This is a genomic window from Streptomyces sp. NPDC028419 (assembly GCF_055565515.1).
In genome coordinates this window covers 226821-281884 of sequence record NZ_JBVHUE010000005.1, presented here as the reverse complement: position 1 = coordinate 281884, position 55064 = coordinate 226821, and the positions used below count along the sequence as shown (strand labels likewise).

The following is a 55064-nucleotide window of genomic DNA, read 5'->3' as shown; positions in this document are numbered from 1 at the left end:
GCCCTGGCCGCGCGGGTGCGGGAGGCCCTGGGCGGCGCCGGGGTCCGCGTGGAGTCCTTCGCGTGAGCACGGGCACGGGTACCGGTACGGGTGGCCCCGCCCCCGCCACGCGCGTGCTGCGGGTGGGGCGGGAGGCCTTGCTCTGCGAGGTGGATTCGGCGGCCGGGGTGGCCGCGCTGCACGCGGAGCTGGTGCGGCGCCGCGACGCGGGCGAGTTGGGCGGCGTGCGGGAGATCGTGCCGGCCGCGCGGACCGTGCTGCTCGACGGGGTGCGGGAGCCCGGCGCGCTCGCCGCCCGGATCGGCGGCTGGCGGGTGCCGGCGCTCGCGCCGGCCGAGGGGCCGCTGGTGCGGGTGGCGGTGCGCTACGACGGGCCGGACCTGGCCGAGGTGGCCGCGCTGTGGGACGTACCGCCCGCCCGGGTGCCGGCGATCGTCGGCGGGACGGAGTTCCGGGTGGCCTTCTGCGGTTTCGCGCCGGGCTTCGGCTACCTCACCGGGCTCCCGGAGCGCTTCCGGCCGCCCCGCCGGGCCAGCCCGCGGACGTCCGTGCCGGCGGGCTCGCTCGCTCTGGCGGGCGAGTACGCGGGGGTGTACCCGCGCTCCTCCCCGGGCGGCTGGCAGCTGATCGGTTCCACGGACGCGGTGCTGTGGGACCCGGCGCGCGAACCGGCCGCGCTCTTCGCGCCCGGCGTGCGGGTCCGTTTCGTGGCGGCGGCCGCGTGACGCGCGCGCAGGGCCGCGGCGGCGGGGACGCGCGCCTCGAAGTGGTGCGGGCCGGGGCGCTGACCACCCTGCAGGACCTCGGCCGGCCCGGGTACGCGCACCTCGGCGTGCCGCGCTCCGGCGCGCTGGACGCGCCCGCGCACGCCCTCGCCAACCGCCTCCTGGGCAACCCCGCCGACGCGGCGACCTTGGAGACCACCCTGGACGGGGTCGCTCTGCGCGCCCTGGCGCCGGTCACGGTGGCGGTCACGGGGGCGCCCTGTGCCGTACGGGCGGCGGGTCGTCCGGCGGCCTGGAGCGCGCCGGTGCGGCTCGCCGCCGGCGCGGTGCTGGAGGTCGGCCCCGCGCTCGGCGGTGTGCGCAGCTACGTCGCCGTGCGCGGCGGGTTCGCGGTGCCCCCGGTCCTGGGCAGCCGCTCGACGGACCTGTTGTCGGGTCTCGGGCCGCCGGTCCTGACGGCGGGCACGGTCCTGCCGGTGGGGGCGCCCGCGGGGCCGGTCGTGGGGGCGGACGTCCTGCGGCTGCCCGCGCCGCCGGCGGAGCTGGTCCTTCCGGTGCTCCTCGGCCCCCGGCACGACTGGTTCACGGCCGCGTCCGTCGCCGCCCTGGGGAGGGCGCGCTACCGGGTCTCCTCGGCGGGCAACCGGATCGGCCTGCGCACCGAGGGCGGGCCGCCGCTGGTGCGCGCCCGCGGCGGGGAGCTGCCCAGCGAGGGCATGGTCCTGGGGGCGGTGCAGGTGCCGCCGGACGGGCTGCCCGTGGTGTTCCTGGCCGACCACCCGGTCACCGGGGGCTATCCGGTGCTGGGGGTGGTCGCGGCCGCGGCGCTCCACCGCGCCGCCCAGGCGCGGCCGGGGACCCCGGTGCGTTTCGTCACGACGGGCTGAGCCCGGGGCGGGCGACCGTACGGGGTGCGGAACGAGGCGGGGCGGGGAGAGGAAGTGATCGCCTCCTCGTCCCCGCCCCCGCGTCCTCGAACGCCGCGCGCCGTGTGCCGTACGGCTCTCGCCGGATGCCGGCTACACGGCGGACTCCGGTGCGATCCGGTTGCGGACCGCCGACTGCACGTCTTCCTCTTCCGCCGGATCCGCCGCCAGCCGGCGCAGCCGCGGGGCGACCCGGGCGTCGGCGGTCTCGGCGTGGTGGGCGGCCACCTCGCGGGTGGTCTCCTCGCAGTCCCACAGGCACTCGACCGCGAAGCCCGCCGCGAAGGACGGGTCGGTGCTGGCCAGGGCCCGCGCGGCGCGGCCGCGCAGGTGGGACGAGGCGGTCTCGCGGTAGATGTGGCGCAGGACGGGCGCGGCGCAGCCGATGGCGAGCCGTCCCGCGCCGTCCACCAGGGTGAAGAGCCGTACGGTGTCGGGTCCGGCCCCGCGGACCGTCGCGCGCAGCGCGCCGAGCACGGCGTTGGCGTCCTCGGCTCCGCCACGGGCGGCCAGCAGGGCCGCAGCCGCCGCGCCCAGGGCGTCGGGGCGGTGCACCCAGGCCCGGGCCCGGTCGAGGGCGGCGGGGCCGCACATGCGCTCGTAGGCGGCCACGGCGGGCTCGTCGCCGGCGGCCTCGATCAGGTCGAGGACGGCCGGGTTCTCCGGCTCGGCCAGGACGAGGTGGTGCAGCGCGGTGGCGCGGGCGGCCTCGCCGGAGGCTCCCGCGGCGGCGGCCAGGATCGCCGACCGGTCCTCCGGGGTGGCGACGGCGGCCAGGCAGCGGGCGGCGGGGACGTGCAGCGGCGTACCGCGCAGCAGCCCGTCCGCGGCCCAGTCGAAGACGGCCTGGACGCCCCAGCCCGGGCGGGGCCCGGACGGGGTGAGCTGCCGCTGCCAGCGGTCGAAGGAGCCCTGCTGGCGGGCGGCGCGCAGCCGCTCGCCGAACTCGGCGCCCCCTTCCCACAGGCTCCACGGGCGCGGTTCGTAGGCGTCGCGGACGGCGGCCGCGAGCAGCGCCCCGCCCTCGACCGTGTCGGGGAACCGGGCCATGACGGGCCCGGCCAGGGCGCGCAGCCCGGCGTCGTCGTCGCGCAGCGCGAGCTCGTCGAGGGCCCAGGCCCAGTTCGAGCCGGCGGCGGCGTAGCGGCGCAGCAGCATCAGCGCGTCGTCGCGGCCGTACGAGGCCAGGTGGCCGAGGACGGACAGGGCGAGCCCGGTGCGGCCCTCGGCGTCGTCGAGGAGGTCTTCGGCGCTGAAGAGGTGCGCCTCGATCTCGCCGAGCGGACCGCTGAGGTCCAGGTACAGGCGGGCGTAGTACAGGGAGCGGTTCTCGACCTGCCAGTCCTGGCGCGGATCTCGCAGCACGCACTGGTTGAGGGCCGCGAGGGCCTCCGCCCGGGGCGCGGCGAGCGCGTGCAGCGTGCCGTCGCCGCGGCCGCGCTGGAGGAGACCGAGCAGGGTCCCGCTCGGCGCTATGACTGGTTCGAACATGGGAAGGGCCTCAAATCAAGCTGGGGACGCGACCGGGAATCGGGATTCACAGGGCCGCGTAACAGCATGTGAGGACGTTCGCCGTCTTGTTCCGCTCGATGTAGACCATTGCCTTCTCACTCTCTCGGTGCGTCGCGTCCGGCGGCCGGACCGGGCGGGGACCTGTCTTGTCCTGCCCGTTCCTGCCCGTCCGCCTGGTTCGCGAATCGAATCCGTCGCCATGATGACCCAGCCGGTTTGTGCACCGCGACCACATTTAAGGCCGCCGTGATCAACCCGGGACGTACGCCCCCGTGAAAACGGACTACTTGGCTCCGAAGAGTTCGAGCAAGTCGGCCTTCCCGAACATGCGCGCGGTGTCGACCGCGGACGGCGTGCCCGCGTTCGGGTCGGCTCCCCCGGCGAGCAGGGCGCGGATCACCGGCTCCTCGCCCTTGAAGACGGCGCCGGCGAGCGGGGTCTGACCGCGGTCGTTGGCGCGATCGCCCTCGGCGCCGCGGGCGAGCAGGGCCGTCACCGCCTCGGCGTGGCCGTGGTAGGCGGCGAGCATGACGAGGGTGTCGCCGCGGTCGTTGGTGAGGTTCGCCGGGACGCCCGCGTCGAGGTACGCGACGAGCGTCTCGGTGTCACCCTGCCGGGCGAGGTCGAAGATCTTGGTGGCCAGTTCGATGACGTCCTCGTCGGGAACCTCGGGGGCGTCCTGGTGGCCGTTCTCGGCGTGCTCGCTCATCGGGTCGTACCGCCTCTCATTGGCTGCCTGGCGTGAAGTTTCCCCAGGCCGGGCGGGCAGGGGAACGCACGGCACTGCGTCCGTACGGGTGAATCGACAGAGTACTGCCCGCACCGGGACATGGCGGGGCCGGACCGAGGCAAAGATCCCCCCGCACGGGGGAGCGCGACGGGAGCGACGGCGGAGCGGGCCCGGAGCCGGTCCGGAGCCGGCTCGGAGCCGACTCGGAGCCGGTCCGACTGGTCCGGATCGGTGAAAAATTACAGGAATCACCCATCTGCACCTTTTATCGCATTGATACTTGCTGTGAGCCTGGAACAACTGATGGTGACTGTCCCCACCCACCAGGAGAGCTTGGAGAGCTTCTTATGGTCCTGTCCATCTCAGGTGTCGTCCTGCTCGGCATCATCTGCTTCCTCTTCTTCAAGAAGGACGGGATGAAGCTGTCCCATGCGTTCGTCTGTGCGCTGTTCGGCTTCTTCCTCGCCGGATCGGCCATCGCCCCGAGCATCACGGCCAGTACGGCCAGCCTCGCGAGCCTCCTCGGCGGCATCAAGCTCTGACCGGCCCGACCCCCGCCCGTACCAGCAGCACCGAAGAACCACAGGAGACGCCCGTGGCCCGGCGCCCACTTCCCCGCATCCTCATCAGCGGCAACGCCTCGCTGAGCCGGGGTCGCGACCTCGCTCGCACGGCCGCCGACAACGCCACGGACGTCCTCCATCCGCTGCTGACCATCGGGCGGGGCCTGCGCGTCCTGGCCACGGCCGGGCGGCGCAGGTGGGCGGCCACCCCCAAGGACCGGCGTGGTCCCGCGCTGTTCCTGGGGGCGGCCTGCGTGCTGGTGGTCGCGCTCGTGCCGTACGGACCGTTGATCGCCCTGGTCACCCTCATGGCGGCGGCCGGCTGGCACGGGCGGGACCGCACCCCCGTGCGGACCGGGCCCAGCGAGGCGGAGACCGAGCGCCTGTGCTCCCTCTACGAGGCCCTCGTCCCCTACTTCTCCCTCCCCGAGGACCCCAGCCCGCTCTTCGCCCACGGCGGCGAGTGGGACAAGGTCTTCAGCGACTTCGCCTTCGACGACGCGGGCCGGCTCACCCGGCTGCGGATCCGCTACCCGGCGTACTTCACCGACGGCGAGGCCTCCTCGCGGGCGCGCATCGAGTCCCTGCTGCACGCCAAGTCGGGGCGCGGGCGCGAGTACCTCTTCGCCTGGGACGAGGAGGGCAACCAGCTCGACCTGAGCGTGCTGGCGGCGCTGCCCACGAGCATCGCCGCCCAGCCCTTCGTGACCTCGCCGGGCGAGACCGTCCTCGGCTTCACCGACGCGTCCTCGGTGCAGCGCACGCTGCCGGTGGCCGACGGCGAGGAGACCCGCGACGCGCCGCCGGTGATCTGGCGCACCGGCCCCCGCTCCACCGAGCCGCACCTGCTCGCCGTCGGCCAACCCGGCAGCGGCACCTCCACCCTGCTGCGCTCCATCGCCCTGCAGGCCCTCCAGCACGGCGGTGACGTCGTGGTGGTCGAGGGCGGTGGCAGCGGCGAGTACTCCTGCCTCTCGGGGCGCACGGGCGTGCTCGCCGTGGAGAGCGGGCCGGCCGGGGCGCTCGCGATCCTGGAGTGGGCCGCGCACGAGACCGAGCGCCGGCTCATCGCCGGGCACCGGGCCCGCGAGGCGGGGCAACCCGCCCCCGAGGACGTCCGGCGCCCCCTGTGGATCCTGCTGGACCGGCCGAGCGTGCTCGGCCACCTGGCATCGGCCGAGGGCCGCCCCGATCCGCTGGGCCTGCTCCAGGTCCCGCTGCGGCACGGGCGGGCCGTCCACGTCACGGTGGTGGTGGCCGAGCAGTTCGACCACCTGGAGTTCCTCAGCGACGCGGTGTGGCAGCACACCCGGGCCCGGACCGTGCTCGGGCCCGCCGCCATCCACCAGATCGCCGAGGTCCTCGGGGTGCCCCCGCACACCACGCCGACCCCGCAGGTCCCGCCCGGCCGCGGGTACGCCCGGCTCGGGTCGGGTCCGGTGCACCGGCTCCAGGTCCCGGCCACCCCGGACCCGTACGACGACGCGGCGCACCCGGTGCACCGCGAGGCCGTGCTGGCCCTGCTGCCCGAGCGCGCCCGCACCACCCTGTCGAAGCCGCCGCGCCCGCACCCGGACCGGGCCCCGGCCCAGGGCGCCGCGATCGACGCCTCCGAGATCCCCGAGGTCGCGGCGGACGCGGCGGACGCGCTGTAGACCGGTCCCCGCTCCGGTCCCGCCCCCGCGGCGTTACGCGACGAACGTGCGCGGGGGCTCCGCTCCGCCGCCGCCCGCGCCCTTGCCCACCAGCCGGGCCGCGGCGGCCAGGCGGGAGGCGGCTTCCTCGGCCAGCGGGCCGCCGACCGTGAAGGGCAGGCGTACGTAGCCCTCGAAGGCCCCGTCGACCCCGAACCGCGGACCGGAGGGGACGCGTACGCCGACCCGCTCCCCCACCTCCGCCAGCCGGGAGCCGGACAGCCCGCCCGCCCGGGCCCACAGGGTCAGCCCGCCGCCCGGCACCACGAACTCCCAGTCGGGCAGTTCCCGGCGCACGGCCGCGACCAGCGCGTCCCGGTTCTCCCGGGCCTGGGTGCGGCGGATCTCCACCGCCTCCTCCCAGCCCCCGGTCCGCATCAGCCAGTTCACCGCCAGCTGTTCCAGCACCGGGGTGCCCAGGTCGGCGTAGGCGCGGGCGGCCACCAGGCTGCGGATCACGTCCGGGGCGGCCCGGACCCAGCCGATCCGCATGCCCGCCCAGAAGGCCTTGCTGGCCGAGCCGACCGTGATGACCGTGCTGCCCGCGGGGTCGAAGGAGCAGACCGGGCGGGGCAGCTCCAGGTCGGGGTCCAGGCGCAGTTCGGCCATGGTCTCGTCCACGACCAGGACGGTGCCGGCCGAGCGGGCCGCCTCGACCATCTCGCGGCGCTGCTCCTCGGAGGCCAGGGCTCCGGTGGGGTTGTGGAAGTCCGCGACCACGTAGGCGAGGCGGGGCGCGGCGTCGCGCAGCACCTGGCGCCAGGTCGCCATGTCCCAGCCGGCGAGCCCGTCCGCCATCGCGACGGGCACCAGGCGGGCCCCGGCGGCGCGCATGAGCTGGAGGATGTTGGCGTAGGAGGGGGACTCCACCGCGATCCGCTCGCCGCGGCCGGCGAAGAGGCTGCAGATGGCGTCGATCGCGCCCATCGCCCCGGTGGTGACCATGATCTGCTCGGGCATGGTCGGGATGCCGCGCTCGGTGTAGCGGTCGGCGAGCATCCGGCGCAGCGCGGGCAGGCCCGCCGGGTAGTCCCCGTGGGTGTGCGCGTACGGCGGCAGCTCCTCCAGCGCCCCCTGGACGGCCCTGGTGAGCCACGGTTCGGGGGCGGGCAGGGCCGCGCAGCCGAGGTCGATCATGGAACCGAGGGCCTCCGGCGGCAGCGGCTCCAGGCCGCGCGCGGGCAGCGGGTTCCCGGCCGGTACGGAGGTCCAGCTCCCGGCGCCGCGGCGGGACTCCAGGAACCCCTCGGAGCGCAGGGCCTCGTAGGCGGCGGCGACGGTGGTGCGGCTGAGCGAGAGGGCGACGGCCAGCTCGCGCTCGGCGGGCAGCCGGGCCGCGACGGGCACCCGGCCCTCCAGGACCAGCAGCCTGATCCCGTCGGCGAGCGAGCGGTAGGCCGGCGGCTTGCGCGCGCCCGCCACCGCGGGCTGCGGCTGCTGCGAGGTGATCAGCCGGGCGAGCTGTGCGGCACCGACCGCGGAGGTCCACTGAGCCATGCTGTCCGGTCCACCTTCGAAGGATTGGCCCCGGGGCGGGGGCGCCGCGCCCGGGATTGGCTTGGTACTGCGGCCCCAGGGTGTCACGCCGGGCGCCACTCGAACCAGAGGGGACCGGAGGTGGCGGGCGCGGAGCCGGCCCGGCCGGTGCATACTGCCGCCGTGACGCACGTACGCCTTCGGCACCCTTATCTGGACCACCCGGCCCCGCTTCCCTTCGCGCACCGCGGCGGGGCCGCGGACGGGCTGGAGAACACCGCCACCGCCTTCCGGCGGGCCGCCGCCGCGGGCTACCGGTACTTCGAGACCGACGTCCACGCGACCGCCGACGGACGCCTGGTCGCCTTCCACGACGCCACCTTGGACCGGGTGACCGACGCGCGGGGGCGGATCGGCGAGCTCCCCTGGAGCGCGGTGCGCGCGGCCCGGGTGGCCGGGAGCGAGCCGCTGCCCCTCTTCGAGGAGTTGCTGGAGGAGTTCCCGGACGCCCGCTGGAACGTCGACGTCAAGGCCGAGCCCGCGCTCCTCCCGCTGCTCGACCTGATCGCGCGGACGGGGGCCTGGGAGCGGGTGTGCGTCGGTTCGTTCTCGGAGGGGCGGGTGGCGCGGGCGCAGCGGATCGCCGGGCCCCGGCTGGCCACCTCGTACGGGGTGCGGGGCGTGCTGGGGCTGCGGCTGCGCTCGTTCGCGATCCCGGCCGCGCTGCGCGTGGGGGCGGTGGCGGCGCAGGTTCCGGAGGTCCAGTCGGGCATCCGCGTGGTCGACCGGCGCTTCGTGGAGACGGCGCACGCGCGGGGCCTCCAGGTCCACGTGTGGACCGTGAACGAATCGGAACGTATGGAAGCGCTGCTGGACCTGGGTGTCGATGGCATCATGACCGACCGGATCGACATCTTGCGCACGGTGCTGGAGCGCCGCGGAGCCTGGGCCTGACCGGCCCGCACGGCCGCCGCGCGGGGCGCGGCCGGCCGTGCGGTACGGGGACCAGCGAGGGGCACGGATGAGCACGCGGACCACGGCGGAAACGGAACCCGGTGCGGGGGACGACGGCAACGGGAGCGGTGCGGCCGACGGCGGGCAGGCCGCGGCGGCGGCCCGCAAGCGCGAGCAGCACGGCTGGTACTTCTACGACTTCGCCTGCTCGGTGTATTCGACGAGCGTGCTCACGGTGTTCCTCGGGCCGTACCTGACGGCGGTGGCCAAGGCCGCCGCGGACGCGCACGGCTACGTCCACCCGCTGGGCATACCGGTGCGGGCCGGGTCGTTCTTCGCGTACGCGGTCTCGGCATCGGTGATCGTGGCCGTGCTGATCATGCCCCTGGTGGGGGCGGTCGCGGACCGCGGCGGCCGCAAGAAGCCGCTGCTCGCGGCGGCGGCGTACACGGGGGCCGCGGCCACGACCGGGATGTTCTTCCTGAGCGGTGACCGCTACCTGCTGGGCGGGCTGCTGCTGATCGTCGCGAACGCCTCCCTGGCGGTCTCGATGGTGCTGTACAACGCCTACCTGCCGCAGATCGCGGCTCCGGACGAGCGGGACACGGTCTCCTCGCGGGGCTGGGCCTTCGGCTACACCTCGGGCGCCTTCGTCCTGGTGCTGAACCTGGTGCTGTTCCAGGGCCACGATTCCTTCGGCCTCTCCGAGGGCGCGGCCGTGCGCATCTGCCTGGCCTCGGCCGGTCTGTGGTGGGGGGCCTTCGCGATCATTCCGCTGCGCCGCTTGCGGGACCGGACGGTGGTCCGGGAGGCGGGCCCGGCCGTCAGCGGGTGGAAGCAGCTGATCGCGACGCTCAAGGACATGCGCCGCTATCCGCTGACCCTGTCGTTCCTGCTCGCCTACCTGATCTACAACGACGGCGTGCAGACGGTGATCTCGCAGGCCTCGATCTACGGCTCGGAGGAGCTGGAGCTGGAGCAGTCCACGCTGATCGTGGCGGTGCTGCTGGTCCAGGTGCTCGCGGTGGCGGGCGCGCTGGGGATGGGCCGTCTGGCCCGCAGCTACGGCGCCAAGCGGACGATCCTCGGTTCGCTGGCCGCGTGGGGGCTCACGCTGGCCGCCGGGTACTTCCTCCCGGCCCGCACCCCGGTGTGGTTCTTCGCACTCGCGTCCATGATCGGGCTGGTCCTGGGCGGCAGCCAGGCCCTCTCCCGCTCGCTCTTCTCGCACCTCGTCCCGGCGGGCAAGGAGGCCGAGTACTTCTCCGCCTACGAGATGAGCGACCGCGGCCTGAGCTGGGTCGGCCCCCTGGTCTTCGGCCTGACGTACCAGGTCACGGGCAGCTACCGGGACGCGATCATCTCGCTGGTGGTCTTCTTCGCACTGGGATTCGTGCTCCTCGCGCGGGTGCCGGTGCGGCGCGCGGTGGAAGCGGCGGGGAATCCTGTTCCGGAGAGGATCTGAGCACCGCCGGCCGGTGGTCGAAATGGGGCCCGTGGGCCGATCTGGCGAACGAGTTCCGAACAAATTTAGACGTTGAAGCGAAGGGCCGGTAGTGTACGCCTTTGGCCTGCCAGGCGGACCGTTACTGCGTAGTCAATAAATGAAGACGCTGGGTGACATCTGCTGCCAGATGTGACAAAACGGGCATTGGTGGGTACAACAAGGGGCGGTACGACGGGCGACGCATGACCCGGAGCGGGAATCAATACCGCCGACCGGACGTTGACCGGATGACGACGACAGCGACACCTGTCCTGTGGGCGACAAGCCCGGGAGGCACGATTCATGAGTGAGCGAGCTCTCCGCGGTACGCGCCTCGTGGTTACCAGCTACGAGACGGACCGCGGCATCGATCTGGCCCCGCGCCAGGCGGTGGAGTACGCATGCCAGAACGGACATCGATTTGAGATGCCGTTCTCGGTTGAGGCCGAAATTCCGCCGGAGTGGGAGTGCAAGGCGTGCGGCGCCATGGCACTTCTGGTGGACGGCGACGGGCCCGAGGAGAAGAAGGGCAAGCCTGCGCGAACGCACTGGGACATGCTCATGGAGCGGCGCACCCGCGAGGAGCTGGAGGAAGTGCTGGCCGAGAGGCTGGCGGTCCTTCGTTCCGGCGCCATGAACATTGCCGTGCATCCGCGGGACAGCCGCAAGTCCGCCTGACACCCGGACACCAACAAGCCGAGGGCCCCCGCCACATTCCGTGTGGCGGGGGCCCTCGGCGTGCTCCGCCGCGGTTCCCCGGGGGCCGGACGACCCCTAGGGGATGTCCGGTACCTCCGATTGAGGTCGCTTTTACGCGGCCCCGGGCACACTGGAGATATGACGACCGGCGTTCCCACCTCGACGGCCCCCCGGCGGCGCTCGCCCGCCCGTACCTTCGTTCCCCTGGCGGTAGCCGCCTGGTTCATCCTGGAGATCTGGCTGCTCGCCCGGCTCGCCGCCCTCGGCGGCGGATTCGCCGTGACCCTGGTGCTCGCGGTCTCTCTGGTGCTCGGCGTGGTGGTCATCAAGCGCGCCGGCCGGCGCGCCTTCAAGAACCTCGCGCAGACCTTCCAGCAGGCCCAGGCGGGACAGCGGCCGACCCCGCAGCAGCCCGGCTCGGGCAACGGCCTGGTCATGCTCGGCGGCCTGCTGCTCATCGTGCCCGGCCTGCTCTCCGACCTCGCCGGCCTGCTCCTGCTGCTGCCGCCCGTGCGCGGCTGGCTCGGCCGTCGCGTGACCGGCTCGCTGGAGCGCAAGATCGCCACGGCGCCCGCCGGTTCCTTCGGCGACGCCTTCCAGCAGGCCCGGATCCACCAGCCCGACGGGATGGTCGTGCGGGGCGAGGTGATCCGCGAGGACGCGGCGCCGCGCCACGGATCCGGCCCGGACACCGGGTACCGCCCGCCGCTGGCGCCCTGAACGCCGTACGCACGCGCTGAGCCCCGTACGCACGCGCCCGGCCCCGGAGGCGGAACACCGCCGCCGGGGCCGGGCGCGTCGCGTTCAGGAGCGGCCGGAGCCCTTGGCCGGGCGGCGGGGGCCGCCCAGCTTCGCGGCGCGGGCCGCGACGCCCCACTGCGTGACCCGCCACAGGGCCTCGACCACGATGTCGCGGCTCATCTTGCTGTCGCCGAACTCGCGCTCGACGAAGGTGATGGGCACCTCGACCACGTGGAAGCCGGCGCCGACGGCCCGGCGCGCCAGGTCCACCTGGAAGCAGTACCCGGCCGAGGCGACCCGCTCCAGCCCCAGCCCCTCCAGCGTCTCCCGGCGGAAGGCGCGGTAGCCGCCGGTGACGTCGCGGATCGGCACCTCCAGCATCAGCCGGGAGTACGTCGAACCGCCGCGCGAGAGCAGCACCCGGTGCCGGGGCCAGTTGACCACCCGGCCGCCGGGCACCCAGCGCGAACCGAGCACCAGGTCGGCGCCCTTGAGGGCGGTGAGCAGCCGGGGCAGCTCCTCGGGCTGGTGGGAGCCGTCGGCGTCCATCTCGACCAGGACGCCGTAGTCGCGCTCCAGGCCCCAGGCGAAGCCCGCCAGGTAGGCGGCGCCCAGCCCCTCCTTGCCCTTGCGGTGCAGGACGTGCACCTGCTCGTCGACCGCGGCCAGCTCGTCGGCGAGCTTGCCGGTGCCGTCGGGGCTGTTGTCGTCCGCCACCAGGACGTGCGCCCGGGGAACCGCCGCGCGTACGCGGGCGACGATCGGGCCGATGTTCTCCGCCTCGTTGTAGGTCGGAATGATCACCAGCACCGTGCCGAGCGGGCCGTAGCGCCGCTCACCGCCGTCACTCACAGATTCCCCTTTTCGCTGCTCCCCGTCCCGTCACTGCGCACCGATTTTAGAACAGTGGGGACCGTGCGACGGAGAATCGGGGCCCGGGGTCCTTCGGGCCGGCCGGGCTCCCGCTGGCTGCGGGCCGCCGTGACCGTTGTCTACTGGACTCCGGGCCCCGATCGGGGCCACCCGCCCCGAGCTCCGGTGGAGCAGGGAGGGACCCCCGTCCGGCGAAACCTTCCCTCGCCCCCGGGGCGCGGGCGCGCTGAGCGGACGGATCCGCCCGGCACGGGCGTCCTGGGGTGGACCGGGCCGAACCTATCCCCGTCCGGGGGCCGCTGCCGAACCGAGGCCGGACGGATCACCCCTGTGGGCGTACGAATGCCTCCCGGCCGCCGACGACGGTGGCCAGGCACACGGGCAGCGCGGCCCCGGGGGTCAGGACCGGCAGGCCGGGCGTGCCCGAGCGCGGATCGGTGGACCAGCGCGCGACCCGGTCGTCGGGGGCCTGCACCACCAGCTCGTCGGTCCGCCACAGGGCGTAGTCGGCCGGGGCGCCCGGCACCAGCACCCCCGCGTCGTCGCGGCCCAGGGCGCGCCAGCCGCCCCGGGTGTGCGCGGTGAAGGCGGCCCGTACGGAGATCCGGTGCTCCGGGGTCCGGTGGAAGGCGGCCGCGCGGACGGTGCCCCAGGGGTCGAGCGGGGTGACCGGGGCGTCGGAGCCGAAGGCGAGCGGGACGCCCGCCTTGAGCATCGCGGCGAAGGGGTTCAGGGTGCGGGCCCGCTCGGCGCCCAGCCGGTCGACGTACATCCCCTCCGCGCCGCCCCAGGCGGCGTCGAAGGCGGGCTGGACGGAAGCGGTGAGGCCGAGCTCGGCGAAGGCGGCGATGGTGTCCGGGGTCATCATCTCGGCGTGCTCGACGCGGTGCCGGGCGGCGCGCACGCGGTCGAGGCCGAGCTTTCGCGCCGCCGCGCGGACACCCTCGACGACGGCGGTGAGCGCGGCGTCCCCGATGGCGTGGAAGCCGGCCTGGAGGCCCGCCTCGGTGCAGGCGGCCACGTGGGCGCCCACCTCGGCGGCGTCGAGGTAGCCGGTGCCCGTGTGGGCGGCGTCCGCGTAGGGGGCGTGCAGGCAGGCGGTGTGCGAGCCGAGGGCGCCGTCGACGAAGAGGTCGCCGGCGGCGCCGACCGCTCCGAGCTCCCGGGCCAGTGCGAGGTCGCGGTCGGCCCAGTAGCCGAAGACCCGGGGGCCGGGCCGCTCGCGCGCGAGGTTCATCAGGTCGTGGAAGTCCTCGGCCGAGGAGATGTCGGGGCCGCCGCACTCGTGGACGGATCCGATGCCGAGCGAGGCCGCGTGGTCGAGGGCGGCCCGCTGGGCCTCGGCGCGCTGGGCGGGCGTGACGGCGGCGAGCGCGGCCGCCCGGACGGCGTGGTGGTCCCCGCGGGTCAGCGGCTCGTCGCCCGTGTGCCGCACGGACGGCACGAGGTCGAGCAGGGCGGTGGTGACCACGGCCGAGTGCACGTCGACCCGGCTGAGGTAGAGCGGGCGGCCGCCGGTCGCCTCGTCCAGCTCGGAGCGGCGCGGCGCGCGCCGCTCGGGCCAACGGGCCGCGTCCCAGCCGTGCCCGAGGAGCACCCGGTCGGCGGGCCGCCGCTCGGCGTACGCCCGTACGAGCGCCAGCGCGTCCGCCAGCGTGCGGGCGCCGGTGAGGTCCAGGCCGGTCAGGGCGAGGCCGGTGGCCGTGACGTGCACGTGGGCGTCGGTGAAGGCGGGGGTGACCAGCGCGCCGTCCAGGTCGACGACCTCGTCGACGCCCTGGGCGAAGGCGTCGGCGGCGCCCTCGGAGCCCACCCAGGCGATGTGGCCGCGCTCGACGACCATCGCGGTGGCGAAGGGGTCGGCGGGACTGTGCACCTCGCCCCGGCGGAGCAGGACGGTGGGCAGGTCGCAAGCGGCGGCGGCGCGGTCGGTCATGGGAACAGTCTCGCCGGTCCCGGCGCGCGGCCCGACCGGGGGCCCGCCGGGGCGGACCCCGACGGGCTCGCGCCCCGGGTCACACCCGGGGCGGCCTGGCTTCGTACGGGGTGGACAGCACCACGGTCGTGCGGGTCGAGACGTGGGCCAGGGCGCGGACCCGGCCCAGCAGGTCCTCCAGCTCCAGCGGGGTCGCCACCCGGACCTTCAGGATGTAGTTCTCGTCGCCCGCCACGCTGTGACAGGCCTCGATCTCGGGGACCCCGGCCAGTCGGTCCGCGATGTCGTCGGGGGCGCTCGGGTCGAACGGCTTCGCCGAGATGAAGGCGGTCAGGGGCAGCCCGACGGCCTCCGGGTCGACGACGGCCGCGTAGCCGCGGATCACCCCGCGCTGCTCCAGCCGGCGTACCCGCTGGTGCACCGCGGACGTGGACAACCCCGTCGCCTTGCCCAGGTCGGTGTAGCTCATCCGCCCGTCCCGCACGAGCAGATCCACGATCTGGCGGTCCAGCTCCTCCATTGCACTCATAGCCGCCCAACCTATTGCCCCGGGGTGCTCCAGGCCCAGTGGTGTCCACGGACAAGTGGCACCTGCGGCGGGCATGTGACCAAGGCCACAGGGGTATGCAGGCGTACGCGGGGTGGTTGTGGTTACTCGTGCCGCGCGACGGGAAGTGCTTGCTGTGGCCGTGGCCGAACGTCTCGCCCGGCCCACCCAAGGGGGAACAACCATGCAGAACACCAAGCGCGCGGGTCGCACCGCATCGGCACCGCACGAACGGGCCGAACCTCTCGACGGCGAGTACGGCGACTTCGACCAGGACGCCGACTACGCGGACTTCGCGGAAGGCGCCCTGGCCTTCGACGTCCACCACGCCGTCTGCCCCGACTGCGGGCAGTCGATCGCGCTGGTCGCGGACGAGGAGTTCCTGCCGGAGCACGGGCTCTGCCTGAGCCCCTGGAACCCCTTCGGCATGACCGTGTGCGCGGGCACGGGCCGGCCCGCCGCCGACGCGCGGACGGGCGCCGGGGCCGACGCCCGCGACCGGGAGCTCGACCCGGTCGTGGTCCTCACGCTCCCCCAGGGCCTCGACTGGCGGACGCAGCCCTTCTCGCACGTCGGCGGTCCGGGCTCGCGTCCTGTCCAGCACGTTCAGGCGGCCTGACGGTCAGTCCCGGTTCCAGTAGGTTCCCTGCACCATGGCGGCGATGCTGCCGTGGTGCAGGATCAGGCCGTCCGGGTCCGCCGGGACCTCCACCTCGCCGAAGTGGGCCTGGCGGTAGGCGATCCGCAGCATCACGATCCCGTGCCGCAGGGCCGCGTACAGCGTGTGGAAGTCCATGTCCCGCGGGGTGTGTCCGGTCAGCTCCGCGTAGCGGCGCTCCAGGTCGTCCCGGCGCAGGAAGTCCGGTAGGCCGGGCTGTCCGAAGCCGACGGTGAGGTCCTGGAAGAAGCGGTGGAGGTAGACCGTCCACCCGAGGTCGACCTCGCGGGGGGCGTACGCCGCCATCTCCCAGTCCAGGACCGCGACCGGCCGGAAGCCGTCGTAGATCACGTTGCCGATCCGGGCGTCGCCCCAGTTCAGGACGGCGGGCCCCTCATCGGCGGGCCAGATCTCCTCCAGCCGCTCGAAGGCCCGCTCCAACAGCGGCGATCGGGCCAGGCCGCCCACCACCCACTCGTAGTAGGCGCGTTGGGCGTCGACGTGCCGGCGCAGCGGGCTGCCCGCGCCCTGGGGAAGCAGGAACTCGGCCCGCTCGGCGGGGAACTGGTCGTGCAGCCGGGCGAGCAGGGAGATGCTCGCCTCCTGGAGTCCCGCCCGCTCGGCGTCGCTCGCCGCGTGCAGCCAGTTGCCCTCGTAGGTGTAGGGCATGACGTCGGGCGGCACCCGGCCCTCGGCGCGGGCCATCACGAAGAACGGCGCGCCGAGCGGTCCGGGGTCCGTCTCCAGCCACTGCACGCGCGGCACGGGCAGGTCGGTGTGCTCGGCGACCAGGCTCATCACCCGGTGCTGGCGGGGCATGTCGTAGGTGGGGAAGACGGTGTAGGCCGCCGGGTCGGCGGCCAGGCGCAGGGCACACTCCTTGACCGGCGTGTCGGGGTGCTCGATGTCGAAGAGCAGGGTCTCGCTGGACATGCCGTTGGAGCCGGGGACGCGGATGTTGGTGACCTCCGCGCCGGGGAGCTCGGCGGCGAGCCAGGCCGCGAGGCGACGGCCGAGCTCCTCGGGTTCGCGGGTGGAGGTGCGGGGACGTGGTGCCGTGGCCATGGCCACCCCTTTTCTGCGGGGGTCCTCGATACGGGGCTCGTTGCGGGGGCCGTTACGGGGCTCGTCACGGGGCTCGTTACGGGGCGATGGATCCGTAGTCGGTGAAGCCGCTCGGGTCGTGGCGGCCGAAGCTGCCGTGTTCGAAGATGCCGAATCCGGTCCGCCCGTCGAGGGTGAAGCGGGCGGAGTGGTCGGTGACGCCGTAGGCGGCCATGGGGTGGGCCGCGGGGTCGGAGAGGTCGTAGACGCGGCGGTCGGTCCAGCCCCGGCCCTGCCAGCTGCCGTGCTGCCAGTCGGCGGCGGGCGGGTAGCCGGCGCCGACGGCGAGCGGCGAGGAGTTCAGGATCTCCACGCCGAGTTCGAGGGGCTTGCGCGCCGGATCGGTGAGGTGGATGACGGCGCTCTCGGGGTGCCTGCTGCCGGACCGGTAGCGGATGTCGGCCTGGGGCCAACCGAGTTGCACGTCGCCCCGCCCGGCGGCGTCGGGGAAGACCTGCACGGCTTCGTTCAGGGTGCGGTGGCCGTCGGCGTCCTCCTGGACGATGACCATCAGGAAGCGGTCCTCGAAGCGGACGGGGACCCAGAGCCAGTGGAAGCCTTCGGTGCGGTGCTCCTCGGCCGCGCGGCCGCCCTCCTCACCGGGGATCGGCCGCACGCCCCAACTGCGGTCGCGGGTACCGGTCCACTCGCCTTCGGCGAGCCGGATCTCCTCGCCCCTGGCCCGGATGGTTCCGGTGACCCCGCCCGCCTGCACGAAGCGGCGGCCCTCCAGCATCAGCCGGTCGCCGCGCCGCTGGACGTGGTGCGGTTCCCAGACCGCGGGGAAGGCCGCGGTCCAGGTGAGGTCGTACGAGAGCCCGTCCGGGTCGTCGGGGTCGGCGGCGCAGTGCAGGCCCAGGGTGCGCAGCGGGACGTCGACGGTGATGCGCAGCGGGCCGACGGACAGGTTCATCCGATCATCGGTGAGGGCGTCGGAGGCGCGGACGGCGAGGAGCTCGTCGCCGAGGCGCAAGGTGGCGTAGGCGTCGATGACCCCGGTGTTGGGGTAGACGCCGAGGCCGAGGATGAGGACGGCGCGTCCCGCGTGGTCGAAGACGTGGAAGATGCAGCGGTCGTAGGCGTTGCGGTCCCCCGTGGCCACGTACTTCATGGACAACGGGGCCTGGTGGACGGGGTATTCGTCAAGGGCGATGGGTCGGTCCGCGGGCATGGCAAACCTCCTGGGCGCGGGTCGGCTCGGCGGATATGACGGTACGTCAGAAACCGCGCCCGGGGCCAGAGTCGTGTCACTCGCTGACAGATCGGAGCCCGGGCCGCACGCCGCGCCACCCGGACCAGGGGACGCCTCGAACGGATCCCCGCACGACGGGGGCGATTACCCCGTGCGCGCGCGTCGCGTTGGCGGGGCATGGACACGCTTGAGGCTTCCACGGGACGGCGGCGACGACCGACGCCCCCCGGTTATGAAGAATCGGTTCATCGCCCGGCGGACCCACCCATCTACCGGGCGATGCTGGCCCGCTGGGCGGACGACGGACGCACCCTGCCGGGCCGCCGCGACCCGGAATGGTCCCAGATCACCTCCGCCCCGGTCTGGCCGGGCGGCCCGCTGTACGGCGGCTAGGGCGTCTCTTTCGGATCTTGTCGGTCGAGCCCGCGGCGTCTGGTGCCGTGCATGGCCGTGCTGCCGGGGCGCGCGCGTACTGGACGTACTCGGTCGCCCCGGCAGTGCGGCCAGGCGCGGTGCCAGGCGTCGCGGGCCCGGCAAGATCCGAAAGAGACACCCTAGCGCCGGGGCGTCTACTGGGTGCCCAGGACCATCCACTTGGCGGGGTCCTTCAGGGGCTCGAAGCCGATCTTGGCGTAGACGCCGTGGGCGTCCGCGGTGGCCAGCATGACGCGGCGCAGCCCGTACGGGGCGAGGTGGTCGCGGACGGCCGTGGCCAGGGCCGTGCCGAGGCCGGCGCCGCGGGCGGCGGGGTCGACGTAGACGTCGCAGAGCCAGGCGAAGGTGGCCCGGTCGGTCAGCACCCGGGCGTAGGCCAGTTGACGGCCCGACGTGCGGTCGTAGGCACCGAAGTTGAGGGAGCCCGCGATGGCCAGGTCCTGCTTCTCGCGCGAGCGGCCGAGCGCCCAGTAGGCGTCCCGCGAGAGCCAGTCGTGGATCCGTTCCGCGTCGAGGCGCGCCGGGTCCGTGGAGATCTCCCAGTCGGGACCCTCCCCCGCGGCCACCGCGTCGTCCCAGTCGGTCCGGTAGTACGCCAGCCGCTCGTCCTCGGCGCACGGCCGCATCCCGGCCGCGACCATGACCCGCCGCGAGGCCGCGTTGTCGAGGTCGGCGTCGCCCACCACGGCGCTGACGCCCCGGGAGCGCGCCAGGGCGAGCAGGGCGCGCAGGGCCTCCGTGGCGTGGCCGCGGCCCCGGGCGGCGGGGACCAGGCCGTAGCCGACGGTGACCTCGCCGCTCGCGCCCGGCGCTCCGTGGAAGCCGACCCCGCCCACCACGGACCCGCCGTCCCGCAGCCGGATCTCGTACGGACCGAAGGGCCGGGGGTCGCCGGTGTCCGCGCAGGTCCGCAGGAACCGCCGCAGCACCCCCAGGTCGCCGGCCGACGGGTATCCGGGCGCCCACGGCGCCGCGTCGGCGCCCTCGCCGGCGAGGATCCGCTCGGCTTCGGCGGGGCTGAGGGGGTGGAGCACGAGGCGCTCCGTCATCACGTCATCCATGACCGATGGCTACCAGAGCGCCCCCGCGGACCGCACCCCGGTTTCCCGCGGGCGCGGTCCTGCCGGGCTCAGCGGGACTCGGGACCCGCGAGGTGGCGGGCGATGACCATCCGCTGGATCTGGTTGGTGCCCTCGACGATCTGGAGCACCTTGGCCTCGCGCATCAGGCGCTCGACCGGGAAGTCGGCGGTGTAGCCGTACCCGCCGAGGACCTGGACCGCGTCCGTGGTGACGGCCATGGCCGCGTCGGTGCAGAAGAGCTTGGCCATCGCCGCCTGCCGGGAGAAGGGCTTGCCCGCGTCGCGCAGCCGCGCCGCCGCCAGGTACAGCGCGCGGCCCGCCTCGATCTTGGTGGCCATGTCGGCCAGCATGAAGCGCAGGCCCTGGAAGTCGGCGATGGGGTGCCCGAACTGCTTGCGGTCCAGGGCGTACGCCAGAGCCTCGTCCAGCGCCGCCTGGGCGACGCCGATGGCGCAGGCGGCGATGCCGAGGCGGCCCGCGTCCAGGGCGGCCAGCGCGATGCCGAAGCCCTGGCCCTCCGCGCCGATGCGGCGGGCGTCGGGGACCCGTACCCCGTCGAAGTGCAGCTGGGCGGTGGGCGAGCCCTTCATGCCCATCTTCTTCTCGGGGACGGCCGCCGTCAGGCCCGGCGCGTCGCCGGGCACCAGGAAGGCGGTGATCCCCTTGGGCCCGGGCACGCCGGTGCGCGCGAGGACCGTGTAGAAGTCGGCGACCCCGCCGTGGGTGATCCACGCCTTGGTGCCGGTCAGTATCCAGTCGTCGCCCTCGCGGACGGCCTTGGTGGCCAGCGAGGCCGCGTCCGATCCGGCGGCCGGCTCGGAGAGGCAGTAGGCGCCGAGCAGCCCGCCGCCGAGCATCGCGGGCAGGTGCTCGCCCCGCTGTTCCTTGGTGCCGTACCCGGCCAGGCCGTGGCAGGCGAGGGAGTGCACGCTGACGCCGAGGCCGACGGTCAGCCGGGCCGCGGCCAGCTCTTCGAGCACCTGGAGGTAGACCTCGTACGGCTGCTCGCCACCACCGAACTCGCCCGCGTACGGGAGGCCCAGCAGCCCGGACTCGGAGAGGAGGGTGAACACCTCACGGGGGAACCGGCCCGCGTCCTCCTCCTCGGCGGCCCGGGGACGGATCTCCCGCTGCGCGATCTCGCGCACGAGCGCGAGCAGGTCGCGGGACTCCTCGGTGGGCAGCTGACGGTCCACCGGCTGCGGGGCGCGGTCGGTCATGGCGGCGCTCTCCTCCTTCATCGGGCACGGCGGCGGCGCGCGAAAAGGGGTGGAACGCGCCGCCGGGTCTCGGTGCTCTTGCAGCCGATGTTGCCCTCCCGGATCACAGAAGGGCCTGGCCAGCGGCTGTGGCGGCTTGAGTATGCCCGATCAGGCGCGTTCCGTCACGGGTGCGAGGTTTCGCTCACTCGGCCCGGACCGGCCCGGCCGGGTCATCCGCGGGCGGCGGGGCCGGGTACTGCGGGAGGAACTCCCCGATGACCATCAGCGTCGTGCGCAACTGTCGTACGAGGAGGGCGCCGAAGGTGGGGCGGTCGGGGTGGTCCTGCTCGTCCTCGGTGCCGATCCATTCGAGGGTGGCGCCCTCGACGCCGGAGAGCCAGCCGACGAGGGCCAGCCGGGCCAGCGGGGGGAGGGCGCGGTGGCCGTAGGCGCCCTCGGCGATGGTGGCGACCAGCTCGGCGCGGACCGCGTCGCGGATGGCGAGGACCTCGGCGTCGGAGCCGACGCCGCCCGTGACGATCGTCCGGTAGGCCGCGCGGTGCTGCTGCGCGTAGTGGAGGTAGCCGTCGATGGTGCGGCGGACCCGCTCGGCCGCGGGCAGCTCGGTCTCCCCGCCGGCCCGGGCGACGAGCTCGTTGACGGAGTCCTCGACGATGGCGAGGTAGTAGCCGCGCTTGCTCGTGAAGTAGTAGTAGATCAGCCCCTTGGCGACCCCGGCCTGCTTGGCGATGTCGTCCATCGACAGTGCGTCGTACGAGGTGTCGGCGAACAACTTCCGGCCGGTCGCTATGAGTTCGGCCCGCCGAACCTGCGATCGCTCGGTCTTGCCGCGCTGTTGACTATTATTCAAATTCAGCCCTAGCCTCGAACTGCCACAGGATGCCCGCAGTATGGCAGACCTGCGTGGCCCGCTCCTTCGCACTTCCCCTGCGCACCGGACGACGTACGGGAGGCCCCACCGCCATGAGCCCGACCCCCATGAGTGCAGCCGCCACGAGCACCCCGGACCGAAAGCGACCCGAGGGCCGGGTCAACTGGAAGAAGACGGCCGTCGCCGCGCTCCCCGCGTTCGTCGCGGTCGGCGCGATGGCGATGGTGATGGCCCAGGGCGCGCTCGCCGCGTCCTTCGCCGTCTCCGGCACCAGCTTCCAGGTCTCCTCCTCCAACCTCAGCAGCAAGGGACTGTCCTCCTACGTGCAGACGGACCGCTCCGTCGACGGCAAGGGACACCCGGTCGCCCTGCTCGGCATCGGGGAGGCGACGCTCACCGACATCTGCCAGTCCGCCTCGGTCGACACCCCGGTCGGCAAGGTCGTCTTCAAACTGACCGCGGGCGGCCCGGCCGGCAACGTCACCGCGAACAACTTGATCATCGACGGCGAGGACCTGACCGGCGACGCCCGCTTCGGCACCGCCCAGATCGGCCGCGACGCCTCGACCCTGGACCAGGTGCCCGGGGTCAAGGGCGAGGCCGGGAAGTTCGGCCTGCAGGCCGGGGACATCGAGGTGGCGGGCGTGCGCTCGCACGCCTGGTCGGCGACCGGCGGCGACTTCCGGCTCAAGGGGCTCAAGCTGGACGTGGCCCTGGACGGCAAGCAGTGCTTCTAGGCCGCCCCTTCGCGTTCCCCGCCGGCCCGCGTCGGACGACGGCACGGAACGCGGGGTGGCTGGAGCGAGCGCTGCCCTGGCCCGAGCGCCGGGCCCGGCTGCGGACCTGGCGCCGGACCCGGCCGTTCTGGGGCGGGCTGCTGCTGGTGCTCGGCGGGACCGAGCTGCTGCTGGTCCCGCTCTCCCCGCTGACCATCCTGGTCAGTCTGGGCCTCGGCGGGATCGCGGCGATCGGGATCGGGCTCGCGCTGATCGCGGCGGGCCTCTTCCTGTGGTTCCTGCCGCAGGCCCGTGCGTACGTCAGCATCCACGCGCTGCTGCTGTCGGTGCTGTCCTTCGTCGCGACCAACCTGGGCGGGTTCCTGCTCGGCATGCTGCTCGGGATCACCGGCAGCGCCCTGGCCTTCGGCTGGACCCCGCTGCCCGATCCGGAGGGGGCCGAGGAGGGCCCCTACCGGAGCGCACCGGAGCGCTCCGGCCCGCGCACGCTGGCCGCCGCGCTGCCGGTGGTGCTCCTCGCCGCGCTGGCGACCGGCGCTCCCCCGGCCCGGGCCGCGGCCGGCGCCGGTCCGCCGACGGCCCCGCGCACTCCCCCGACGGTCACCACCTCGCTCTTCGCCCCGCAGGGGTTCACCCTCGCCGGGGTCACCCAGGTGCCCACGGTCGACGGGCCGCTCAAGGTGCTGGTGCTGAAGATGCGGGCGGCCAAGCTCTTCGACTACCGGCTGCGGACCCGGGACGGCCGCGAGGAGTACGGGCTCGCCGCCAAGACCCTCGACCTGAGCGGTGACGTCACCTTGTACCTCACCAAGTTCAGCGGCTGCGTCGAGGGGCTGCTGTGCGTCACCTTCACGCCCGACGGGCTGCCCGCGCCGCCGATCATCCCGCCCTTCGTCTTCATGACCGACGTCCGCGCCGAACAGGCCCTGGTCACCTCCGACCTGATCGTCACCGACGGGCTCCGGCTGGAGGCCACGTGATCCCCGTCCAGGCCGCGCCGCTGTGGGCCTACGGGATCGGCGCGACCTTCGCGGTCGCCGCCGGGCGCCAGCTCCAGTGGTGGGAACGCTCGGTGCGGGGCGAGGGGGTGCGCACGCGCAGCCGCGCGGCCCAGCCCTACCTCGCGCTCACGGTGCTGTACGCGGCGCTGCTGCTCGCGCCGAGCGGGGCGTACCTGCTGTGGCAGGACCCGGCCTGGGCGACCATGCAGGTGGCGCACGACCACCGCGGGGTATGGGCCGGCTTCGCGCTCTTCCAGACCGGCTCGGTGGTGGTCGGGGCGCTGCTCGGCTTCCTGGCGGCGCGGCTGTTCGTGCTGGTGGGGGCGGGGTACTGGGGGTACCTACAGGCCGTCGCCGGGTACTTCCTGACCTTCTTCACCCTGGTCCACGGATGGGACGGGACGGGCTACCGGCGCCTGCTGAGCCCGGACGCGCGCGGCTACGCCGAGTGGTCCGCGGGGGACGCGGGCGGCGCGGGCGCCGGGGGCGGGCGGGCCTTCGTCAACCACTGTCTGCACTTCGTCACCTCCGGGACCTTCCTGGCCCTGCTGGTGCTGGGCGCGGCGGTGCTCGGGGTGATGCTGCTGGTCGAGATCGGCTGGCTGGCGGAGGGGTGGCGGCTGCCGGGGGCGGCGGCGGACCTCAAGGTGTCGCGGCCGCTGGCCGTGGTGATCGCGGGGGCCGGGGTGTACGGGCTGCCGCTCGCCGGGGCGCTGGGCGCGAGCGTCCTCGTACGGCTGCTGGGCTGGGCCCCGGGGGCCGGGCTCTTCGCCGCGCTGGCCGGGGCGGTGCTGCTGCCCCGGTGGTCGCCGGTGCGCCGGCTCTACGGCCTGGTGGGGATTCCGCACCGGCACTGGCGGGTGGAGCCGGATCCGGAGGGCGAGCCGGATCCGGGGGCCGGAGCGGGCCCGGGATCCGCCGGGAGCGCGGTCAGAGCCAGCCGATCTGGGTGACGAGCATCGCGAGGACGACCACCAGGGTCCAGCCGAGCACGTGCTCCAGCCAGGCGGAATCGTCCTTGGGGCCACCGGTGCGGACGAGGTCGCGGGCACGGGCGGTCAGAGCGGCGGTGTGTGCGGTCATGCCGTCCAATGTGACAGCGTTCCGCGCCCGTGCGGTAGAGACGATGGTCACTGGTGGCGCTCGTCACGCGGCCGGGCCCCGGCCGCCCGTGCGGTCGGGACCCGGGTCCGCGGGGCCTGGGAGCGGGGTCAGCCGGAGCGCGTCGGGCGCTCCCGTCCGGCCATGCTCGCCATCGCGAGGGCCAGCACCAGGGCGACGCCGCCCGCGATGCAGTTGCTCACGATGGTCCGGGTGGTGTCGACCGCGCCGGAGACCACCCAGGGGGCGACGATCGTCCAGGCGGCGATGACGACGGCCGTCCAGGCCATCGCGTGGGTGCGTTCGTAGGCGGAGCCGAGGCCGCCCATGCACAGGCAGTAGGCCAGGCCCGCGATCAGGTTCGTGATCGCCAGCGCGGACAGTCCGCTGAACCCCGCGATCCAGGACGAGGCGGCGATGTACAGGCCCGTGACCAGGGCCAGTGCTTCCACGGCCTGCGCGCGCGGGGTGGTGGTGACCCGCTCGAAGCGGGTGCGCATCTCGGCGAGGTCCGGGTGGAGTTCGATGTTCGGGTGGGTGGTCATGGCGGGCCGCCTCCTACGGGAGCCTTTATGTACCCTTTAACCCAGTATGTGCCCGCTCGCGGGCATCGGAAACGCGCCGGGTTTCAGAGCACCCCGACCATCCGCAGCGCGCGCATCTGGGCCGCGTTCGGAGCGGACGGCGCGTAGAGGTAGCAGATCCCACCACTGCCGGAGACGACCTTGCCGGAGGCGTGGTAGCGCTTGGTCCGCAGCCAGACGTTCTCCCACTCGCGGCGCGCGTAGACCCGGCGGACGGCCGCGTTCGAGGGCGAGTTGGGGTCGTTGGCGACGACGTCCCCGGCGGCGGTGAAGCCCACCACCGTCATCAGGTGGCCCGCCGTGCCGTAGCCCGCGCCGGTGATCTCCCCCGCCCTGAAGGACTGGGAGGTGATGACCGGGACGCCCGCCGCGACCAGTGTCTCCACGTCGGTGAGCGAGCCGAGCCGGGTCACCACGCCCGCGAGCCCCGGGTAGGTGGCGGCGTACGCGGCGTTGAACGGCCAGTTGCCGCAGCCCTTGTAGGCGGCGTCGTAGGTGGCGCGGGCCGCGTGGCAGACCTGCGGGTCGGCGTACTCCTTCTTGACCCAGGCCAGGGCCGCGGCACTGGGCTTGCGCCCCCAGTACTCGATGATCATCTGCGAGGAGGTGGGGCTGCACCAGGCCTCCCCGCCGTTGTCGTACTCGGGGTACTGGCCCGCGTGGATCTCCTGCGAGTAGCGCGGGACGGCCAGCTCGACGGCCGCACCGGGCACCGAGGCGGGCACCGTGAAGCGGTCGGGGACGTCGGAGGCCATCGCGCCCGCCAGCCGGACCACCGGACCGAGCGCGGCGCCGGGGCGGCGGTACAGGGTCAGCCGCAGCTCCCACGCGCCGATCCGCAGGCGGCCCGCGCTCGCGGAGGGGTCGAGGGCGAGGGTGTCGGTCCAGACGGTGGAGGTGCCGTCGCTCTGCCCGTCCACCGAGGTGCGCCGGACGTCGCCGTCGCCCGAGGCCCAGCGGCCCATCACGTACCAGGGGCCGGCGACCCCGTTGGTGTAGGTGGCGCGCAGTTCGACCTGGATCCAGGTCCCGGCGGGGGTACGGGCGTTCCAGGAGGCGATGGCCTCGGTGGCGGGCACGGCGGGGCGGTGCACCGGGGAGGTCCAGGTCGCGTACTCCCAGGTGCTCTTCTTCCCGGTGTGCGGGTCGGCGTACTCGGTGCGCCCGACGGGGACGGCGATCCCCAGCCCGGGCCGCGCGCCGGCGCTCGCGACGGTCCCGTGGTGGGTCCCGGCCTGCCAGTGGGCGTACGAGTACCAGAACCGGTTGTCCACCTCCTTGGCCGCGCTCAAGGCTCCCCCGGCGCCCTTGGGGGCGGGGGAGGCCGCGGACGGGGTGGCGGGGACGGTGGCGGCCGTGGCGGCGGCGAGGGCCGCCGCGAGGACGGCCCGGCGCGGGGTGGATGCGGTCATGGGCAAAACCCCCAGTGGTGCGGTCCGGCAGACGTGCCGTGCGGGTCGGGCGGTGCGCGCCCGGCGGTGCGGGCCCGGCCAGCCTCCCAGCTCGCGGGCGGCCGGGGCCAGGGCGACGGGGCCGTGTCGCGCGCCGCCGTAGGCTGTCGGAGTGGAAGAGCAGATCCCGCCCACCCCTCCCGACCCGCACGCGCCCCTCGCCCCGCTGGCCGACACGCTCGTCACCTTGGCGCCCTCACTGGGCCCCGTACGGGTGATCGGCATCGACGGGCACGCCGGATCCGGCAAGAGCACCTTCGCCGGGCGCCTGGCCGAGGCCCTCGGCGGCGCCCCCGTCCTGCACCTCGACGACGTGGCCACGCACGAGGAACTGTTCGCCTGGACGGAGCGGCTGCGCGCCCAGGTGCTCGACCCGCTGGCGGCCGGGCGGGCGGCGCACTGGGCGCCGTACGACTGGGTGGCGCGCGGGTTCGGGCCCGAGCGGGTCCTGGAACCGGCTCCGGTGCTGCTGGTCGAGGGCGTCGGCGCGGGCCGCCGGGCGCTGCGGCCGTTCCTGGCGCGCCTGCTGTGGATGGAGATGCCCCGGGAGCAGTCCTGGGGGCGCGGGCGGAACCGGGACGGGCGCGCACTGTCGCTCTTCTGGGACGGATGGGAGCGCGCGGAGCGCGCGCACTTCGCGGACGACCCTTCGCGCCCCTTCGCGCACACGTTGGTGCGACAGAGCGGTACGGGATACGAGTGGTCTTCCGGGGCGGATGCGACCGCCCTGCGAGCCGATTCCGTCACCTGGAGTGACGAACCGGCCGGGTCCTGACCCGAGCCCCGCCGGGCCGCCGATCATCGCGCCGGGGCGCCCTCCCGGACCGCTTGACCGGCTGCCCGTCGCGGCATTACGTTCTGTATGAGCGGTTTTCACACCGCCAAGGACGCGAAGCCCCCGGTTGTTCCCCCGTGACCGGGGGCTTCGTTCTGCCCTCCGACGGTTCCCGGGCGGAGCTTTCGACCGCCGATCCCCTCGCAAACCTTCACTCTCCGTGCACACTCGCGTCCGGGACGCCCCACCGACACGTGTCCGCCGCACCCTACGTATGGCCCGGGACCGCAGGTACGATGCCACCCTGATTTCATCGGCGCAGGGACAACTCGCGTACACCGCACGGGGGTTGCCGCGCACCACGGGGGCAGGCTTGTGGGGGATGTGATGGACTTCGGCATGCCGGGCAGCGCCTACGCCCCGGCCGAACTCGCCTGGCTGCGCGGAGTGGACGCCTGCACGATGGGCGCCTATCCGCAGGCCGAGGAGGAGTTCCGGTCGGCCGTGCTGCTCGACCCCTCGATGGCCGACGCCTGGCTGGGTCTGCACGCGTTACGGGTCGACACCACCAACGCCCTGCTGCGCATGCACGCGCACCGGGACCGCTTCGGGGAGCAGCGCGCACGGCACCGGCGCACGCTCAACTCCTGGTACTGGCTCGGCTGGTGGGTGCAGCCCGTGCTGGAGAGCCGGCGCGACCTGCTGCTCGCCCACGCCTCGCACTGGCTGGACGGCCGCCACGTGCCCGAACTGGACCGGGCCCTGGCCGCGCTGCCGCCGGTGGACACCGATCCGCAGGTGCGCTTCCTGCACGCCTGCCGGGCCTATCTGGTCAAGGACTGGGACCAGTTGGTGCGCCACACCGAGCCGCTGGTGGACGATCCGCTGCTCGGCATCGAGGCGGGCCTCTTCGGCGGGATGGCCCGGGTCCGCCTGGAGATGTACGGGCAGGCGGAGCCCATGCTGTCGGCCGCGCTGATGCGCTGCCGCAGCGAGCAGCCGCAGCGCAAGGAGCTGCGCTACTGGCTGGCCCGGGCGCACGAGGGCACCGGGCGCAGCGCGGCGGCGCTGCCGCTGTACCGGGCGGTGCACCGGGTGGACCCGGCCTTCATGGACACCGCGGCCCGGCTGACCGCGATCTCCGAGGGCGACGGCCTCGACGGGCTGGGCGGAGCGGACGGCTACGGACTGGGCACGGCGGGCGGGGACTTCGCGGCCGTGGCGCTGGGCGGCGGGCTGGGGCAGGACGTCTCGGCGGACGGACAGGCCGAGGCGGACCCGTTGCTCGCGGCCGAGCCGCCGGAGACCCGCTTCGGCCCCGGATCCGGCGCTCCGGTGGGGCCGGGGCCCGATGCCGGCGGGCGCGCGGAGGGCGTACGGCACCGGGCGGGCGTGCCGCCGCAGTCCGGGCCCGCGGAGCTGCCGGCCGGGCCCGCCGATCCGGCCCTGCTCGCCGAGGCGCTCGCGGAACTGGAGCGGATGGTGGGGCTGGAGCCGGTGAAACGGCAGGTCAAGGCGCTCTCGGCGCAGTTGCACATGGCCCGGCTGCGGGCGGGTCAGGGCTTGCCGGTGCAGCCACCGAAACGGCACTTCGTCTTCTCCGGCCCGTCCGGTACCGGCAAGACGACGGTGGCCCGGATCCTGGGCCGGGTGTTCTACGCCCTCGGGCTGCTCGGCGGTGACCACCTGGTGGAGGCCCAGCGGGCGGACCTGGTGGGCGAGTTCCTCGGGCAGACGGCGGTGAAGGCCAACGAGCTGATCGATTCGGCGATCGGCGGGGTCCTCTTCGTGGACGAGGCCTACAGCCTGTCCAACTCGGGCTACAGCAAGGGCGACGCGTACGGCGACGAGGCGCTCCAGGTGCTGCTCAAGCGGGCCGAGGACAACCGGGACCACCTGGTGGTGATCCTGGCGGGCTACCCGGCGGGCATGGACCGGCTGCTCGCGACCAATCCGGGGCTGTCCTCGCGGTTCACCACCCGGGTGGACTTCCCGAGCTACCGCCCGCTGGAGCTGACGGCGATCGGCGGAGTGCTGGCGGACGCGAACGGGGACCGCTGGGACGAGGAGGCGGTCGAGGAGCTGCGCAGCATCAGCGGGCACGTGGTGGAACAGGGCTGGATCGACGAGTTGGGCAACGGCCGCTTCCTGCGCACGCTGTACGAGAAGAGCTGCGCCTACCGGGACCTGCGGCTGACCGGTTTCGCCTGTGAGCCCTCGCGGGACGATCTCGCCACGTTGCGGCTGGCGGACCTGATGCAGGCCTACGGGGAGGTCCTCTCGGGCCGGGGCCCCCAGCAACGGCCGGAGCCCCCGCCGCCGTAGTCCGCCGCGCGGGGCCCTCCCCTACCCGCCCTTCAAACGCCGGACGGGCTGAAAATCCAGCCTCGCCGGCGTTCGAGGCGCGGGGTCCGCCCCGCTACACGCTCCGCGCGTACCCCCGGTGCGCGGGATCGCGCACCTCGCCGACCAGCTTCTCCAGTACGTCCTCCAGCGCGACCAGACCGAGCACGCGCCCGGCGGGGTCCGCGACCTGCGCCAGGTGGGTGGCGTCCCGCCGCATGACGCTCAGCGCGTCGTCCAGCGGGAGGGTGGAGCACAGGGTGGTCATCCGCCGCCAGACCCGTTGGGGGACGGCGCCTTCCCGGTGTTCCAGGTCGAGCACGTCCTTGACGTGGACGTACCCCATGAAGGTGCCGGTGTCGGAGCGGACCGGGAAGCGCGAGTACCCGGTGCGCACGGTCAGCTGCTCGATCTCGCGCGGGGTCACCGAGGGGGTGACCGTGACCAGCCGGTCGCGGGCGAGGAGCACGTCGGTGACCGGGAGGCTGCCCAGCTCCAGGGCGTCCTCCAGGCGCTCCTGCTCGGCCGGCGCGAGGAGCCCGGCCTGCCGGGAGTCCTCGACGAGCCGGCCGAGCTGGGCCCTGGTGTAGACGGCCTCGACCTCGTCCTTGGGCTCCACCTTGAACAGGCGCAGCACCAGGGTCGCGCAGGCGCCCAGCGCCGTGGTGACCGGCCCGCAGACCCGGGCGAAGGCCACGAGTCCGGGGCTGAACCACAGGGCGGTCTTCTCCGGGGCGGCCATGGCGAGGTTCTTGGGGACCATCTCGCCGATGACCAGGTGGAGGAAGACCACCGCGGCCAGCGCGACGGCGTACCCGAGGGGGTGGACCAGGCCGTGCGGCACCCGCGCGGCCTCGAAGAGCGGCTCCAGGAGGCGGGCCATCGTGGGTTCGGCGACGGCTCCCAGGGTGAGGGAGCAGACGGTGATGCCGAACTGGGCCGCGGCCATCATCCGGGGCAGGTTCTCCAGCCCGTGCAGCACCTGGCGGGCCCGCTTGGAGGAGGCCGCCAGGGGCTCGATCTGGCTGCGGCGGACGGAGACGAGCGCGAACTCGGCGCCGACGAAGAAGCCGTTGGCCAGGACGAGGAGCAGGGCGAAGAGCAGTTGGAGGGCGTTCACCGCAGGACCGCCATCTCGCGCCGGCCGCCGGCGGCGCGGTCGCCGTCGCCGGAGGGCGCACCGGGTCCGGCGTCCGCACCGGTCGCGCTGTCGGCCGTACGGACCAGGCGGACCCGTTCGGCGCGGTAGCGGCCGACCTGACGGACGGAGAGCTTCCAGCCGGGCAGTTCGGCCCGGTCCCCGGGGGCGGGGATGCGGCCGAGCAGGTCGGCGACGAGGCCGGCGACGGTCTCGTAGGGCCCTTCGGGGACTTCGAGACCTATGCGGCGCAGGGTGTGCACCCGGCAGCTGCCGTCGGCCTCCCAGGAGGGGCGGCCGTCCTCGGCTGCCACGGCGGCCAGCTCCGGGCCGTCGTCCTCGGCGAGGTCGTGCTCGTCGCGGACCTCGCCGACGAGTTCCTCCACGATGTCCTCCAGGGTGACGACTCCGGCGGTGCCGCCGTACTCGTCGACGACCACGGCCATCGGCTGTTCGCTGCGCAGCCGTTCCAGCAGCGGCTGCACCGGCAGGGAGCCGGGCACCAGCAGCGGGGCGACGCAGATCCGGCCCACGGTCGTGCGGGCGCGCTCGGACTCGGGCACGGCGAGAGCGTCCTTGAGGTGGACCACCCCGGTGACCTCGTCGATGCGCTCGCGGTAGACCGGGAAGCGGGACAGGCCGGTGGCCCGGGTCAGGTTGAGCACGTCGGCCGCGGTGGCGGTGTGCTGGAGGGCGCTGACCTTCACCCGGGGGGTCATGACGTGCTGGGCGGTCAGCTCGCCGAGCGAGAGGGTCCGCACGAAGAGGTCGGCGGTGTCCTGTTCCAGGGCGCCGGCCTGGGCCGAATGGCGGACCAGGGAGACCAGTTCGCCCGGGGTGCGGGCGGAGGCCATCTCGTCGGCGGGTTCCACGCCGAGCGCCCGGACCAGCCGGTTGGCGACGGCGTTGAGGCCGGCGATGACCGGCCGGAAGGCCCGGGAGAAGGCGTCCTGGGGGCCGGCCACGATGCGGGCCACCTGGAGCGGTCGGGAGACCGCCCAGTTCTTCGGGACCAGCTCGCCGACGACCATCTGGACGGCGGAGGCGAGCAGCATGCCGGTGACGACGGCGATCCCGGTGACGGCCCCGCGGGGCAGTCCGGTCGCGGTGAGCGGCCCGGTCAGCAGCCCGGCGAGGGCGGGTTCGGCGAGCATGCCGACCACGAGGGAGGTGAGGGTGATGCCGAGCTGGGTTCCGGAGAGCTGGAACGACAGCTCCCGCAGGGCCTTGACGACCGTACGGGCGCGTTTGTCACCTTCGGCGGCGGCGCGTTCGGCCTCGGGTCTCTCCACCGTGACGAGGCCGAATTCGGCCGCCACGAAGAAACCGTTGGCGAGGATCAGGGCGAATGCCGCCACGAGCAGGAGTAGCGGGATGGTCATGCCGCCGCCTCCGGAGGGAGGGCGGCGCGGGTACTACCGGACGATCCGTCCATTGCTGGAGGGAGTCACTCCTCAAGTCGCAGGTACCCACGGGCCTCGTTGTCCCGGGGCCGGTGGGAGGGCGCGAGCGTGCGCCCCGCCACCAGGGTAGTCATTGAGAACGAGGCCGCAATGGCACTCAGCTCTCGCGCGGGCCGCTTCCGTGGTTCTCGGCCAGCGCGCGCAGCGCCCGCGCGTCGCCGATCGCCTGTTCCTTGGCCACGCCGGGCTGGATCCCGAGGGCGGGCAGGCTGGTGCCGTCGTTGAGGTCGAGGAACACCCACGGGTCGCCCGGCCGGAGGTTGACGCGCAGGATCTGCGCCCATTCCAGCCGTCGGGTGGTCGTGAGGTTGACGACGGTGACGCCGCCCTCGTCCGCGACCACCTTGGGGCGGCTGAGCAGCAGCAGGACGGAGGAGAACAGGGCGGCCGTGAGGACGAAGCTGAGCCGCTCGCCGCCGCCGAGGTCCTTCAGGAGCAGCCCGATCGCCGAGATGGTGACGAACATGACGAGCCCGACGCCCAGCAGCACCACCCGGGTGCGGGTCGGCCGGAAGGTGACCGGCAGGGTGGGCAGTACGGGCTGGGCGGCGGACTCGCTCATGGGGTGCTCGGTTCTACGAAAGGACGTGCGGCGTACGGATGGGCGTACCGGGTGATCCGGCGGAGCCGGTCAGAGCCGGCAGGCGTGGATCGAGGTGGTGAGGATCGCGCGCGCGCCCAGCTCGTACAGGTCGTCCATGATCCGCTGGGCCTCCTTGGCCGGAACCATGGCGCGGACGGCGACCCAGCCCTCGTTGTGCAGCGGGGAGACCGTCGGCGACTCCAGGCCCGGGGTGAGGGCCACCGCGCGCTCCAGGTGCTCGGCGCGGCAGTCGTAGTCCATCATCACGTAGCTGCGTGCCACCAGGACGCCCTGGAGGCGGCGCAGGAACTGCTGGGCCCGCGGGTCGTCCGGGTCGCTGGAGTTGCCGCGGATGACGACCGCTTCCGACGTCAGGATCGGCTCGCCGATGACCTCCAGGCCGGCGTTGCGCAGGCTGGTGCCGGTCTCGACGACGTCCGCGATGATCTGGGCGACGCCGAGCTGGATGGCGGTCTCGACCGCGCCGTCGAGGTGCACGACGGAGGCGTCGATGCCCTGCTCGGCGAGGTGCTTGGCGACGATCCCCTCGTAGGAGGTGGCGATCGTCATCCCGGTGAAGTCCTGCGGGCCCTTCGCCGTGCCGGGGATGGTGGCGTAGCGGAAGGTGGACCGGCCGAAGTTCAGCGGCAGGATCTCCTCGGCGCTGGCTCCGGAGTCGAGCAGCAGGTCGCGGCCGGTGATGCCGATGTCGAGCTTGCCGGACGACACGTAGATCGCGATGTCCTTGGGGCGGAGGTAGAAGAACTCCACCTCGTTCTCGGGGTCGACGACCACGAGCTCCTTGGACTCCTTGCGCATCCGGTAGCCGGCCTCATGGAGCATCGCCGACGCCGGTCCGGAGAGAGAACCCTTGTTGGGGACGGCGATGCGCAGCATGGGGCTTCCTTTGGTGCGTAGGTGCGAAAGGGGTGTGCGTGCGGTGCGTGCTCGGGGTCAGCCCGCCCGGCGGCTCAGAGGTGGGCGTAGACGTCGTCGAGGGAGATCCCGCGCGCGACCATCATCACCTGGACGTGGTAGAGCAGCTGGGAGATCTCCTCGGCGGCGGCTTCCTTGCCCTCGTACTCGGCGGCCATCCAGACTTCGGCGGCCTCCTCGACGACCTTCTTGCCGATGGCATGGACTCCCTTGCCGACCAGTTCGGCGGTCCGGGAGGTGCTGGGGTCGCCGTTGGCGGCCTTGAGCTGGAGCTCGGTGAAGAGCTGCTCGAAGGTCTTGGAGGATTCGTTCGCCATGATGGTCCTCAGAATAAAGGGTCCGCCCCTGCCGACTAGCGCCAGGGTTCGCTGACGGTGCGCAGGGTCATGGCGGTGGAGACGGCGGCGGTGACCGCTTCGTGCCCCTTGTCCTCCCTCGACCCTTCGAGTCCGGCGCGGTCCAGCGCCTGCTCGTCGTTGTCGCAGGTCAGTACGCCGAAGCCGACGGGGACTCCGGTGTCGAGCGATACCTGCACCAGGCCCTGGGTGACGCCTTGGCACACGTAGTCGAAGTGCGGGGTGCCGCCGCGGATGACCACTCCGAGGGCGACGATGGCATCGTAGCCGCGACCGGCCAGTACCTTCGCCACCACCGGCAGCTCGAAGCTGCCCGGGACGCGCAGCAGGGTGGGCTCGTCGATGCCCAGCTCGTGCAGGGCGCGCAGGGCGCCGTCGACGAGGCCGTCCATGACCTTCTCGTGCCACTGGGCCGCGATCACGGCCACCCGCAGGTCTCCGCAGTTCTTCACACTCAGTTCGGGTGCGCCCTTGCCGCTCACAGCTCTCCTCGGTGCTTCGTGCTCTTCGCTTGAGTTGGGTTTCGTCTTACTGGTTGCCGCAGGCCGAGACGGACGCCACGCCGTCCAGCCAGGGCAGGTCGTGCCCCATCCGGTCCCGCTTGGTGCGCAGGTACCGCAGGTTGTGCTCGCCGGTCTCGGTCGGCATGGCCTCCCGGCTGACGACCTCGATGCCGTGCCGGACCAGGGCCGCCGCCTTCTGCGGGTTGTTGGTCATCAGGCGGGTGCTGTGGACGCCGAGGTCGGCGAGGATCTGCGCGCCCGCCCCGTAGTCGCGGGCGTCGGCGGGCAGGCCCAGCTCCAGGTTGGCGTCGAGGGTGTCGCGGCCGCGCTCCTGGAGTTCGTACGCGCGCAGCTTGGCCAGCAGGCCGATGCCCCGGCCCTCGTGCCCGCGCAGGTAGACGACGACCCCGCGGCCCTCGGCCGCGATGCGCTGCATGGAGGCCTGGAGCTGGGGGCCGCAGTCGCAGCGCTGGGACTGGAAGATGTCGCCGGTCAGGCACTCGGAGTGCATCCGGGCCAGGACGTCGCGGCCGTCGCCGATGTCGCCGTGGACCAGGGCGATGTGCTCGACCCCGTCGGCGATGGAGCGGTAGCCGTAGGCGGTGAAGGAACCGAAGGCGGTCGGCAGGCTGACCTCGGCCCCGCGGCGCACGGTCGGCTCGGCGGAGCGCCGGTAGGCGACCAGGTCCTCGATGGAGATGATCGTCAGGCCGTGCTTGCGGGCGAAGGGGATCAGCTCGGGCAGGCGGAGCATGACCCCGTCCTCACCGGCGATCTCGACGATCGCGCCGGCCGGGCGCAGGCCCGCGAGGCGGGCGAGGTCGACGGCGGCCTCGGTGTGGCCGTTGCGGACCAGGACGCCGCCGGGCTTGGCCCGCAGCGGGAAGACGTGGCCCGGCCGGACGAAGTCGCCCGCGGTGCTGGTGCCGTTGGCCAGCAGCCGCAGCGTGGTGGCGCGGTCGGCGGCGGAGATGCCGGTGGTGACGCCGTGTACGGGGCCGGCGTCGACGGAGACCGTGAAGGCGGTCTGCATCGACTCGGTGTTGTGCGTGACCATCTGCGGCAGTTCGAGGCGGTCCAGCTCGGGACCCTCCATCGGCGCGCAGATCAGGCCGCGGCACTCGCTCATCATGAAGGCGATGATCTCGGGGGTGGCCATCTCGGCGGCGATGACGAGGTCACCCTCGTTCTCGCGGTTCTCGTCGTCCACCACGACGACCGGGCGCCCTTCCGCGATGTCGCGGATGGCCTGCTCGACGGGGTCGAGCCGGAAGGACTCGATGTCGCTCTCGTTGGGCACGGGCTTGAGGGTCATGCCGTTGCTCCTTCCAGGGCCGGGCTGTCGGTGGTGGTGCGCGAGCGCTGGTACCAGTCGATGGCGCCCCAGACGACGAGGGCGAAATAGACGACGTAGACGAGGCCCGAGAAGACCAGACCGCTCTGGAATGCGAGCGGAACGCCGACGAGGTCGACGAGCAACCAGGCGAACCAGAACTCGACCAGACCGCGGGCCTGGGCGACCATCGCCACGATCGTGCCGACGAAGATGTAGGCGTCGGCCCACGGGCTCCAGGAGAGCGAGGGGACGAGGGTGAAGAGCCCGCCGACCGCGAGGGTGCCCAGCGCCGCGCCCGCCAGGAGCAGGCCGCGCTCGGTCCAGGTGGCCGTGCGCACGGCGATGGAGCCGTCCTGGGCCTGCTGCTTCCCGCGCTGCCAGGCGCGCCAGCCCCACAGGGCCACGGCGATGACCAGGAGCTGCTTGCCGACGCCGCCCGCGAGGTGGGCGGTGGCGTAGGCGCCGACCAGGATGAGGCCGGACAGCAGCTGGGCGGGCCAGGTCCATATGGAGCGGCGCCAGCCGAGGGCGAGGGCCGCCAGGCCCATCAGGTTGCCGATCATGTCCGACCAGATGACCTTCTGGCCGAAGACCGCGAAGGCCTCGGTGTTGAGCCAGTCCAGCGCGCTCATCGGTCCGTCTCCTTCGGGTCGGCGGCGGGTGCCACGGTGGTCAGCGGGTCGACGCCGGCGGCCAGGAGGCGCTCGACGTACTTCGCGAGGACGTCGACCTCCAGGTTGACCGGGTCGCCGGGCTCCTTGATGCCGAGCGTGGTCAGGTTCAGCGTGGTGGGGATGAGGCTGATGGTGAAGTGGTCGGCCGCGGCGTCGACCACGGTGAGGCTGACGCCGTCGACCGTGATGGAGCCCTTCTCGACGACGTACCGGGCGAGCCGCTCGGGCAGCGAGACCTTGACGATCTCCCAGTGCTCGGAGGGGGTGCGGGAGACGATCCGGCCGGTGCCGTCCACGTGTCCTTGGACCAGGTGTCCGCCGAGGCGCCCGCCGAGGGCCATGGGGCGCTCCAGGTTGACCCGGGAGCCTTCGGTCAGGGCGCCCAGGCTGGAGCGGTTGAGGGTCTCCTGCATGACGTCGGCGGTGAACTCCCCGTCCCCCGTCTCCACGACCGTCAGACAGACGCCGTTGACGGCGATCGAGTCGCCGTGCTTGGCACCTTCGGTGACGACGGGGCCGCGCAGTCGGAAGCGGGAGGCCTCCGCGAGCTGCTCGACGGCGGTGACCTCGCCCAGTTCTTCGACGATTCCGGTGAACACTCAGTGCTCCTTGAGGACGGTGGGGGCGGCGGGGACGGCGGCGACCGCGGGAACGGCCGTGACGCGCAGATCGGGACCGAGGCGGAGCACCTCGGTGATCTCCAGGCGCAGGGCCTGGGTGAGGGTGGTGATCCCGGCGTCGGCGAGGGCGTTCGGGCCCGCGCCGAGCAGGACCGGGGCGAGGTAGCCGACGATCTTGTCGACGGCTCCCGCGGCGACGAAGGCGCCGGCCAGGGTCGGCCCGCCCTCGACGAGGACGGAGCGCACCCCGCGGGCGAACAGCTCGGCGAGGAGCGCGTCCACGGAGAGGCCGTGCCCGTCCCGGGGCAGCCGGGCCACCTCGACGCCGGCCAGGTGGCGGGTGTCGGCGTCCTCGGCGACGGCCACCAGGGTGGGGGCCGCGTCGTCGAGGATCCGGGCGCCGGGCCGGACGGTGGCCCGGGTGTCGAGGACCACGCGCAGGGGCTGGCGGGCCCCCTCGACGCCGCGGACCGCGAGGTGCGGGTCATCGGCTCGCAGGGTGCCCGAGCCGACGACGACCGCGTCGGCCTCGGCGCGCAGCCGGTGGACGTCGGCGCGGGACTCGGAGCCGCTGATCCAGCGGCTGGTGCCGTCGGCGGCGGCGACCCGGCCGTCCAGGGTGGCGGCGTACTTCCACAGGACGTAGGGCCGGCCCAGGCGTACGGAGGTCAGCCAGGGCTCGTTGCCGGCCTCGGCCTCGGCCCGCAGCAGCCCTTCCCCGACCTCGATCCCGGCGTCGCGCAGGGTGGCCGCGCCACCGCTGGCCTGCGGGTTCGGGTCGGGGACGGCGTAGAGCACGCGGGTGATCCCGGCCTCGACGAGGGCCCGGGCGCAGGGGCCCGTACGGCCGGTGTGGTTGCAGGGTTCGAGGGTGACGTAGGCGGTGGCGCCGCGGGCGGCGTCCCCCGCGGCGCGCAGGGCGTGCACCTCGGCGTGCGGGCCGCCGGCGCGCTCGTGCCAGCCCTCGCCGACGATCCGGCCCGAGGCGTCGGCGATGACGCAGCCGACGGCCGGGTTGGGGCTGGTGGAGCCGAGGCCGCGGGCGGCCAGCTCGATGGCACGCCGCATGGCGCGTGCGTCGTTCGCGTCGGCGTGTGTCGCCACCGGGTCCTCCTGCCTCATCGGGCACGGACTCCGGGGCCTGTCGGGATACGACAGATGAAGCGGGTAGCACACGCGGGGACGCCGAGGTCGACTCCACGGTTCGTCCGAGACGTATCCCCTGGGGGTTACGCCGACGAACCGCCGACGGCGGCGTACCGGTGACTGGCCCGCCGCGCACTGCCTCCCATCCGGACTTTAACCGTCGGTCCAGGAATTTCACCTGGTCAACCGGCCGCTGGATGCGGACGGGTCGCGGACTATAACCGCCGGTTCGGAATTACACCGACCCCGGAGTGCGCTGCTACTGGTACTAGGGCCAGTGTGCCACGGGTGATCGCAGGCCATGCACGCAAGCACTTGTGGCCTGGCTCACACGTTCGGCGCAATTTTCCGAGGGTTCGGCTTTGGTCCAGACCTATTGACGGGTTGGTCTAGTCCTCTTAACGTTCCCTTCATCTTCCCCGGGAGCCGGGCCCGCCGATGTGCGCACGTCACGGGCCGACCAGCGCCACCTTTACGCACGTTGTGTCCTGTCACCTCCCCTCCCCAGGAGGCACAATGCTGTCCCCCACGCGCACCAGATCCATGCTGCTGGCATCCGGTGCCGCCATCGCGGGCCTGCTCATCGGCGGCCTCTCGGCGGGCGTCTCGCACGCCGCCGACAACGAGAGCTGTCGACCCGACGGGCTCTACAAGACTCCGGGCGTCGACGTCCCCTATTGCTCGGTCTACGACGCCGAGGGCCGCGAGAAGATGGGCGCCGATCACCAGCGACGGGTGATCGGCTACTTCACCGGCTGGCGCACCGGCAAGGACGGCACCCCCGCCTACCTGGCCAACAACATCCCGTGGGACAAGGTCACCCACCTCAACTACGCCTTCGGACACGTCGGTTCCGACAACAAGCTCTCGGTCGGCGCGGACGGCCCGAACAACGCCGCCACCGGGATGACCTGGCCGGGCGTGGCGGGCGCGGAGATGGACCCCGCGCTCCCCTACAAGGGCCACTTCAACCAGCTGACCAAGTTCAAGAAGCAGTACCCGAACGTCAAGACGCTGATCTCGGTCGGCGGCTGGGCGGAGACGGGCGGCTACTTCGGCGACGACGGCAACCGGGTGAACTCCGGCGGCTTCTACTCGATGGCCACCAACGCCGACGGCTCGGTCAACCAGGCCGGCATCGACACCTTCGCGAACTCCTCCGTGGACTTCATCCGCACGTACGGGTTCAACGGCGTCGACATCGACTACGAGTACCCGACCACCATGAAGGACGCGGGCAACCCGCTCGACTGGCAGCTCTCCAACGCCCGCCGCGCGGGCCTGGTCAAGGGCTACGCCGCGCTCATGAAGTCGCTGCGCGAGAAGCTCGACCGCGCGGGCGCCGCCGACGGCAAGCACTACCTGCTCTCCGTCGCCGCCCCCTCCTCCGGCTACCTGCTGCGGGGCATGGAGACGTTCCAGATGCAGAAGTACCTGGACTACGTCAACATCATGTCCTACGACCTGCACGGCGCCTGGAACGAGTACGTCGGCCCCAACGCCTCGCTCTTCGACGACGGCAAGGACGCCGAACTGGCCTCCGCGGGCGTCTACTCGACCTCCCAGTACGGCGGCATCGGGTACCTGAACTCCGACTGGGCCTACCACTACTTCCGCGGCTCCATGCCGGCCGGCCGGATCAACATGGGCCTGCCGTACTACACCCGCGGCTTCAAGAACGTCCAGGGCGGCACGGACGGCCTGTGGGGCAAGGCCCCGGCCACCAACTGCCCGGCGGGCGCGGGGCTGACCAAGTGCGGTGACGGCGCGGTCGGCATCGACAACCTGTGGCACGACCTGGACTCCAACGGGGTCGAGGCCCCGGCCGGCTCCAACCCGATGTGGCACGCCAAGAACCTGGAGAAGGGCGTCGTCGGCGACTACGTCACCAAGTACGGCTTCCCGGCGAACACCACCCTGACCGGCACCTACGTCCGCAAGTACGACGCGACCCTGGTCGCGCCGTGGCTGTGGAACGCCCAGAAGAAGGTGTTCCTCTCCACCGAGGACGAGCAGTCGGTGAACGCCAAGGCCGACTACGTGGTCAACAAGGGCATCGGCGGCACGATGGTCTGGGAGCTGGCGGGCGACTACTCCTACAACGCCGCCAAGGGCCAGTACGAGATGGGCAACACGCTCACCACGGCGATGTACGACAAGTTCAAGGCGGCCGCCCCGTACGGCGCCAAGCGCGCCACCATCACCATGCCGACCGAGGCGATCAAGGTGGACACCGAGTTCGGCCAGTTCCCGCTCGGCGACTCGAACTACCCGATCAGCCCCAAGCTGAAGATCACCAACAACACCACGGCCACCCTGCCCGGCGGCACGGAGTTCCAGTTCGACTACTCCTCCTCCGCCCCGAGCAACGCCAAGGACCAGTCCGGCTGGGGCACCACGGTGATCCGCAGCGACCACTCGGGCACCAACGTGGGCGGCCTCAAGGGCGACTACAACCGGGTCTCCCTGAAGCTGCCGGCCTGGCAGACGCTGGCCCCGGGGGCCTCGGTGGAGCTGGACTTCGTCTACTACCTGCCGACCTCCACCCCGTCCAACTGGACCGTGACCTTCGGCGGCAGGACCTACGGCATCGCCGGTGACCTGGCGCGCGGCGCCACCGTGGTCGAGCCGGGGGGCCCGACCACGCCGCCCACGACTCCCCCGACGACGCCGCCCACCACCCCTCCGACGACCCCTCCGACGACTCCCCCGACCACGCCGCCGACCACGCCGCCGGGCGGGACCTGCACCAACCCGGCGTACGTCGCCGGTCAGGTGACCACCGGCGGGACGGTCGTCTCGCACAAGGGCCACAACTGGAAGGCCCAGTGGTGGACGCAGAACGAGGAGCCCGGCACCACCGGTGACTGGGGCGTCTGGAAGGACCAGGGGGCCTGCTGACCTAGCAGGACCGAAGGAACCCGAAGCGGTGTGAGGACCCGGTGGCCCGGCGGCCACCGGGTCCTCGCGCGTCTTCACCCGCCCGCGCTCCGGCTCGTAGGCTGATGCGATGATCACGCAGGTCGCCACCCCCGCAGGGGGGTTCGAGGAACACCGGCCCCGGATGTTCGCCGTCGCCTACCGCATGCTGGGCTCCGCCCACGAGGCCGAGGACCTCGTCCAGGACGCCTACCTCCGGTGGAGCTCCGCCGACCGGGACGCCATCGAGCACCCCGGGGCCTGGCTCGTGAAGGTGGTCACGCACCTCTGCCTCAACCGGCTCACCTCCGCGCGCGCCCGGCGCGAGGAGTACGTCGGCCCCTGGTTGCCCGAGCCGGTGCTCACCGGGGACGGGACGCTCGGCCCACTGGAGTCGGCGGAGCAGCGCGAGGGCGTGTCGATGGCCCTGCTGGTCCTGCTGGAGCAGCTCACCGCGGTGGAGCGCGCGGTCTACGTCCTGCGCGAGGCGTTCGCGTACGGCCACCGGGAGATCGCCGGGCTGCTCGACCTCTCGGAGGCCAACTGCCGCCAGATCTACCGGCGCGCGGCGCAGCGGGTGGCGGTGCGGCGCCCGCGCCCGCGGCCGGATCCGCAGCGGTGGCAGGGGCTGGTGGAGACCTTCATGGCGGCGGCGCGGGACGGGGACCTGGCCCGGCTGGAGGGCCTGCTGGCCGCGGACGTGGCGTACGTGTCCGACGGCGGCGGGGTGGTCAACGCGGCGCGCCGGCCGGTCCTGGGCCGGAGCAAGGTGGCCCGGTTCCTGCTCGGCGCGCTGGAGAAGTACGTGGCGGGCGCCCCGGTCTCCTTCGCGGAGGTCAACGGGGAGCCGGCGCTGCTCTTCGGCGAGCGGGCAGTTCTGCTGGTGGAGTTCGAGGACGGCCTGGTCAGGGGCCTGCGGACGGTGGTCAACCCGGAGAAGCTCGGATTCCTTCGCCGTCAGCTGTCACATTCCTGAGGGCTGTCCGGTCTGAGCTGGTGAACGCAATCCAGTCGGCAGGCAAGGACGGACACCATGAGCACGATTCTCGTCACCGGAGGCACCGGGAACCTGGGCTCGCTCGTAGCCGGGCGGCTGCGCGCGGCGGGCCACGAGGTCCGCGTCCTGAGCCGCCGCTCGCCCGAGCACCCGGTCGACCTGCTGACGGGCGCCGGCCTCGACGCGGCCGTGGAGGGCGCCGACACCGTGGTCCACTGCGCCAGCGACCCGCGGGGCGGCGACGAGCGGGCCGCGGCCCACCTGATCGCGGCGGCCCGGCGGGCCGGGGTGGGACACCTGCTCTACATCTCGATCGTGGGCGTGGACGTGGTCCCCTTGCGGTACTACCGGGCGAAGCTCGCGGTCGAGGAGATGCTGACGCGCTCGGGCCTGGGGGTCACGATCCTGCGCACCACCCAGTTCCACGACCTGGTGGCCCGGGCGCTGGGCGCGGTGGCGAAGCTGCCGGTGATGCCGCTCCCGGCCGGGGTCAGCGGCCAGCCGATCGCGGTCGAGGAGGTCGCGGACCGGCTGGTGGAGCTGGCCGTGGCCGGGCCCTCCGGGCGGGTCCCCGACATGGGCGGCCCGCAGGTGCTCACCTTCGAGGAGGCGGCCCGCGCCTACCTCGCCGCCACCGGCGGGCGCCGCCGCCTCCTCCTGCCCGTCCCGCTCGTGGGAAGGACGTACGCGGGGTTCAAGCGCGGCGGCCACCTGGCCCCGGAGCACGCGGTGGGCAGGGGCACCTTCGCCGAGTTCCTGGCGGCGCGCGCGGCCGGGTGACCGGGGCGGCAGCGGGCGTCCGGGCCGCCCGGGCCCGCCGTTACGGAGCGCCGAACAGGGCGTCCTGGGCGCTGTCCCGGGCGGCCAGCCGGGCGCCCTGGAGCACCGCCGGATCGCCGAGGGTGGTGGCGCGGACCTCCGTGGCCACCGGGGTCAGCCGGGCCAGCCGGTCCGCGACCCTGGCCGCCAGGGCCGCTCCGCCCGCCCGGCCCAGCTCGCTCCCGAGGACGACGCAGCCGGGGTCCAGCACCGCCGTCACCGCGGCCGCGCCCAGGGCGAGCCGCTCGGCGAAGGCGTCGAGGAAACCCTCCCCCGCGGCTCCGGCGGCGGCTTCCTCCACCGGCCCCGTGTAGCCGTGAGCGGCGGCGAGCGCGGCCACCGCCTCGCGCCCGACCAGCCCGTGGAAACCCCCGCCGCAGTCCGTCGCGGAGGGCAGCCCCACCGTGCCCGGCACCGGCAGGAAACCGATCTCGCCGGCGCCCCCGGAGGCCCCGCGGCGCAGCCGCCCGTCCAGGACCACGGCCGCGCCGACCCCGGCGCCCAGCCACAGCAGCACGAAGGACTCCAGGTCGCGGGCGGCGCCCAGGCGCTGCTCGGCCAGCGCGGCGAGGTTGGTCTCGTTCTCGACGACGACCACGGCGGACAGCCGCCGTTGGAGCGCGGCCACCAGGTCCCGGTGCCAGGAGGGCAGGCCGTGCAGGGTGCGCAGTTCGCCGCTGGTCGGGACGACCAGCCCGGGCGCGCCGACCACCACGGTGTGCAGCGGCTCCGCGCCCGCCTCCCGGGCGAGCTCCTCCAGCCGTGTCACCGCCTCCTCGACCGCGTCGGCGGGCAGCCGCGCCTGGGCCACCGGCCGACCGAGCAGGTCGGTGATCACCGCGGTCACGCCGTCGGTGCGCACGTCCAGCGCGGCGAGGTGGGCGCGGCGGGCGACGATCCCGTGGAGCCGGGCGTTCGGTCCGCGCCGCTGCTCGCCCGATTCGCCGACGACCTCGATCAGCCCGGCGCCGGTCAGGCGCTCGACGAGGTCGGCGACGGAGGGGCGGGAGAGCCCGGTCAGCTTCTTGAGCTGGGTCGCGGTGAGCGGCCCCTCCTCCTGCAGGAGCCGGAGCGCCAGCCGGTCGTTCATCGCGCGGGCCGTGCTCGGCGAGGCGGGTGAGGGAGCGGCGGCCGGGGGAGCCGCGGATGCGGGTGCGGAAGTCACCGGGCCATCCTAGGAGGAACGGAGGACTTATTTATCAGGCAGGGTTCCTGATAGTTTGGCGACCATGACCGGGGAATCAGAGCCGACACCGCGCCGCCTGCGCCGCGCACGCATCGCCATAGCCGCCGTCTTCTGCGCCCACGGCGCGGTCACCGGCAGCTTCGCCACCCGGATCCCCTGGATCCAGGAACACGCACAGCTCAGCGCGGGCACCCTCGGCATGGCGCTCGCCTTCCCCGCGGTCGGCGCGGCGATCGCGATGCCGCTGGCCGGGCGGATCAACCACCGCTTCGGCGCGCGCAACGCGCTGCGCGGGCTGATCGCGATGTGGACCCTCTCCCTCATCCTGCCGAGCCTCGCCCCCGACCTCCTCTCCCTCTGCCTGCTGCTCCTCGTCTACGGCGCGAGCGCGGGCATGTCGGACGTGGCGATGAACGCGCTCGGCGTCGAGACCGAGAACCGGCTGGGCCGCTCGATCATGTCCTCGCTGCACGGCATGTGGAGCGTGGGCGCCCTCATCGGATCGGCCGCCGGTACGGTCGCCGCGCACGCCGGGGCCGACGCCCGGGTGCACCACCTGTTCGCGGCGCTCGCCCTGACCGCCGTCGCCCTGGTCGCGGTGCGCGGGGTGCTCGACCTGGGGGGCGGCCAGGAGGAGGAAGCGCCGCCGCGCTTCGCGCTGCCGCCCAAGTCGGCGCTGGTCATCGGGGCGATCGGCTTCTGCGCGGTCTTCGCGGAGGGCGCGAGCATGGACTGGTCGGCGGTCTACTTCCGGGACGTGCTGCACACCGATGCCGGTCTCGCCGCCGCCTCCACCACGATGTTCGCGCTCACCATGGCGGCGGCCCGGCTCGCGGGCGACAAGGTGGTGGACCGCTTCGGCCCGGTGCGCACCGTACGGGCGGGCGGCCTGCTGGCCACGGCGGGCGGTCTGCTGGTGGTCCTCGTCCGGCATCCCGCGGGCGCGCTCGCGGGCTTCGGCCTGATCGGGCTCGGCATCGCGGTGGTGGTCCCGCTGGCCTTCGCGGCCGCCGCCCGCAGCGGCCCGGCCCCGGCCCAGGCCCTCGCCGGGGTGGCGACGATCACCTACACGTCGGGGCTGGTCGCCCCCTCCGCGATCGGCGCGGTCGCCGACGCGACCTCGCTGGTGGTGTCCTTCGGGCTGGTCACGCTGCTGGCGCTGGCGCTGGTCGCGGGGGCGACCGTACTGCGCCCGAAGATCGACGCGGGACCGGCGGCGGCCGCGCCCGGTACGGACCCCGCGCAGGACCGGGCGGCGGCCCCCCAGTAGGCAATCGGGACGAACCTGCCGCTATCCCGCCGTAATATGACCTCGGCCGTCCTTCGGCCCGGTCATCGATCCCCCCACACGCGGCACAGTCGGCATACTCGGCACGTTCGACCCCCCGGTCGGCACCCACCCGGTCGGCGCCTGCGGCTGCCGCATCGCGAAACGGAGTTTCACCATGGGCCTCGGCGTGCGCTGGACCCTGCACGGCGACGGCCGGACACCCGCGCCCGGCGCGGTCGTCCGGCCGGACGAGCGGCTCACGTGGCCGCGCACCGCGGGGCTCGGCGCCCAGCACGTGGTCGCCATGTTCGGCGCGAGTTTCGTCGCGCCGGTGCTCATGGGCCTGGATCCGAACCTGGCCATCATGATGTCCGGCATCGCGACGGTGATCTTCCTGCTCGCGACCCGCGGCCGGATCCCGTCCTACCTGGGCTGTTCCCTCTCCTTCGTCGGCGTCGCCGCCGCGATCCGGGCGGGCGGCGGGAGCAGCGCGACCGTCACCGGCGCCGTGCTCGTCGTCGGCGCGGCCCTCTTCCTCGCCGGCCTGGCGGTGCGGCACTTCGGCGCGCGGATCATCCACGCGGCGATGCCGCCGGTGGTCACGGGCGCGGTCGTGATGCTGATCGGCTTCAACCTCGCGCCGGTCACCGCCTCGACCTACTGGCCCCAGGACCAGTGGACGGCGCTGCTGGTGATGGCCTTCACCGGGCTCGCCGTGGTGTGCCTGCGCGGGTTCTGGTCCCGGATCGCGATCTTCCTCGGGCTGCTCTTCGGGTACGGGATCTCGGCCCTCTTCGACCTGCTCTTCGGCAAGATCCACTCGACCACGGGCGGCGGCCCGGCCGTGGACCACTGGCGCCTGGACCTGTCCGGCGTGGGCAAGGCCGACTGGATCGGGCTGCCGTCCTTCCACGCCCCGCAGTTCGAGTGGTCCGCGATCCTGATCGCGCTGCCCGTGGTCATCGCGCTGATCGCGGAGAACGCCGGGCACATCAAGGCCGTCGGCGAGATGACCGGCGACAGGCTCGACGACCAGCTCGGCACCGCGATCGCCGCCGACGGCGCCGCGTCGATGCTCTCCACCGCGGTCGGCGGACCGCCGAACACCACGTACTCCGAGAACATCGGCGTCATGGCCGCCACCCGGGTCTACTCCACCGCCGCCTACTGGGCGGCCGCCGGCTTCGCGCTGCTCTTCGGTCTGTGCCCCAAGTTCGGTGCGGTCGTCGCGGCCATCCCCGGCGGGGTGCTCGGCGGGATCACGGTCATCCTCTACGGCATGATCGGCCTGCTCGGCGCCCAGATCTGGATCAACGGCCGGGTGGACCTGCGCAATCCGCTGAACCTGGTGCCGGCCGCGGCGGGCATCATCATCGGCGTCGGCGGGGTCGGCCTGAAGATCAGCGACAACTTCCAGCTCGGCGGCATCGCGCTCGGCACCCTCGTGGTCATCACCGGCTACCACGTGCTGCGCTACTTCGCCCCCGCGCACATGAAGGAGCACGAGCCGCTCCTCGATTCGGGCACCTCGACCTACGACGCACCGGGCGGCGAGGACCCCGCGGCGACGGCGGGCGCCCCGGACGCACCCGGCGCCCCGGGCGCCCCCACCGGGCGGTCCTGACCCTCCCGGTTCGGGCACGTTCGCCCGAACCGGCGAAGTACCGGGCCAAGTCTCCCGGGATCCGGCGCCAGCTGCGAACCTGCCTGCATGGAAGCGGTGCTCGCGCGGATGCGCGCCCTGGACGAGCGACTGCCCGAACACGACGGCGTGGCCGTCTTCAACCGGGTGTACCTGACGGTGACCGAGACCCTGCACCGCCGCATCGAGCACGGGGGCTTCCCCGGGCCCCGCCGGGCGGCGGTGCTGGGCGTCCGCTTCGCCGAGCGGTACCTGATGGCCGTCGACGCGGCCGCCGAGGGCGACCGTACGCCCGCCTGCTGGCGGCCGCTCTTCCAGTACCGGCGCCACCCGGGCGTGCGGCCCCTCCAACACGCCCTCGCCGGGATCAACGCGCACATCGGGCACGACCTGGCCCTCGCGGTGGTCACCACCTGCCGCACCCTGGACTGCGAACCGGCAGCGCTGGAAGCCGACTTCGACCGGGTCGGCGACACCCTGGTCGCCCTGGAGGAACGCATCCGGGAGGACCTGATGCCTGGGCCCGACCTGCTCCAGATCGCCGATCCGCTCACGCACCTGGTCGGCTCGTGGAGCCTGCAGCGCGCCCGGGACGGCGCCTGGGCCTCGGCCCGGCTGCTGTGGACCCTGCGCCGCTCCCCGGACCTGGCCGAGGAGTTCGAGGAGTCCCTGGACGCGGGCGTCGGCCTGGTCGGCCGCTGCCTGCTGACGCCGGTCCGGCAGAAGACCGGCTCCGTCTGGGCGGTGGGGTGAACCGCTCCGCGGCCCTCGACACCCGACCCATGGGAACGGGCCGCCGCCGCGCTCGTGGCGCGGGGGCGGCCCGTGGTGTGGCGGGAGGCCGGGACGGTCAGTCCTCGGGCAGCTCCACCGGGGCGATGGCGTCGTAGAGGTCGCCGGGGCCCGGGTTGGTCGAGTCGGTCGCGCCACCGAGGTGGTGCATGACGCCCCACACCGCGTTCAGCGCGGTCTGCACGGCGCCCTCGGCCCAGCCCGCCGTCCAGGAGATGTCGTCGCCCGCGAGGAAGATGCCGCGCTTGTCCTCGGGGAGGCGGTCCTGCATGAAGTGGGTGAACAGGCGTCGCTGGTAGCGGTAGTGGCCCGGCAGGTTCGCCTTGAAGGCGCCCATGAAGTAGGGCTCGTTCTCCCAGGAGACGGTGACCGGGTTGCCGATGATGTGACGGCGGATGTCGACCTTGGGGTAGATCTCGCCGAGGGACTTCAGCATGACCTCCATCCGCTCGTTCGCGGACAGCGGCAGCCACTTCAGGCTGTCGTCGCACCAGGTGTAGGAGAGGCAGATGACGGCCGGCTTGTCCGGGCCGTTGTCCAGCAGGTACGTCCCGCGGGTCATGCGGTCGGTCAGCGTCATCGACATGACGTCGCGGCCGGTCTCCTCGTCCTTGTCCAGCCAGAACGGCCGGTCCACCGGGATGAAGAGCTTGGACGACTCCATGTAGTGGGTGCGCTCGATCGCCGTCCAGTGGTCGATCGGGAAGAGCGTGTCGTCGCACGCGATCTTCGACAGCAGCATCCAGGACTGCGCCGTGAAGATCGCGGCGCGGTAGGTGCGGATGTCGCCGGAGGCGTCGGTGACCGTGATGTGGTTCCCGGCCGTGCGGTGCAGGCGGGTGACCGCCGGCCGCGGGGTGCCCTCGTGCAGGGTGGACAGCGAGGTGCCCTGGGCCCAGTGGACGATCTTCTCGGGGGCGCGGTCCCACATGCGCAGCGGCAGCTGCTGCGAGCCGCCGACGATGCCGCGGTGGTGGTCGTCCGCCTCGGTGTAGACGACGCGGAGGATCTCCAGGATGGAGTTCGGGAAGTCGGTGTCCCAGCCGCCGGTGCCGAAGCCGACCTGGCCGAAGATCTCGCGCTTGCGGAAGGACTGGAAGGCCTCGGACTTGCAGAGGAACCCGTAGAAGGTCTCGTCGTCGAGCTTCTCGACGAGCTTCGCCCAGATCTCGCGGATGCGCGGGACGTCCCGCTCGCGCATCGCGGTGTTCATGTCGGAGAAGTCCGCGCCCTCGTCGAGGCACGCGTTCCACGCGGCGGCCACGTCGCGGTAGACCTGCGGGAGGTCGGCGATGGTCTCGGCGTAGTGCGTCTCGCCCTTGAGGTCGACGACCGTGGAGGGGGTGGCCTCGGCGAGCGGGTTCGGGAAGGGCTCGGTCACCAGGCCGACGAGGTCGATGTAGTGCTGGAGCGCGGTGGAGGACGGCGGGAAGCGCATGGCGCCCATCTCCGCGGTCAGCCCCTCCGTGCCGGCGCCCTCGAAGCCCACGGTGCGCAGCCGGCCGCCGATCTGGTCGGCCTCGTAGACGACGGGCTTCAGGCCCATCTTCATCAGCTCGTACGCGGAGATGATCCCGGACAGCCCGCCGCCGATCACGGCGACCTCGGTGCCGTGCTCGGTCGCCGGTATCTGACCCAGGCCCGCCGGGTGGGCGAGGAAGTCGTCGTAGGCGTACGGGAAGTCCGGGCCGAACATGGTGATCGGCGGCTGTCCGTCGCTGTGCGGAACGGCGGTGGTGGGGACCGTGGACGTCATGGGGGCACGTCTCCTTGCGGCAGGGCTGGGGAAGGGGTCAGATCAGGGAGGCGTAGAGCCCGGGGCGGCGGTCGCGCAGGTAGGGGTTGTTGGCGCGCGACGCCTGGAGCAGCTCGGGGTCGACCTCGCCGAACACCAGCTCCTCGCCGCGACCGGCGCGGGTGCGGGTGGTGCCGTCGGGGCCGGCCAGTGAGCTGAGTCCGACGAACTCGAACTCGCCCTCGGGGCCCGTGCGGTTGACGTACGCGATGTACATCTGGTTCTCGAAGGCCCGGACCGGTACCAGCTGCTCGGCGACGAACTGGAACGGGTGCATCTGCGCCGTCGGCACGAGGAGCAGGTCGGTGCCGGCCAGCGCGTGGGAGCGGACGTTCTCGGGGAACTCGACGTCGTAGCAGATCATGATGCCGACGCGGAGGCCGTTCAGGTCCGCCTGGACGACGGGGGCGTCGCCGGGGGTGAAGGCGTCCTGTTCGAAGCAGCCGAAGAGGTGGGTCTTGCGGTAGTTCGCGAGGCGCGTGCCGTCGGGGCCGACCAGCTGGGCGGAGTTGAAGACGGCCGCGCCGTCCCGCTCGGGGTAGGCGTACAGCACGGCCACCCCGTGGCGACGGGCGATCTCGCCGACGGCGACGGCGGACGGGCCGTCGCTGGTCTCGGCGAGCTCGGCGATCTCCTGGACCTCCAGGGCGTACCCGGTCAGGAACATCTCCGAGGTGACCAGCAGCCCGGCCCCGCCGCCCGCCGCGCGCGCGGCGGCCTCGTCGAGGGCCTTCAGGTTCGCGGCGACGTCGCCGGGCCGTCCGGAACTCTGGAGGAGAGCGGTGCGCAGGGCAGGCATGGACGACCTCTGGGGCAGGAGGGGCGGGTTCCTATAGACGGTACGGATGCCGCCGACGGTCGACAAGGCGTGTCTGTTGCGTCCAGCCGAGCGATTCGTTGCGTCTTTCGCACCCGAAACGGCGATTCGTTGCGTCATCCTTCGGGTGTACGCAGCTTTCCCCGGCGCCCGCCCCGGCCCTGCACGGGCCGTGCGGGGGCCCCGCACGCGCAGCGTTACGCCGGGGCGCCCGAGGTGAAGCGGCGCAGCAGCGGGGAGAGCACCAGGACGGACTTCGTCCGCTCCACGAACGGCTCGCCCGCGATCCGCTCCAGCACCCGCTCGAAGTGGCGCATGTCCGAGGCGAAGACCTGGACCAGCGCGTCCGCGTCGCCCGTCACGGTCGACGCGGACACCACCTCGGGATACCGCTCCAGGCCGCGCCGGATGTCGTCCGGCGAGGTGTTGTGGCGGCAGTAGATCTCGATGAAGCCCTCGGTCTCCCAGCCCATCGCGGCCGGGTCGACGCGGACGGTGAAGCCCGTGATGGCCCCTTCGGCGCGCAGCCGGTCCACGCGGCGCTTGACCGCCGGGGCGGAGAGGCCGACCTCGGAGCCGATGTCCGCGTAGGAGCGGCGGGCGTCCTCGGCGAGGGCGTGCACGATGCGTTCGTCGAGATCGTTCAGTCGCACTGCGGGTGGATCACTTCTCTGCTGTGGCCAGTCGGGAGCGGCGGATGCCGTAGAGGAAGTACACCACGAGGCCGACGGCCATCCAGACACCGAAGGCGACCCACGTGGCGGACGGCAGGCTGTACATCATGTACGCGCAGGCCAGGAAGCCGAGGATCGGCGTGATCGGGAAGAGCGCGACCTTGAAGGTGCGGGGCAGGTCGGGCTTGGTGCGGCGCAGGATCACGACGGCGACGTTGACCAGGGCGAAGGCGAAGAGCGTGCCGATGCTGGTGGCGTTCGCCAGCTCACCCAGGGGGATGAACGCGGCGAGGGCGCCGCAGAAGAGGGAGACGATCAGCACGTTGGCGCGGGGGGCGCCGGTCTTGGCGTCGACCTTGGCGAAGACCTTGGGGACGAGGCCGTCGCGGGACATCGCGAAGAGGATGCGGGTCTGGCCGTACAGGACGGCGAAGACGACGGAGGCGATGGCGACGACGGCGCCCGCGGCGAGGACGACGCCCCAGAAGCTGTGGCCGGTGACGTCGGTCATGATCTTCGCGAGCGCGGCCTCGGTGCCGCCGAAGTCCTGCCACGGCATGGCGCCGACGGCGACGAAGGCGACCAGGATGTAGAGGACGGTCACGATGCCCAGCGAGAGCATGATCGCGCGCGGCAGGTCCCGCTTGGGGTTCTCGGCTTCCTCACCCGCGGTGGAGGCGGCGTCGAAGCCGATGTAGGAGAAGAAGAGCGTGGAGGCGGCGGCGCTGATGCCGGTGACGCCGAGCGGGGCGAGCGGGGCGTAGTTGCCGGACTTGATGCCCATGACGCCGATGCCGATGAAGAGGAACAGCGTGACGATCTTGACCACGACCATGATCGTGTTGATCCGGGCGCTCTCCTTGGCGCCGCGCATCAGGAAGACCATGGCGAGCAGGACGACGACCAGCGACGGCAGGTTGATCCAGCCCCCGTCGCCCATCGGGGCGGCGGAGAACTTCTCGGGGATGGTGATGCCTATCGTCCCGTCGAGCAGTTCGTTGAGGTACTGCCCCCAGCCGACGGCGACGGCCGAGACGGACACCGCGTACTCCAGGACCAGGCACCAGCCGCAGATCCAGGCGATGAACTCGCCCATGGTCGCGTAGGAGTACGAGTACGAGGACCCGGAGACCGGGACCGATCCGGCCAGCTCCGCGTAGGAGAGGGCGGAGAAGAGCGCGGTCAGGCCCGCGATGACGAAGGAGATCGTGACGGCGGGTCCGGCCTTGGGGGCGGCCTCGCCGAGGACGACGAAGATGCCGGTGCCGAGGGTGGCACCGATGCTGATCATGGTCAGCTGCCACATGGTGAGCGAGCGGCGCAGCGTGCCGCCCTCGCCCTGACCGCCCTCGGCGACCAGCTGGTCGACCGGCTTGCGGCGCAGCAACGGGTGGACGGGCTTGCGGGGCGGGGACGTGAGCGGTGGCGCCTGGCCGTGATCGAGCACGAGGGGGACTCCTTTGTCACTGCGGGTGGGGTTGTCAGGCGTTCGACCGCAGCGGTCCGGAGCAGGAACAGGCAGGGCGGAAGCCTGCCTGGGCATGGGGGGACCGCCGAGCAGGCGGTCCGCGCCACTCCACGTACAGCGAGTGAGCCTACGAGCTGAGTGATACCGCCCGTAATGCACCATCCTTGCACATTGCCGCACGATCATTGCGCGGATCTGGCCGGAATGGTCCTTTGTTGCGCGAAGATGATCGATCAGTGCGCGGGCCCCTTTCGACCCCCTTCATTGACTCCTCATCAGATTTCGCGCAGCGTGCCGGCATGGACCTGGACCCGCACGACCACCGCTGGCTGGACCCCGGCCCCTTCCTGCGCGGAGTGGCCTGGCTGGAAAAGGGCCGGCCCGTGCGCGCGGATCCCGCCGACACGGCGCGACTGCCCTGGGACACCGGCGAACGGGCCACCCTGCCGATAGGGGTGCGCCTGGAGTTCACCGCCGGGCCCGCGGCGACGGCGGTGGAGATCCGCTACCGGGCCACCGTGCCCGGCCCCACCGACGCGCTGCGCGACCTCGCGCACGGCTTCGCGCTGTGGGACCGGGCCGGCCTGCTGGCCGAGGTCTTCACCGAACCGGCCGCGGAGGCCGTCGTGCGCATGGGGCTGCCGCCCGGCGGCGGTCCCTTCACCCTCCACCCGCCCGAGGCCCAGGCCCCGCTGGTGCTGGGCCTGCGCGGGATCGGCGGGCCGCTCGCGCCGGCGCCCCGGGCGCCGCGCTGGGTGGTGCACGGGGACTCCATCACCGAGGGCTGGTGGTCCACCCGCCCCGCCCACGGCTGGACCGCCGTGGCCGGCCGGGCCCTGGGCTGGGACGCGGTCAACCTCGGCTACGCGGGGGCCGCCCGCGGCGAGCTCGCCACCGCCGAGCAGCTCGCCTCCCTGCCCGCCGACGCCCTGACCCTGGCCTTCGGCACCAACTGCTGGTCGCGGGTGCCCTTCTCCGCCCCCCTCATGTACGAGACCACGCGCGCCTTCGTCGAACTCATCCGCCAGGGGCACCCGCGGACCCCGCTGCTGCTCCTCTCCCCCGTGCTGCGCCCCGACGCCGAACGCAGCCCGAACCGGCTCGGCGCCACCCTGGGCGCGCTGCGCGAGGCGATGGAGCGCGCCGTACGGGAGCGGGTCGCGGCCGGGGACGGGCGGCTCGTGCTGCTCCCGGGGCGCGATCTGCTGGACCCGGGCCACCTGGCCGACGGGCTGCACCCCAACGACGAGGGGCACCGGGTGCTGGGGCTGGCCGTGGCCGCGGCCCTGCGCCGGGCCGGGTTCGCCGACGCCGCGGGCCGGCCCGGCCCCGGGGTCCCGCGGGGCCGCGACGGCGGCGCACACCCCGTTCCACCCCTCGGGGGCCCTCTCTAGACTGCCCCCATGCTGCGCGTACTGGCCGTCGACGACGAGAAGCCGCTCCTGGAGGAGCTGCTCTACCTCCTGCGCTCCGACCCGCGCGTGGGAGCGGCGGTCGGGGCGTCCGACGCCACCGAGGCCCTGCGCCGCATCACCCTGGCCGTGGAGTCGGGCCCGGACGGGGCCGACGGGCTCGACGTGGTCTTCCTGGACATCCACATGGCGGGGCTGACCGGGCTGGACATCGCCCGGCTGCTCGCCGGTTTCAGCTCGCCGCCGCTGATCGTCTTCGTCACCGCGCACGAGGGCTTCGCCGTCCAGGCCTTCGACCTCAAGGCGGTGGACTACGTCCTCAAGCCGGTCCGGCCGGAGCGGCTGGCCGAGGCCGTGCGCCGGGTCTGCGCGCTGCTGGGCCACGACCGGGAACCGGCCGCGGCGCCCGCCGCGCCGGGGAGCGCCCGGCGCCCGGCACCGCCCGGCGCTCCGGTCCTCGCGGCGCCGCTCACGGCGGCGGTCGCGGCGCCGGCCACCGGGGCGGAGCGGGCCGCCGAGCAGATCGCGGTCGAGTTGGGCGGGGTGACCCGGTTCGTGGCCATAGCGGACATCGCGTACGTCGAGGCCCAGGGGGACTACGCCCGGCTGCACACCGGCGAGGGCAGCCATCTGGTGCGGATCCCGTTGTCCACGCTGGAGGAGCGCTGGGCCGCGCGGGGCTTCGTACGGATACACCGGCGCCACCTGGTGGCGCTCGACCGGATCGACGAGCTGCGCCTGGACGCGGGCACCACCAGCGTCCGGGTCGGCGCCGCGGAACTCCAGGTGAGCCGTCGTCACGCCCGGGAGCTGCGCGATCTCCTGATGCGCAAGGCCACCGGCTGACCCCGGCCGGCCCCGGTGCGCGTGACCGCCCGGCGCGGCGCGGACGCCGTTCGTCGCGCGGCACGGCGCGTACGGCGATCCGGCGGGGCCGTCGGCCGCAGGGCGCGCCCTTTCGGCCCGCGCCCGGTCCGCCCGCCCCTATCGTGGATCTTCCGGGCGGGAGGAGCCAGATGTCCGAGATCCAGGCGCTGCTCGACGCCCTGCAGGGACTGCCCCGCACCCGGCCGACCGGTCCGGCCGAGGCCGAGGCCCT

Annotated in this window: 53 protein-coding genes, 1 pseudogene and 1 riboswitch (2 of these 55 cut by a window edge); of the genes and pseudogenes, 24 read left to right on the top strand and 30 right to left on the bottom strand. The window is 73.4% G+C overall.

The features are described from left to right. The 3 genes in view from ACZ4UB_RS08905 to ACZ4UB_RS08895 are tightly spaced (each overlapping or abutting the next) and all read left to right on the top strand, a layout consistent with a single transcriptional unit that may run on beyond the window. On the top strand, positions 1–66 hold the 3' portion of the coding sequence (locus ACZ4UB_RS08905; RefSeq protein ID WP_468069257.1) for a LamB/YcsF family protein. 738 nt of this gene lie to the left of the window's left edge; only the last 66 of its 804 coding nucleotides appear in the window; its start codon lies off the left edge, out of view; the stop codon is at positions 64–66. Further along, a complete protein-coding gene (locus tag ACZ4UB_RS08900) occupies positions 63–725 on the top strand; it encodes a 5-oxoprolinase subunit B family protein (RefSeq protein ID WP_468069223.1) in 663 nt (220 codons plus the stop codon). Before ACZ4UB_RS08905 ends, ACZ4UB_RS08900 begins: the two co-directional genes overlap by 4 nt. Continuing rightward, entirely contained in the window at positions 722–1612 is an 891-nt protein-coding gene (locus tag ACZ4UB_RS08895; RefSeq protein WP_468069222.1) for a 5-oxoprolinase subunit C family protein, read from the top strand. The genes ACZ4UB_RS08900 and ACZ4UB_RS08895 overlap by 4 nt, the downstream gene beginning before the upstream one ends. A 132-nt stretch (positions 1613–1744) precedes the next feature. Here ACZ4UB_RS08895 and ACZ4UB_RS08890 read toward each other — a convergent pair whose 3' ends face one another. Together ACZ4UB_RS08890 and ACZ4UB_RS08885 are read right to left on the bottom strand one after the other, a co-directional pair. Further along, positions 1745–3142 carry a HEAT repeat domain-containing protein gene (locus ACZ4UB_RS08890; RefSeq protein WP_468069221.1) on the bottom strand — a complete coding sequence of 466 codons (1398 nt, stop codon included), beginning with the start codon at positions 3140–3142 and terminating at the stop codon, positions 1745–1747. Positions 3143–3446: 304 nt separating this feature from the next. Continuing rightward, complete coding sequence (locus tag ACZ4UB_RS08885) at positions 3447–3872, bottom strand: ankyrin repeat domain-containing protein (protein WP_468069220.1); 426 nt, start codon at positions 3870–3872, stop codon at positions 3447–3449. 368 nt (positions 3873–4240) lie between these two features. On the opposite strand from ACZ4UB_RS08885, the gene ACZ4UB_RS08880 reads away from it, so the two are divergent. Together ACZ4UB_RS08880 and ACZ4UB_RS08875 are read left to right on the top strand one after the other, a co-directional pair. Beyond that, a complete protein-coding gene (locus tag ACZ4UB_RS08880) occupies positions 4241–4435 on the top strand; it encodes a hypothetical protein (protein ID WP_008743136.1) in 195 nt (64 codons plus the stop codon). A 53-nt stretch (positions 4436–4488) separates the two neighbouring features. After that, positions 4489–6111, top strand: coding sequence for a hypothetical protein (locus tag ACZ4UB_RS08875; RefSeq protein ID WP_468069219.1), 1623 nt, complete (start codon positions 4489–4491; stop codon positions 6109–6111). A gap of 33 nt (positions 6112–6144) precedes the next feature. On the opposite strand, the gene ACZ4UB_RS08870 is transcribed toward ACZ4UB_RS08875, so the two are convergent. Beyond that, the gene (locus ACZ4UB_RS08870) at positions 6145–7647 is read right to left on the bottom strand and encodes an SCO1417 family PLP biosynthesis transcription factor (protein WP_468069218.1); all 1503 of its coding nucleotides are present in this window, start codon (positions 7645–7647) and stop codon (positions 6145–6147) included. A 162-nt stretch (positions 7648–7809) separates the two neighbouring features. Here ACZ4UB_RS08870 and ACZ4UB_RS08865 point away from each other — a divergent pair, with 162 nt between their 5' ends. The 4 genes from ACZ4UB_RS08865 (at position 7810) to fxsA (ending at position 11485) form a co-directional block, all read left to right on the top strand. After that, positions 7810–8580 (top strand): glycerophosphodiester phosphodiesterase family protein, encoded by a 771-nt coding sequence (locus tag ACZ4UB_RS08865; protein ID WP_468069216.1) that lies wholly within the window; start codon positions 7810–7812, stop codon positions 8578–8580. A 67-nt stretch (positions 8581–8647) separates the two neighbouring features. Beyond that, a complete protein-coding gene (locus ACZ4UB_RS08860) occupies positions 8648–10045 on the top strand; it encodes an MFS transporter (protein ID WP_468069215.1) in 1398 nt (465 codons plus the stop codon). A gap of 324 nt (positions 10046–10369) precedes the next feature. Further along, positions 10370–10744: an RNA polymerase-binding protein RbpA gene (locus tag ACZ4UB_RS08855; protein WP_007262928.1), complete on the top strand. Its 375-nt coding sequence runs from the start codon at positions 10370–10372 to the stop codon at positions 10742–10744. Between the two features lie 159 nt (positions 10745–10903). After that, on the top strand, positions 10904–11485 hold the full coding sequence (gene fxsA, locus ACZ4UB_RS08850; RefSeq protein ID WP_468069214.1) for an FxsA family membrane protein: 582 nt from the start codon (positions 10904–10906) through the stop codon (positions 11483–11485). A gap of 84 nt (positions 11486–11569) precedes the next feature. On the opposite strand, the gene ACZ4UB_RS08845 is transcribed toward fxsA, so the two are convergent. The 3 genes from ACZ4UB_RS08845 to ACZ4UB_RS08835 all read right to left on the bottom strand — a co-directional run bounded on the left by ACZ4UB_RS08845 (position 11570) and on the right by ACZ4UB_RS08835 (position 14835). Continuing rightward, the gene (locus ACZ4UB_RS08845) at positions 11570–12358 is read right to left on the bottom strand and encodes a polyprenol monophosphomannose synthase (protein ID WP_354381578.1); all 789 of its coding nucleotides are present in this window, start codon (positions 12356–12358) and stop codon (positions 11570–11572) included. 343 nt (positions 12359–12701) lie between these two features. Beyond that, a complete protein-coding gene (locus ACZ4UB_RS08840; RefSeq protein WP_468069210.1) occupies positions 12702–14315 on the bottom strand; it encodes an amidohydrolase in 1614 nt (537 codons plus the stop codon). 79 nt (positions 14316–14394) lie between these two features. After that, positions 14395–14835: an Lrp/AsnC family transcriptional regulator gene (locus ACZ4UB_RS08835; RefSeq protein WP_330334927.1), complete on the bottom strand. Its 441-nt coding sequence runs from the start codon at positions 14833–14835 to the stop codon at positions 14395–14397. Between the two features lie 211 nt (positions 14836–15046). On the opposite strand from ACZ4UB_RS08835, the gene ACZ4UB_RS08830 reads away from it, so the two are divergent. Then, entirely contained in the window at positions 15047–15481 is a 435-nt protein-coding gene (locus ACZ4UB_RS08830) for a hypothetical protein (RefSeq protein WP_354381576.1), read from the top strand. 3 nt (positions 15482–15484) lie between these two features. Here the strand turns inward: ACZ4UB_RS08830 and ACZ4UB_RS08825 are convergent, their stop codons facing one another. The 6 genes and pseudogenes from ACZ4UB_RS08825 to ACZ4UB_RS08800 form a co-directional block, all read right to left on the bottom strand. Then, complete coding sequence (locus tag ACZ4UB_RS08825; RefSeq protein WP_468069208.1) at positions 15485–16585, bottom strand: phosphotransferase family protein; 1101 nt, start codon at positions 16583–16585, stop codon at positions 15485–15487. Between the two features lie 76 nt (positions 16586–16661). After that, the gene (locus ACZ4UB_RS08820; RefSeq protein ID WP_468069207.1) at positions 16662–17795 is read right to left on the bottom strand and encodes an Rv3169 family protein; all 1134 of its coding nucleotides are present in this window, start codon (positions 17793–17795) and stop codon (positions 16662–16664) included. A 590-nt stretch (positions 17796–18385) separates the two neighbouring features. Further along, the gene (locus ACZ4UB_RS08815; protein WP_468069256.1) at positions 18386–18877 is read right to left on the bottom strand and encodes a GNAT family N-acetyltransferase; all 492 of its coding nucleotides are present in this window, start codon (positions 18875–18877) and stop codon (positions 18386–18388) included. A 6-nt stretch (positions 18878–18883) separates the two neighbouring features. Then, a pseudogene (locus ACZ4UB_RS08810) lies at positions 18884–19300 on the bottom strand (GNAT family N-acetyltransferase); the annotation flags it as partial. An 80-nt stretch (positions 19301–19380) separates the two neighbouring features. After that, on the bottom strand, positions 19381–20553 hold the full coding sequence (locus ACZ4UB_RS08805; RefSeq protein WP_468069206.1) for an acyl-CoA dehydrogenase family protein: 1173 nt from the start codon (positions 20551–20553) through the stop codon (positions 19381–19383). Positions 20554–20737: 184 nt separating this feature from the next. Then, positions 20738–21406 carry a TetR/AcrR family transcriptional regulator gene (locus ACZ4UB_RS08800; protein WP_354381572.1) on the bottom strand — a complete coding sequence of 223 codons (669 nt, stop codon included), beginning with the start codon at positions 21404–21406 and terminating at the stop codon, positions 20738–20740. 128 nt (positions 21407–21534) lie between these two features. On the opposite strand from ACZ4UB_RS08800, the gene ACZ4UB_RS08795 reads away from it, so the two are divergent. Genes ACZ4UB_RS08795 through ACZ4UB_RS08785 form a run of 3 tightly spaced genes read left to right on the top strand, consistent with a single transcriptional unit; the run spans position 21535 to position 24118 of the window. Continuing rightward, positions 21535–22164: a DUF6230 family protein gene (locus ACZ4UB_RS08795; RefSeq protein ID WP_468069203.1), complete on the top strand. Its 630-nt coding sequence runs from the start codon at positions 21535–21537 to the stop codon at positions 22162–22164. Further along, positions 22155–23144, top strand: a complete 990-nt coding sequence (locus ACZ4UB_RS08790) for a DUF6114 domain-containing protein (protein ID WP_468069201.1) — start codon at positions 22155–22157, stop codon at positions 23142–23144. The genes ACZ4UB_RS08795 and ACZ4UB_RS08790 overlap by 10 nt, the downstream gene beginning before the upstream one ends. Continuing rightward, positions 23141–24118 (top strand): hypothetical protein, encoded by a 978-nt coding sequence (locus ACZ4UB_RS08785; protein WP_468069199.1) that lies wholly within the window; start codon positions 23141–23143, stop codon positions 24116–24118. The genes ACZ4UB_RS08790 and ACZ4UB_RS08785 overlap by 4 nt, the downstream gene beginning before the upstream one ends. On the opposite strand, the gene ACZ4UB_RS08780 is transcribed toward ACZ4UB_RS08785, so the two are convergent. The 3 genes from ACZ4UB_RS08780 to ACZ4UB_RS08770 form a co-directional block, all read right to left on the bottom strand. Beyond that, positions 24096–24248 carry an SCO1431 family membrane protein gene (locus ACZ4UB_RS08780; RefSeq protein ID WP_330329367.1) on the bottom strand — a complete coding sequence of 51 codons (153 nt, stop codon included), beginning with the start codon at positions 24246–24248 and terminating at the stop codon, positions 24096–24098. The two genes, ACZ4UB_RS08785 and ACZ4UB_RS08780, sit on opposite strands and share 23 nt — an antisense overlap. A gap of 128 nt (positions 24249–24376) precedes the next feature. Further along, entirely contained in the window at positions 24377–24811 is a 435-nt protein-coding gene (locus ACZ4UB_RS08775) for an SPW repeat protein (RefSeq protein ID WP_468069197.1), read from the bottom strand. Positions 24812–24894: 83 nt separating this feature from the next. Beyond that, positions 24895–26262, bottom strand: a complete 1368-nt coding sequence (locus ACZ4UB_RS08770; protein WP_468069195.1) for a peptidase C39 family protein — start codon at positions 26260–26262, stop codon at positions 24895–24897. A gap of 151 nt (positions 26263–26413) precedes the next feature. Here ACZ4UB_RS08770 and ACZ4UB_RS08765 point away from each other — a divergent pair, with 151 nt between their 5' ends. Together ACZ4UB_RS08765 and ACZ4UB_RS08760 are read left to right on the top strand one after the other, a co-directional pair. Then, a complete protein-coding gene (locus ACZ4UB_RS08765) occupies positions 26414–27076 on the top strand; it encodes a uridine kinase family protein (protein ID WP_468069193.1) in 663 nt (220 codons plus the stop codon). Positions 27077–27463: 387 nt separating this feature from the next. Continuing rightward, entirely contained in the window at positions 27464–29401 is a 1938-nt protein-coding gene (locus tag ACZ4UB_RS08760; protein ID WP_468069191.1) for an AAA family ATPase, read from the top strand. Positions 29402–29495: 94 nt separating this feature from the next. On the opposite strand, the gene ACZ4UB_RS08755 is transcribed toward ACZ4UB_RS08760, so the two are convergent. The 10 genes from ACZ4UB_RS08755 to ribD form a co-directional block, all read right to left on the bottom strand. After that, complete coding sequence (locus ACZ4UB_RS08755) at positions 29496–30539, bottom strand: hemolysin family protein (protein WP_468069189.1); 1044 nt, start codon at positions 30537–30539, stop codon at positions 29496–29498. Beyond that, positions 30536–31939, bottom strand: coding sequence for a hemolysin family protein (locus ACZ4UB_RS08750; RefSeq protein WP_468069187.1), 1404 nt, complete (start codon positions 31937–31939; stop codon positions 30536–30538). Before ACZ4UB_RS08750 ends, ACZ4UB_RS08755 begins: the two co-directional genes overlap by 4 nt. A 178-nt stretch (positions 31940–32117) precedes the next feature. Beyond that, a complete protein-coding gene (locus ACZ4UB_RS08745; protein WP_468069185.1) occupies positions 32118–32582 on the bottom strand; it encodes a PH domain-containing protein in 465 nt (154 codons plus the stop codon). 69 nt (positions 32583–32651) lie between these two features. Beyond that, positions 32652–33500, bottom strand: a complete 849-nt coding sequence (gene hisG / locus ACZ4UB_RS08740; RefSeq protein ID WP_354381561.1) for an ATP phosphoribosyltransferase — start codon at positions 33498–33500, stop codon at positions 32652–32654. A gap of 74 nt (positions 33501–33574) precedes the next feature. Further along, positions 33575–33856: a phosphoribosyl-ATP diphosphatase gene (locus ACZ4UB_RS08735; protein WP_354381560.1), complete on the bottom strand. Its 282-nt coding sequence runs from the start codon at positions 33854–33856 to the stop codon at positions 33575–33577. Positions 33857–33891: 35 nt separating this feature from the next. Continuing rightward, positions 33892–34377 (bottom strand): 6,7-dimethyl-8-ribityllumazine synthase, encoded by a 486-nt coding sequence (gene ribH, locus ACZ4UB_RS08730; protein ID WP_354381559.1) that lies wholly within the window; start codon positions 34375–34377, stop codon positions 33892–33894. Between the two features lie 46 nt (positions 34378–34423). Continuing rightward, positions 34424–35713 (bottom strand): bifunctional 3,4-dihydroxy-2-butanone-4-phosphate synthase/GTP cyclohydrolase II, encoded by a 1290-nt coding sequence (locus ACZ4UB_RS08725; RefSeq protein ID WP_468069182.1) that lies wholly within the window; start codon positions 35711–35713, stop codon positions 34424–34426. Beyond that, the gene (locus ACZ4UB_RS08720; protein ID WP_354381557.1) at positions 35710–36366 is read right to left on the bottom strand and encodes a nicotinamide mononucleotide transporter family protein; all 657 of its coding nucleotides are present in this window, start codon (positions 36364–36366) and stop codon (positions 35710–35712) included. Before ACZ4UB_RS08720 ends, ACZ4UB_RS08725 begins: the two co-directional genes overlap by 4 nt. Further along, on the bottom strand, positions 36363–37007 hold the full coding sequence (locus ACZ4UB_RS08715) for a riboflavin synthase (protein WP_468069180.1): 645 nt from the start codon (positions 37005–37007) through the stop codon (positions 36363–36365). The genes ACZ4UB_RS08720 and ACZ4UB_RS08715 overlap by 4 nt, the downstream gene beginning before the upstream one ends. Beyond that, entirely contained in the window at positions 37008–38150 is a 1143-nt protein-coding gene (gene ribD, locus ACZ4UB_RS08710) for a bifunctional diaminohydroxyphosphoribosylaminopyrimidine deaminase/5-amino-6-(5-phosphoribosylamino)uracil reductase RibD (RefSeq protein ID WP_354381555.1), read from the bottom strand. Between the two features lie 152 nt (positions 38151–38302). After that, positions 38303–38433: riboswitch (FMN riboswitch) on the bottom strand. Positions 38434–38690: 257 nt separating this feature from the next. Between ribD and ACZ4UB_RS08705 the strand changes: the two genes are divergently transcribed. The 3 genes from ACZ4UB_RS08705 (at position 38691) to ACZ4UB_RS08695 (ending at position 42870) form a co-directional block, all read left to right on the top strand. Beyond that, positions 38691–41075: a chitinase C-terminal domain-containing protein gene (locus ACZ4UB_RS08705; protein ID WP_468069177.1), complete on the top strand. Its 2385-nt coding sequence runs from the start codon at positions 38691–38693 to the stop codon at positions 41073–41075. Positions 41076–41184: 109 nt separating this feature from the next. Beyond that, entirely contained in the window at positions 41185–42069 is an 885-nt protein-coding gene (locus ACZ4UB_RS08700) for an RNA polymerase sigma-70 factor (RefSeq protein ID WP_468069175.1), read from the top strand. Between the two features lie 57 nt (positions 42070–42126). Next, complete coding sequence (locus ACZ4UB_RS08695) at positions 42127–42870, top strand: SDR family oxidoreductase (RefSeq protein ID WP_468069173.1); 744 nt, start codon at positions 42127–42129, stop codon at positions 42868–42870. A 40-nt stretch (positions 42871–42910) separates the two neighbouring features. Here the strand turns inward: ACZ4UB_RS08695 and ACZ4UB_RS08690 are convergent, their stop codons facing one another. Then, positions 42911–43999 carry an ROK family transcriptional regulator gene (locus ACZ4UB_RS08690; RefSeq protein WP_468069255.1) on the bottom strand — a complete coding sequence of 363 codons (1089 nt, stop codon included), beginning with the start codon at positions 43997–43999 and terminating at the stop codon, positions 42911–42913. A 139-nt stretch (positions 44000–44138) separates the two neighbouring features. On the opposite strand from ACZ4UB_RS08690, the gene ACZ4UB_RS08685 reads away from it, so the two are divergent. The 3 genes from ACZ4UB_RS08685 (at position 44139) to ACZ4UB_RS08675 (ending at position 47760) form a co-directional block, all read left to right on the top strand. Beyond that, the gene (locus ACZ4UB_RS08685; protein WP_468069171.1) at positions 44139–45365 is read left to right on the top strand and encodes an MFS transporter; all 1227 of its coding nucleotides are present in this window, start codon (positions 44139–44141) and stop codon (positions 45363–45365) included. A 175-nt stretch (positions 45366–45540) separates the two neighbouring features. Then, positions 45541–46989 carry a uracil-xanthine permease family protein gene (locus tag ACZ4UB_RS08680; protein WP_468069169.1) on the top strand — a complete coding sequence of 483 codons (1449 nt, stop codon included), beginning with the start codon at positions 45541–45543 and terminating at the stop codon, positions 46987–46989. 87 nt (positions 46990–47076) lie between these two features. Continuing rightward, positions 47077–47760, top strand: a complete 684-nt coding sequence (locus tag ACZ4UB_RS08675) for a DUF5995 family protein (protein ID WP_468069167.1) — start codon at positions 47077–47079, stop codon at positions 47758–47760. Between the two features lie 97 nt (positions 47761–47857). Here ACZ4UB_RS08675 and ACZ4UB_RS08670 read toward each other — a convergent pair whose 3' ends face one another. From ACZ4UB_RS08670 to ACZ4UB_RS08655, 4 genes are all read right to left on the bottom strand, one after another. Next, positions 47858–49555 carry a flavin monoamine oxidase family protein gene (locus ACZ4UB_RS08670; protein WP_468069165.1) on the bottom strand — a complete coding sequence of 566 codons (1698 nt, stop codon included), beginning with the start codon at positions 49553–49555 and terminating at the stop codon, positions 47858–47860. 37 nt (positions 49556–49592) lie between these two features. Continuing rightward, positions 49593–50393: a carbon-nitrogen hydrolase family protein gene (locus tag ACZ4UB_RS08665; protein WP_354381547.1), complete on the bottom strand. Its 801-nt coding sequence runs from the start codon at positions 50391–50393 to the stop codon at positions 49593–49595. Positions 50394–50608: 215 nt separating this feature from the next. Next, positions 50609–51064, bottom strand: coding sequence for an Lrp/AsnC family transcriptional regulator (locus tag ACZ4UB_RS08660; RefSeq protein ID WP_007262967.1), 456 nt, complete (start codon positions 51062–51064; stop codon positions 50609–50611). 10 nt (positions 51065–51074) lie between these two features. Beyond that, positions 51075–52532, bottom strand: a complete 1458-nt coding sequence (locus ACZ4UB_RS08655) for an amino acid transporter (protein ID WP_468069162.1) — start codon at positions 52530–52532, stop codon at positions 51075–51077. 320 nt (positions 52533–52852) lie between these two features. On the opposite strand from ACZ4UB_RS08655, the gene ACZ4UB_RS08650 reads away from it, so the two are divergent. From ACZ4UB_RS08650 to ACZ4UB_RS08640, 3 genes are all read left to right on the top strand, one after another. Then, complete coding sequence (locus ACZ4UB_RS08650; protein ID WP_468069160.1) at positions 52853–53947, top strand: GDSL-type esterase/lipase family protein; 1095 nt, start codon at positions 52853–52855, stop codon at positions 53945–53947. Between the two features lie 9 nt (positions 53948–53956). Further along, positions 53957–54811, top strand: coding sequence for a LytR/AlgR family response regulator transcription factor (locus ACZ4UB_RS08645; RefSeq protein ID WP_468069158.1), 855 nt, complete (start codon positions 53957–53959; stop codon positions 54809–54811). Between the two features lie 170 nt (positions 54812–54981). Then, a protein-coding gene (locus tag ACZ4UB_RS08640) for a hypothetical protein (RefSeq protein WP_354381543.1) crosses the window boundary here: on the top strand, positions 54982–55064 show its 5' end (the start). It continues 217 nt past the right edge of the window; the window shows 83 of its 300 coding nt (coding positions 1–83); it begins with the start codon at positions 54982–54984; its stop codon lies off the right edge, out of view.

Excerpts from the sequence above, each read along its gene's own strand:
- ribD (WP_354381555.1), bottom strand. The coding sequence starts at position 38,150 with ATGAGGCAGGAGGACCCGGTGGCGACACACGCCGACGCGAACGACGCA.
- ACZ4UB_RS08650 (WP_468069160.1), top strand. The coding sequence starts at position 52,853 with ATGGACCTGGACCCGCACGACCACCGCTGGCTGGACCCCGGCCCCTTC.
- ACZ4UB_RS08835 (WP_330334927.1), bottom strand. The coding sequence starts at position 14,835 with ATGGAGGAGCTGGACCGCCAGATCGTGGATCTGCTCGTGCGGGACGGG.
- ACZ4UB_RS08665 (WP_354381547.1), bottom strand. The coding sequence starts at position 50,393 with ATGCCTGCCCTGCGCACCGCTCTCCTCCAGAGTTCCGGACGGCCCGGC.
- ACZ4UB_RS08725 (WP_468069182.1), bottom strand. The coding sequence starts at position 35,713 with ATGACCCTCAAGCCCGTGCCCAACGAGAGCGACATCGAGTCCTTCCGG.
- ACZ4UB_RS08670 (WP_468069165.1), bottom strand. The coding sequence starts at position 49,555 with ATGACGTCCACGGTCCCCACCACCGCCGTTCCGCACAGCGACGGACAG.
- ACZ4UB_RS08840 (WP_468069210.1), bottom strand. The coding sequence starts at position 14,315 with ATGACCGACCGCGCCGCCGCCGCTTGCGACCTGCCCACCGTCCTGCTC.
- ACZ4UB_RS08685 (WP_468069171.1), top strand. The coding sequence starts at position 44,139 with ATGACCGGGGAATCAGAGCCGACACCGCGCCGCCTGCGCCGCGCACGC.
- hisG (WP_354381561.1), bottom strand. The coding sequence starts at position 33,500 with ATGCTGCGCATCGCCGTCCCCAACAAGGGTTCTCTCTCCGGACCGGCG.
- ACZ4UB_RS08705 (WP_468069177.1), top strand. The coding sequence starts at position 38,691 with ATGCTGTCCCCCACGCGCACCAGATCCATGCTGCTGGCATCCGGTGCC.
- ACZ4UB_RS08860 (WP_468069215.1), top strand. The coding sequence starts at position 8,648 with ATGAGCACGCGGACCACGGCGGAAACGGAACCCGGTGCGGGGGACGAC.
- ACZ4UB_RS08825 (WP_468069208.1), bottom strand. The coding sequence starts at position 16,585 with ATGGCCACGGCACCACGTCCCCGCACCTCCACCCGCGAACCCGAGGAG.
- ACZ4UB_RS08780 (WP_330329367.1), bottom strand. The coding sequence starts at position 24,248 with ATGACCGCACACACCGCCGCTCTGACCGCCCGTGCCCGCGACCTCGTC.
- ACZ4UB_RS08775 (WP_468069197.1), bottom strand. The coding sequence starts at position 24,811 with ATGACCACCCACCCGAACATCGAACTCCACCCGGACCTCGCCGAGATG.
- ACZ4UB_RS08870 (WP_468069218.1), bottom strand. The coding sequence starts at position 7,647 with ATGGCTCAGTGGACCTCCGCGGTCGGTGCCGCACAGCTCGCCCGGCTG.
- ACZ4UB_RS08820 (WP_468069207.1), bottom strand. The coding sequence starts at position 17,795 with ATGCCCGCGGACCGACCCATCGCCCTTGACGAATACCCCGTCCACCAG.
- ACZ4UB_RS08745 (WP_468069185.1), bottom strand. The coding sequence starts at position 32,582 with ATGAGCGAGTCCGCCGCCCAGCCCGTACTGCCCACCCTGCCGGTCACC.
- ACZ4UB_RS08690 (WP_468069255.1), bottom strand. The coding sequence starts at position 43,999 with ATGAACGACCGGCTGGCGCTCCGGCTCCTGCAGGAGGAGGGGCCGCTC.
- fxsA (WP_468069214.1), top strand. The coding sequence starts at position 10,904 with ATGACGACCGGCGTTCCCACCTCGACGGCCCCCCGGCGGCGCTCGCCC.
- ACZ4UB_RS08735 (WP_354381560.1), bottom strand. The coding sequence starts at position 33,856 with ATGGCGAACGAATCCTCCAAGACCTTCGAGCAGCTCTTCACCGAGCTC.
- ACZ4UB_RS08890 (WP_468069221.1), bottom strand. The coding sequence starts at position 3,142 with ATGTTCGAACCAGTCATAGCGCCGAGCGGGACCCTGCTCGGTCTCCTC.
- ACZ4UB_RS08760 (WP_468069191.1), top strand. The coding sequence starts at position 27,464 with ATGGACTTCGGCATGCCGGGCAGCGCCTACGCCCCGGCCGAACTCGCC.
- ACZ4UB_RS08795 (WP_468069203.1), top strand. The coding sequence starts at position 21,535 with ATGAGTGCAGCCGCCACGAGCACCCCGGACCGAAAGCGACCCGAGGGC.
- ACZ4UB_RS08695 (WP_468069173.1), top strand. The coding sequence starts at position 42,127 with ATGAGCACGATTCTCGTCACCGGAGGCACCGGGAACCTGGGCTCGCTC.
- ACZ4UB_RS08830 (WP_354381576.1), top strand. The coding sequence starts at position 15,047 with ATGCAGAACACCAAGCGCGCGGGTCGCACCGCATCGGCACCGCACGAA.
- ACZ4UB_RS08815 (WP_468069256.1), bottom strand. The coding sequence starts at position 18,877 with ATGCGGCCGTGCGCCGAGGACGAGCGGCTGGCGTACTACCGGACCGAC.
- ACZ4UB_RS08855 (WP_007262928.1), top strand. The coding sequence starts at position 10,370 with ATGAGTGAGCGAGCTCTCCGCGGTACGCGCCTCGTGGTTACCAGCTAC.
- ACZ4UB_RS08675 (WP_468069167.1), top strand. The coding sequence starts at position 47,077 with ATGGAAGCGGTGCTCGCGCGGATGCGCGCCCTGGACGAGCGACTGCCC.
- ACZ4UB_RS08885 (WP_468069220.1), bottom strand. The coding sequence starts at position 3,872 with ATGAGCGAGCACGCCGAGAACGGCCACCAGGACGCCCCCGAGGTTCCC.
- ACZ4UB_RS08880 (WP_008743136.1), top strand. The coding sequence starts at position 4,241 with ATGGTCCTGTCCATCTCAGGTGTCGTCCTGCTCGGCATCATCTGCTTC.
- ACZ4UB_RS08680 (WP_468069169.1), top strand. The coding sequence starts at position 45,541 with ATGGGCCTCGGCGTGCGCTGGACCCTGCACGGCGACGGCCGGACACCC.
- ACZ4UB_RS08700 (WP_468069175.1), top strand. The coding sequence starts at position 41,185 with ATGATCACGCAGGTCGCCACCCCCGCAGGGGGGTTCGAGGAACACCGG.
- ACZ4UB_RS08645 (WP_468069158.1), top strand. The coding sequence starts at position 53,957 with ATGCTGCGCGTACTGGCCGTCGACGACGAGAAGCCGCTCCTGGAGGAG.
- ACZ4UB_RS08805 (WP_468069206.1), bottom strand. The coding sequence starts at position 20,553 with ATGACCGACCGCGCCCCGCAGCCGGTGGACCGTCAGCTGCCCACCGAG.
- ACZ4UB_RS08770 (WP_468069195.1), bottom strand. The coding sequence starts at position 26,262 with ATGACCGCATCCACCCCGCGCCGGGCCGTCCTCGCGGCGGCCCTCGCC.
- ACZ4UB_RS08750 (WP_468069187.1), bottom strand. The coding sequence starts at position 31,939 with ATGACCATCCCGCTACTCCTGCTCGTGGCGGCATTCGCCCTGATCCTC.
- ACZ4UB_RS08720 (WP_354381557.1), bottom strand. The coding sequence starts at position 36,366 with ATGAGCGCGCTGGACTGGCTCAACACCGAGGCCTTCGCGGTCTTCGGC.